Genomic DNA, 57671 nt, shown 5'->3' with positions numbered 1-57671 from the left:
TTTTCGACCTCCAAGACGGAATCGTTCCAGCGGCAAAAACCGAGGCGCTTGCTGACGCGCTCAACATGTGTATCGACGGCGATGGCTGGGATGCCGAAAGCGACCGAAACGACTACATTTGCCGTTTTTCGACCTACTCCCGGCAGTTTCATCAGCTCATCGCGGTCTTTTGGCACCTCGCCGTTATATTTCTCGATTAACATCACGCATAACTTTTGAATATTTTTCGCTTTGTTGCGGTACAAACCGATCGAACGAATATCTTGCTCTAGCTCCTCGAGCGGCACTGCAACATAATCTTCGGGAGTCTTATACTTCTCAAATAAATGCTTCGTCACTTTATTGACTAAGGCGTCGGTGCATTGCGCGGATAAAACAACAGCGATTAACAGTTCAAACGGGTTGCGGTGCACGAGCTCGCAATGCGCGTTCGGAAACATTTCCCCCATCTTATCTAAACAGTAGCGAATTTGCTGTTTCGTCAGCACGGTCATTTCTCCTTTCTATTTCCAAAGAAAAACGAGAGACAATGCCTCTCGCTAAGATTCCAGCCAGTTAAAAAAAGGAATGGTTTGTTTATATTCACTCACCGCTGTCTTCGTTGATCGAGCGGACTGCTGATGTTTGCGAAATTTTTTGCCATAATGTTGCGCCTGCTCGATCGTACGAATTCCATTCTTTTTCCACTCAAATAAAATGCGGTCGATGTAGCGGAAATTCAATTTTCCAGACAGCACAGCTTCGCGAAGCGCCGCTTTAATAATCTGCGGGCTATGTCCGTCTTGGTCAATCCACATTGATAATGTTTCACATTCAAACGGAGAAAGCGGCCGGCCAAACTCTTGTTCAAACACGGTATATAAGCTTTCCTCTTCCTCTTGCCGGTCTTGCCTTTCTTCTTTTGCCCACTCGGTGTATAAATATTGCACAAGCTGTTCCCAAAGCGGCTGCAACGAATACTTTTCACTGCGGATTCCCCGTTCATCCGTATGCTCCTCAATGGCAATAAATCCTTTTTGCAGCAATTTGCGGAGCATTTCCATGCATTCAGAAGGGGCAGCGGTCATTTTTTCAGCCAGCTCGGCCGGAGTAGGAAATAAAACACCGTCTTCGATAAAAGAATGCATATGTAATAATAGCACGAACTCCCCTTCCGACAAACCAAGATACTTATAATGATTCAACAATAATTTTGGAACGGCGACGCTTCCTTGCGCCAGCCATTCGGCTATTTTCTTTTTATCCATGCGGATGCACCTCAACTATAGTATAACATTAACTGGATGAAAAAACCCCCTTTTTCTCGGGGGTTTTTCTTATGGATAAAGGCGATTGAGCAAACGCGGAAACGGAATCGTTTCGCGAACGTGTTCGACGCCGCAAATCCAGGCGACCGTGCGTTCAAGTCCAAGGCCGAATCCAGAATGCGGCACGGAACCGTATTGCCGCAGCTCTAAATACCATTTGTACGCATCCAGCGGCAGGTGATGCTCTTCGAGGCGCTGTTTTAACAATTCATAATCGTGAATCCGCTCGGAACCGCCGATAATTTCTCCGTATCCTTCCGGGGCAATTAAATCCGCGCATAATACGACTTCCGGACGGTTTGGATCCGGCTGCATATAAAACGGCTTTAAGCTCGTCGGATAATGCGTAATAAATACAGGCTTATCGAAGCTTTCGGCAATCGCTGTTTCATGAGGTGCACCAAAATCGTCGCCCCACTGAATGTCGTTAAACCCTTTTTCATGCAACAGTTGAATCGCTTCATCATACGTGATGCGCGGGAACGGCGGCTTGATCGGCTCGAGTTTCGTCGTGTCGCGTTCTAGCCGTTTTAACTCCAGCTCGCAATGTTTCAAAACAGATTGAACGATATATGATACGTATTCCTCTTGCAGTTTGAGATTATCTTCAAATTCGTAAAACGCCATTTCCGGTTCAACCATCCAAAACTCAATTAAATGACGGCGCGTTTTTGATTTTTCGGCGCGGAACGTCGGGCCAAAGGAAAATACTTTGCCGAGCGCCATCGCCGCCGCTTCCATATACAGCTGACCACTTTGCGACAAATACGCATCTTCATCAAAATATTTCGTATGGAACAGCTCGGTTGTTCCTTCCGGCGCGCTACCGGTTAAAATCGGCGGGTCGATTTTCACAAAGCCGCGATCATTAAAAAATTCATACGTAGCGCGAATTACTTCATTGCGGATTTTCATAATCGCATGCTGGCGGCGCGAGCGCAGCCAAAGATGACGATGATCCATTAAAAACTCTACGCCGTGCTCTTTTGGGGTAATCGGATAATCAACAGCCTCATGAATAATTTCTAAATTGGTCACTGAAAGTTCATACCCAAACGGAGAACGTTCGTCGACACGCACCGTTCCTGTTACGTATAGCGATGTTTCTTGGGTAATCGATTTGGCGATTTGAAAAACCTCTTCCGTTACTTTTGATTTTTCGACAACGCCTTGAATAAAGCCGGTTCCATCGCGCAACTGCAAAAAGGCGATTTTGCCGCTCGAACGCTTGTTAGCCAGCCAAGCGCCGATCGTGACTTCTTGTCCAACATAATTTTTTACTTCTGCAATCGTCGTTTTCACGTACATTTCCCTCCAACATCTGTTCGAACGCAATGTATGTACAATCATTCAATATTATACATTTCGACAAAAATAGAGGCAACAAAAAAGCGGCTTTGCCGGAAGCAAAGCCGCTTTATTTATGCACGCTGCAGTTTGTTTTCCATAAATTGTTTGATGCGTTCGACTGCTTTTTCCAATACATCGAGCGAAGTGGCATATGACAAGCGGACATTGTCTGGAGCGCCGAATCCCGATCCTGGAACAAGCGCTACCTTCGCCTCTTCCAACAGTGCGGCAACAAATTCGTCTACCGTATTATAGCCCGCCATTTGCGCCGCCTCGCGCGCGTTCGGGAACAAATAAAATGCTCCTTGCGGTTTCACGCAAGCAAATCCCGGAATTTGCACGAGTTTCTCATAAATAATGTTCAGCCGCTCTTCAAACGCTTGGCGCATTTCTTCAACCGGCTCTTGCGGACCACTGTATGCGGCAATCGCTGCGTATTGGGCAATCGATGTCGGGTTGGACGTGCTGTGGCTGGCAAGGTCGGTCATCGCCTTGATAATTTCTTTGTTTCCGGCCGCATAGCCAATCCGCCATCCCGTCATCGAATGCGATTTGGACAAGCCATTAATGATGATCGTTTGCGCTTTTAACTCCGGCGACAATTGCGCAATCGATACGTGTTTGGCGTTTCCGTACACCAATTTCTCATAAATTTCATCGGATACGATCAAAATGCCATGTTCTAGGCAAACTTCGCCGAGCGCTTTCAGCTCCTCTTCTGTATAAATCATTCCCGTCGGATTGCTTGGCGAGTTGATGATCACCGCTTTTGTCCGCTCCGTAATAGCCGCTTTTAACTGTTCCGGCGTGATTTTAAATTGATTTTCTTCCAGCCCCTCGACGTAAACGGGAACGCCGCCGGCAAGCTTGACTTGCTCCGGATAGCTGACCCAATACGGCGTCGGGATGATCACTTCATCCCCTTCGTCTAAAATCACTTGAAACAACGTATATAGCGCATGTTTGGCGCCAACGCAGACAATAATTTCCGAAGGTTCATAGTGAAGCTGCTGATCCTCGGCAAATTTTTTGATAATTTCCGCTTTTAACGCCGGCAGACCGCCCGATGGCGTGTATTTCGTATGCCCTTCATTCATCGCCTTTACCGCTGCGTCGATAATATGCTGCGGTGTGTTAAAATCCGGCTCACCCGCTCCAAGGCCGATGACGTCATAACCGGCTGCCTTTAGTTCTTTCGCTTTTGCCGTAATCGCCAATGTTGCCGATGGTGTGAGTGAAGCAACTCGTTTTGCCAATTTCATCGTTTCTTCCCCCTAATTCGTTCATTGTTGAAAACTGTACCTCTTGAGAAATGTTCCGTCCGTAAAACTCATATAATAAAATGAATAACGGCCGTATTGATCGATATATGTTAACTCCCAAAGAGGCACTCCCTTTTCCATGCCAAGCTTGGCGGAAATAATTTTTTTCGGCTGGCGCTCTGCCTTTAATGCAGCGATCGCCTCCGCTTCCGTAAGGCCGCTTCCCGCCCGTTTGATGACGATCTTTCCTTTTTTCTCCGGAACCCAGACGACATATTTTTTCCCTTGTTTCGTCTTGCCGACGAAAACGACATACGCCTCGTCCCCATGGTATGTATAAGTACGGTCAATCTTTGTAAAGGCGACTTTTTCTTTAGCTCGCTCGAGCGCTTTCGCTTCCATGGATTGCTTTTGCCAAAGCGCATCTTGATAAACGGAAAATGCCTGCCAAATGGCAAGACACAAAAAAATAATAAGCAAAATCATCCATTTTTTCATTGCCATCACATCTCACTACGTACGATAGATCGTAAAAACCGCCTTGCTTTTATCGTTTTCATCTAAAGCAAGCCCAAACATAAAATTATTGCGCTTTAACGTCCGGTTTAAGCAATCGACGATTTTGTACAAATCGTCCGAATGTTGAATTTTGACGGTAGCGAGCACTTCGATTTTACTTTCCATTTACGTCGTTTCCTCCTGTGTGACACAAATTTTGTTACTTATACAGGCCGTCGTGAACGGCAACAATACAAATACAACAAACACATATGTTGTGCTTCTTCACTATTATAACAAGTTTGCCTGTTTATTTCATAAAAAATTTTCCCGCCTACACCACCAAAATCCATTTCGCAAGCGCCTTGCTGCTCTAGCGACAAGGCGCTTTTTTGATTCATTTTTGCGAATTGCACATCGGTCAATCTAGCTATAGATTGCGCTATTTTTTTGATATTTATCAAAGCCATGTTTCAAGTTTTTGCAGCAGCCGATCAAGCGAATCTTCGCAAATATCCAGGGGTGGCAGCGAGTTCAGGAAGTATTTTCCGTATGACGCGGTGGTGAGGCGACGGTCAAAGACAAAGACCGCCCCTTTATCCTTTTCCGTGCGGATAAGCCTGCCGAATCCTTGTTTAAAGCGAAGAATCGCTTCTGGGAGAGATAATTCATAAAAAGGGTCTCCGCCTACGGCGCGAATGTGTTCGCTTTTTGCCTCCATCACTGGGTCATCCGGCGGCGCAAACGGCAGACGAACGATCACTACGATCGTCAGCTCGTCGCCCGGCAAGTCGACTCCTTCCCAGAAATTGCTTGTCCCAAATAAAATCGCATGGTCGAACTGCTGAAACGTTCTTGTCAATTTTGCTGCGCTCCCGCTTTGCACCCCTTGGGCAATGAGAACAAAATCTTCATTCCGTTCCTCCATCTTCATCGCCGCTGCCGTTAATTTCAGCAATTCATAAGAATTAAAAAGCACAAGCATTTTTCCTTTTATGTTTCTTGCAATTTTTCCCACCCCGTCCGCAACGGCTTCAGCATACTTTTCCAAGGTGGTGGAAGAAATGGCTGGCAAATCGGTCGGAATCATTAAAACCGCCTGTTCTCTATACGAGAAAGGAGACGGAATCGCGCGGCAAAGCGGATAAAAATCGTTGAGGCCAAGCCGCGATACTATATAGGCAAAACTGCCGCCGACCGTTAACGTTGCGGACGTAAGCACAACGCTTTTTTTCGCCATAAACAGGCGCTCGGCAAAAAATTCATCCAGCTGAATAGGCTGCGAATACAGGGCCGTGGCGTTTGCCGCCCCCTTTTCTTCCGCTTCGATCCAGCGCACCACCATCGGATCGTCGCTTTCAAGCAAATCGAACAAGGCGTCAATCCGTTGCTGCAAAGCAGAAACATCGGAAAAATACGAAATTGAGCTGACTCGTCTAGACGATGGCGTTTGTTCATTGCATATCGACTGCAATCGCTTTGCTTCCTCCGCCAATTCCGCCATATGGCCGCGAATGCGCCAGCATAATTCTTTCACGGCGCTCCACTGTCGTCCGCCTTCCTTTTCTGGCGCAAAACGGTAACGGCAGCGCCCCGATCTCGCCGTTTTTCTTTCTAACGCATAGCGGCGCAGCAGGCGGAACAATTCATCGCATTCAAACTGCATCTCCTGCAAAAGGTGCTCGCAGCGCAAAAACGCATCTTCTGCATGCCAATGCTGCTCTGTAAACAGCTTCATTAATTTGGCCAATGAACCATTTTCACTCGCTTTTCCGATTTTCGTCAACAACAGCCGGATGGAAACATAGTCGACCTGCTGTCCGAAATAATGCGACGCTACCTCTTCTAAATGATGCGCTTCATCAATGATCATATGGTCATACGCCGGAAGAAGCGGAGCGGAAGAAATGAGATCATGCAATAAAAACGCATGATTGGTGATCACGATATGAGCTTCTTCCGCACGCTGTTTTGCCCGTAAAAAGAAATTATATTTACTGCCGCTGTCCTCGTCATCGATGCATAAAGACGGCCAAAATAAGCGCGCGCCGGACGAGACATTCAGTTCATCTATATCCCCTGTCTCCGTCTGCGTTAACCAAACAAGCAGCTGACATTTCAATAACACCACATCATACGTTGAATGAGGTTCGCGCAAAAAGGCAATGAACTTGTCGACGGAAAGGTAGTTGCGCTTTCCCTTTAGCACCGCGACGCGCAGCGAAAAGGGAACGATCTTGTTTAAAAGCGGAATATCCCGCTCTAAAAGCTGCTGCTGCAGTTGCAGCGTATGTGTGCTAATAACGACCCGTTTTTGCTGCTCGTAGGCAAAAAAAGCGCTTGGAATTAAATATGCAAGCGATTTGCCAATTCCCGTGCCCGCTTCGATTAAAGCGTGCTGGGAGGCATCGAACGCTTCATAAACAAGCTTCATCATCTCCCACTGCCCGTCCCGCCTTTCGTAATGATCGAGCGGGAGCCATTGCGGACCGGCATAAAACGCAGTAAAAGACGCCGGCGGATGGGAATCTTTTTCTTTTTCCGGCACAGACTCAAGTTTTTTTAGCGCAATGCCGCGGTAAAATATATGTGGCGGTTCGTTCGCTAACGTTGCCATTTTTTCCATAATGATGCCATCGAGCAGCGAATACAAATCGCTTTTCAAATAAGGCGACAAGCGCTTTAGCTGCTGCAGCGTTATAAGCGGAAGCTGGTGCAGACGATCGAGCAGCTTTAACAGCAGCTTTGCTGTTACTTCGGCATCGCTGTCCGCTTGATGGGGATGATCATGAGTAATATCGAGTAGTTTGGCCAAATCGCCTAATTTATAGCTCTCTGCTGTCGGCAGCACGATACGGGCCAATTCCACCGTATCAATAGTTGGGCCGGTAAAGAGCGGCAAGCCGGCCATTTGCAACTCTTCTTGTAAAAAAGGCAAATCAAAAGAAACGTTATGGGCAACAAAATAAGACCGCTGCAGTATATCGACTACTTCCGCCGCTTTTTCGGCAAAACTTGGCGCGTTTTCCACCATTTGTTCGTTAATATTTGTTAATTGTTGAACAAATGAGGGGATCGTCCGGTCGGGATTAAAAAAGCTAGAGAAACGGTTGACAATTTTTCCGTTTTCGACCACAACCATTCCAAGCTGAATAATGCGGTCTCCTTTTTTGGGGACGTTTCCAGTTGTTTCTAAATCAATAACGACAAAACGTGCATGCATCTTTTGTGGTCACCTCAATGAAAAGCGTAACGAAAGGGGCTCTTTCCTATTTCGAAATAGCCCCTCTCTCCTTCTTTATAAAACCGTATGCGCCGGCTCTTCGACAATAAGCTGCTGGATGCGGTTATTCTCATCCATAATGGCGATTTTCGGACGGTGCTGGGCGATTTTCTCCTCCGGAATCATGACGTAAGAAATGACAATAATGATGTCTCCCTCTTGCACGAGGCGCGCGGCTGCCCCGTTCAAACAAAATACCCCGCTGCCCCGCTCGCCGGGAATAATATACGTTTCAAAACGCGATCCATTATTATTGTTGACGATTTGCACTTTTTCATTAGCAACCATGCCGACGGCGTCTAAAATATCAGCGTCGATCGTAATGCTGCCAACATAATTTAAATTCGCTTCTGTCACACGGGCACGATGAATTTTCGCATTCATTAATGTGCGGAACATAAAATCCCTCCTTAGAAACCGGCTATTACGCTATTTCGAAGATAATGTTGTCGATCAGACGCGCATTTGCAAAGCGGACCGCCACCGCAATGATCACTTTTCCAGCGAGCGTTTCGAGCGGTTTTAAGTCTGGATAAGAATAAATTTCCGCATAATCGATTTCGGCGCGAGTGTGGGTTTGAATATATTGTTTTACTAACGCACAAACTGCCTCTGCGTTTCTTTCCCCGTTTTCGACGGCTGCTTTTGCCTGAAGCAGCGCTTTGTATAAAGCTGGCGCCTCTTTTCGTTCCTCCGGCGATAAATAAACATTGCGGGAACTTTTGGCAAGACCGTCTTCCTCGCGAACGGTCGGCACCGCCACTAATTCAATCGGAAAATGAAAATCGCGGATCAATCCGTCCACCACCGCCACTTGCTGGGCATCTTTCAAACCAAAATAAGCGCGATCCGGCATCACAATATGAAACAATTTGGTTAACACGGTAGCCACTCCGTCAAAATGGCCTGGCCGCGATTTGCCGCAAAGGACATCGACCCGCTCTTTGACGACTACTTGCACGCTTAACGGGTGCGGATACATCTCCTTGACGTCCGGAGAAAAGAAAACATCGACGCCATGTTCTTTGGCGATGCGCTGATCGCGTTCGAGATCGCGCGGATAGCGCTCGAAATCTTCATTTGGTCCAAACTGCAACGGATTGACAAACACGCTTAAAGCAACGATGTCATTTTCCTCACGCGCTTTTTGGATTAAAGCAGCATGGCCTTCGTGCAAATAGCCCATCGTCGGGACAAAGCCGATCGTTTTTCCTTCGCGTCGGTATTGCTGCATAGCTGTTTGCATATCTTTTATTTTTGTTATCACGATCATAATTGTTTTCCTCCATAAAGCGCAATCCACTCTTCTTCTTTCATCGTAAACATATGGCTCGGCTCCGGAAACTGGCGCAGTTTGACGTCAGCGACGTAATTGGCAAGCGCGTGGGTAATCGCCTCTTGAATATTGGCGTATTTTTTCACAAATTTCGGAACCCGATCCACTCCATAACTAAGAATATCATGGTAAACGAGCACTTGGCCGTCGACTTCATCGCCGGCGCCGATGCCAATGACTGGTATTTCCAGTTCTCTAGTAATGGCGGCGGCGATTTGCTTTGGCACACATTCCAATACGAGCGCGATCGCGCCAGCCTGTTCGCAAAGCTTAGCGTCATCGATTAATTTTTTTGCGCTTTCCGCGTCTTTTCCTTGTACTTTATAGCCGCCTAGCACTCCAACAGACTGCGGTGTCAGACCAAGATGGGCGACGACCGGAACGCCCGCCTGTGTCAAGGCGCGAATCACCTGAACGACATCGTCCGCACCTTCGACCTTCACGGCGTTCGCCCCGGACTGCTGCATGATCCGCTGTGCATTGCGGAGCGCTTCTTCTCTCGATAAATGGTAGGACATAAACGGCATATCGGTGACAATAAACGTATTCGGCGCGCCGCGGCGGACCGCTTTCGTATGGTGAATCATGTCTTCGACGGTAACCGGAATCGTCGAATCATACCCTAAAACGACCATGCCGAGCGAATCACCAACTAAAATCATATCCACTCCCGCCGCTTCCGCCAGTTTTGCCGACGGAAAATCATAGGCGGTCAGCATGACAATCGGCTCATTTGTTTTTTTCATTTTCAGAAAGTCCGTTTTCGTTTTCACCACTTATTCCCTCCTCTTTTTTTGCAGAGGAGATGAATCGACCGAACAAAAAAGCCTTCTTTCCCTACCTTGAGAAAGAAGGACATTCTTGACCGTCATCGGCTGAGTTCATCCCTCTGTCCCAGTCCTTCTAAGGATCAAGGCAGATCGCATTTTTTTTTGCCGTTTCCTTTGTTGTTCGGTGCAGTTCTTCCGCGAAAGATACTGCCCTTTTCCTCGCTCGTTTGTATTTTAACAAAATTGTCACAACTTTTCTAGATGGTATTTTATAGCTGAATATCGGCCGAATGAATATAATGGATATGATTGTCTTCATCCTTAAGCATCAGCAGCCCCTCGTCAGTAATGCCGAGAGCGGTTCCTTTTATGGAGCCGTTTAACGTGCGCGCCGTAATTTTTTTACCGATGCTGACGGCATATCCTTCCCATAACAGCTTAATTGGACGGAATCCATGCTGCAAATATTGATGGTACAACCGCTCGAGCTGCAGCAACACTTCCTGCACGAGCCGCGCGCGCTTGATCCGTTCACCCTTTTCAATAGCAAGCGATGTCGCGACGGAGCGAATGTCCTCCGGAAACTGCTCGATCGTTTGGTTGACGTTCACGCCGATGCCGATAATGACGGAATGAACGCGGTCCGGATCCGCCTGCAGCTCCGTTAAAATGCCGACACATTTTTTGCCGTTCAATAAAATATCGTTCGGCCATTTAATATCAGGAACCATGCCGGTTACTTGCTGAATCGCCTGGCAGATGGCTACCGCGGTTAACAACGTCAGCTGCGGCGCCTTTTGCGGTGGAATCGGCGGGCGTAAAATAAGGCTCATCCAGATGCCCGTCCCTTTTGGCGAAAACCATTTGCGGTCCATGCGGCCGCGCCCCGCTGTCTGCTGCTCGGCAATAACAAGCGTTCCCTCTTTCGCCCCATCATAGGCAAGCTTTAAGGCAATTTTTTGCGTGGAATCGACTTCTTCCACAAAATGAACGAAATGACCAAACGTTTTCGTCTTGAGACCGAGCTGAATTTCATTGGCGGTCACTTTATCGGGAGTGTTGACGATCCGGTAGCCGAGACGGCGCACCGCCTCGAGTTCAAATCCTTCTTTGCGCAGCTCTTCGATATGCTTCCACACAGCGGCGCGCGAACAGCCAAGTATTTCGCTAATTTTTTGCCCGGAAATAAAATCGCCGTTCGCTTCCGCAAATAGCTCTAATAATTTTTTTCTTGTATCCGATTGCGATCCATGAGCCATTCGTAAATCCGCTCCTTATGATTATCTACTTCTCCATGAATCACGGCGTGCTCAATTGCGGTAAGCATTTCTTTTACCCAAGGGCCGCCCGGTTTTTCGAACCATTCAATCAAATCCTTTCCGCTTACAGCCAGCTCGTTTTTTGTTTTAATCGGAAGAACCGCAAACATCTCGTTTAATATTTGGCGATGCTTTTCGGCTGGCTCTCCGCTTATCACCGAACGGACCGTTTCCGCGGAAATGGCATGTTCCAATCCAAAGGCAAATAGCCGCTCTTTCGTCCAGTCGCCAAACGAACGAACCTCCCGCAAAATGGATAACACTGCCTCCACTTCTTTAATCAGTCGATTCGGCAGTTTCCAAGCGCGCAAAAAGGCGTTCGCAGCGTCAATTTGCAGCACTTGGCACAAAAGCCCCCAGCGCTGCCCGCGCGAGTCAAGCAAGTTCCAATCATAGCCGGCCGCTGCCTTTAGTTCATGCTCCTTATCACGAAGCTGCGGCAAGTAGGAAAACAGCCCCGTTTCAACCAGCAAGGACAAGCCGCGGCTGGCAAACGGTCCCTCAAGCAGCTTTTCAAATTCCATCGTCATCCGCTCTACCGAAATATGAGAAAGCAGCGGGGCGTTTTCGACAATCGCCCACCTTGTTTCCTCGGCAAGAGAAAAGCCGAGCTGGCTGACAAAGCGGATCGCCCGCATCATTCGTAAAGCGTCTTCGGAAAAGCGCTGCTTTGCTTCGCCAACGGTGCAAATGACCTGCTTTTTAATCGCATCTTGTCCACCAAACGGATCGATCAGCTTTCCTTCTTCGTCCATGGCAATCGCATTCATCGTAAAATCGCGGCGCTTTAAATCTTCGTAGAGAGAACGGACGAATATCACCGATTCCGGCCGGCGGTGGTCTTCGTAGTCGCCGTCGGTGCGGAACGTCGTCACTTCATACGGAGTCCCGTCATGAATAACGACGACGGTGCCGTGCTGCGAACCGATATCAATTGTTTTCGGAAACAGTTTCATCACTTCATGCGGCAGCGCGCTTGTCGCGATATCGATGTCGCCAATTTCCCGGCCGAGCAAAAGGTCGCGCACCGCCCCACCGACAAAATACGCTTCATATCCGTGCTGTTTTAGCTGGCGAATGATGCCGAGCGCTTGTTGAAAAGGTTCTTTCATGGACTCACCTCTTTGCGAGCGAAACATAAATATCTTCATACTGCCCGACAATTTCTCTCGAATGAAACTTTTTATATACGGTTTGCACCGCCTGTTTGGCCATATATGTATGAAGATGTGGATCCGTTAAAATCTGCATTGCTTTTTCTGCTATTTCTTCGACATTGCCGAGTTCGCATAAAAACCCTGTTTTCCCATCTTCAATCACTTCCGGAATGCCGCCGATCGTTGTGCCGATGCACGGCACGCCGCAAGCCATTGCCTCAAGGAGCACGAGGCCAAAACTTTCTTTTTCGGACAATAGCAGCTTTACATCGCTAATCGAATATAATTCATCCAGCCTATCTTGTTTTCCTAAAAAACGCACATCCTCGTTAAGGCCAAGCTCTTCCACAAGGCGGGAGACGACCGGCATTTCCGGGCCATCGCCAACAAGCAAAAGCTTTGCCGGCAACTGTTTGCGAATAAGCGAGAACGCGCGCACGACTTCAGGGACCCGTTTCACTTTGCGAAAGTTGGATACATGAATGATCACTTTTTCATTTTCGCCAATTCCGTACTCCTTTTTTAAGTAACTGACATCTTTGCGGCAATATACCCGTTCATCAACAAAATTATAGATAGTTTGGATCGGCTTTTGCACGTCAAGCAGTTCATACGTTTGCCGAACGAGCGCGTTGGAAACGGCGGTAACGACATCGGATTGTTCAATGCCGAATTTAATCATATCGCTCAGCGAAGGATCGTACCCTAAAACGGTAATATCCGTCCCATGCAATGTCGTGACAATCTTTAATTTCCCGCCGACCATCTGCCGCGCCAGCACGGCGCAAACGGCGTGCGGAACGGCATAATGGGCATGCAGCACATCGAGCTGCTCGCGTTTTGCCACTTCGGCAATTTTGTTAGCGAGCGCCAAATCGTACGGCGGGTATTGAAAAACGGAATATTGGTTGACGCTCACTTCATGATAATAAATATTGCCGTATATTTTGTTTAGGCGAAACGGCATACTTGAAGAAATAAAGTGAATTTCATGGCCTTTTTCCGCCAGCAGTTTTCCCAACTCCGTGGCGACAACGCCCGACCCCCCTACAGTCGGGTAACAAACGATGCCTATTTTTAGCTTCATCGTCACACTCCTAGCAAATCATGGATATGAATTGGCTTTTTCGTGAAAAAGCCTTCGGCGAACATAACGCCGACTTCTTTTCCGAACAGGCGCTCACGGCTTTCGATGGTTTCAATATAACCGTTTGTAAGCGGCGTATCAACCGAACCCGCTGTCTTTGTAAATTGGCTTTCATAAGCGCGCAAACTAGCGATTTTTTTCTCGATCGTATCGCTAATATCAATAACAAAATGCGGACGTTCCCAAGCGTTAATCATGTAATAATAGACAGAGGCGACGCGATGTGCCGGCAAATCCGGTTCCGTTTGGTAACGGCGGATGCCGGCGGAAAAAACCGCTTCTTCGACAAGCCGGGCGCAATGTCCATGGTCCGGGTGGCGATCGACCCAGTAAGGGGCAAACACTACAAGCGGACGATAGCGCCGGATGACAGCAACAATGTTTTTAATTGCTTCCTCGGTCGGATATAAGCCGCGATCGGGAAGCCCAAGGTTGATTCGCGTGGCAACGCCTAAAATACGCGCCGCATCGTTCGCTTCCTGCTGCCGCTGTTCGACCGTGCCGTTGGACGACAGCTCGGCAAGCGTCAAATCGCAAATACCGATGCAGTAGCCTTTCTCCGCGTATTTCGCAATCGTTCCGCCCATGCCGATTTCGACATCATCGGGATGGGCGCCAAACGCTAGTATATGCAGCTGATCATTCATTTCCTTCACCTTTTCTGCCACGGACAATATTGCGCCACGCAAAATCGCCGCGTTCTAAGCCTTTGATTAAAATTTCCGCCGTTCCCATATTCGTCGCCAGCGGTACGGAATATACGTCGCATAAACGAATTAATGCGCTCACATCCGGTTCGTGCGGCTGCGCCGTAAGCGGATCGCGCAGAAAAATAACCATATCCATTTCATTGCGGGCAATCATCGCGCCAATTTCCTGATCTCCTCCATACGGACCGGATTGAAAGCGATGGATGTGTAATCCGGTTGCTTCTTGAATGCGAAGGCCGGTTGTGCCGGTCGCATATAGTTCATGCTGCTCCAATATCGGCTGATAGGCGGTCACAAATGCGATCATGTCCTCTTTCTTTTTATCATGCGCGATTAACGCGATTTTCACGATAGCACCCCCGCTCGTTTTCGCTTATTGTTTCTCGACAGCCTGCAGCAACGCTACTCGATAATATGTTCTAACCCGTATACGAGCGTATGTAACTTCATCACCGTCTCGACAGACAATTTTACGCCTGACATAAACGAACCGCGGTGAAAAGAATCGTGGCGAATCGTTAACGATTGGCCGTTGCCGCCGAAAATCACTTCCTGATGGGCGACAAATCCCGGCAGCCGGACGCTGTGGATCGGAATGCCGTCGTATGTTGCGCCGCGCGCCCCAGCAAGCGTTTCTTTCTCATCAGGGTGTCCTTGTTTTTTCGATGGACGCACCATAGAAATAAGCTGCGCTGTTTTCAATGCCGTTCCTGATGGAGCGTCCAATTTTTGATCGTGATGCAATTCAATAATCTCGACATCGGCAAAATACTTGGCCGCCATTTGCGCAAATTTCATCATTAGCACCGCGCCGACCGCAAAGTTAGGAGCTATGATTGCGCCAATTTCTTTTTCTTCCGCCAATGCAGTCAGCCGTTCAATGTCTTCATCCGTAAAGCCGGTCGTGCCGACAACCGGACGGACCCCATAACAAAGCGCGATTTCCGTATGTTTTTTTCCTGCCTCCGGTGTCGTTAAATCGATGAGTACATCCGGTTTGACTTCTTCAAAGCAACGGGCTGCATCCGTATAAATCGGGGCATGGATGCCGGAAAATCCTTCGATGTCCGCTAAGTCTCCGCCATCATTTTTTCGGTCAATGACGCCGACAAGCTGGAAATGCTCGGTATTTTGTACAAGCCAAACGGCTTCACGCCCCATACGACCGCGCGGGCCGGCAATGGCAATGCGAATCGTTTCCATCCTATTTCTCCTCCTCTTTTCGTGTCCAACGGTCTTTATCACGGGTGCGGAACTTTTTCATCACCATATCATGCGCCTGCTCTAAATCAATGTTTAAAGAGTTGGCAAAACAAATGAGCACGAATAACAAATCGCCGAGTTCTTCTGCCACCGTTTTTTCTTTTTCCGTCTGTTTTTTCGGCTTTTCTCCATAATAATGGTTGACTTCCCGCGCCAGTTCGCCAAGCTCTTCCGTCAGCCGTGCCAGCATTGCCAGCGGGCTGAAATACCCTTCTTTAAATTGACTGATATATTCATCCACCTCTTGTTGCATCTGCTTCATCGTCTTTTCCTGCATCAATGTCACCTCTCATGTTTTCATGTTAGCGAAAAGCAGCGTTTTTGACAAATATTTTCGCATGCTGCCTGTCCGCATTGCCTAAATAAGCAACTTCATCTATAATTAAGGGCGCCGACTACTCTGAATGCGGAGGGAATGTATGATTTTCGGGCTAAAAATAAAAAACATCCTTTTCATTTTGCTTGGCGCTGCGATTTTTGCGTTTGGGCTTGTCCATTTTAACATGCAAAATAATTTAGCGGAAGGCGGCTTTACTGGGATCACGCTGCTGCTTTACTTTTTGTGTGACATTGATCCATCATATACAAACTTGGCATTAAACATTCCTCTCTTTTTTATTGGCTGGAAATTGCTTGGCCGCCATACGTTTTTATACACGATTATCGGAACAATTGCCGTTTCCTTCTTTCTTTGGATTTTTCAGCGTTACACCATTTATATGCCGCTGAAGCACGATATGACGTTGGCCGCATTGTTTGCCGGCGTCTTTATCGGCGTCGGCCTTGGCATCATTTTCCGCTACGGCGGAACGACCGGCGGCGTCGATATTATTGCCAGACTCGTCTATAAATATAAAGGAATCAGCATGGGAAAAACGATGTTTACGTTTGATGTGGTCGTCATCACCCTTTCCTTGCTGTATCTTTCATACCGTGAGGCGATGTATACGCTTGTGGCGGTGTTTATCGCGGCCCGCGTCATTGACTTTATGCAGGAAGGCGGCTATGCGGCAAAAGGAGCGACGATTATTTCGGAAAAAAGCGAGGAAATCGCCAACAGAATTTTGACGGAAATGGACCGCGGTGTCACGATCTTAAAGGGGCAAGGTTCTTACACGAAACGCGACCGCGATGTGTTGTACTGCGTGGTGGCGAAAAATGAACTGCCGCGTCTGAAAAGCGTCATTATTTCCGTCGATCCCCATGCGTTTGTGGCGGTCACAGACGTTCACGATGTGCTCGGCGAAGGCTTTACGCTTGATGAACGAAAACAGCCGATTGAACATTGAACTACCACTCGATTTACTTGATTCAATATGCTTTGGATATGTCTGATCAACGAAGTGAACCATAGACTGATTGAATACAAAAAACCGATTCATGTTAAATTCAATAAAAAAAGGGGCGCAATGCCCCTTTACTCTTCTTTTTGGCGAGTGCGACTTTTTTCCTTCTCGCCTTGATATTTTCGCCAGCCTACATAAGATAGCGTCAATATAATAATTCCTCCTGTCGAAATCATCACCCATATTAAAGACGGGTCAGCTTCATCTTTTCTCACATCGTCAAACAACGACTGCAAATCTTCACGCATCTGTTTTAAACGTTCGTGTTTCTCCTCGAGACTTAGTTGCCTAAAAGCGGGAGCTTGTAACATTTCTATGTCTTTATCTATTTTTTTCGCTTCCTCAACCGGCACATCGATTTTGACGCTCGGTTCAATCAGCTCATAATGATTTAAAAAGTTGCGGAGGGAAGCGGCAAACGATTCATCCCTTTCTTGATCGACCGCCTTCTCAAGCTGGTCAAATGTCTCCATCACCGTTGACTCCATCTCCGACCAAAGCGGCTGATGATTCGAATGAATGGCATCGACAACAAGACGAAACTGCGTAAGTTTATCGATTTTTTCTTCCGCCGGCAATGAAGAGGCGGTAACTGTTTTCAGGGCGTTTTCATGAGTGATCGTAACGGCACGGAGTTCATCGGCTGATTTCAGCCGGTCGCGCGCATTCGTTGCAAAAAACTGCTCGGAAAAATAGAGCAACACTTCTTTGGCTTCTTCAAATTGTCCATTTTTCGCCAATCGCAGCGCTTGGTCAGAAATGTGATCTAGTTTTTTCCAGCCGCCATCCTGTTCGGCGGCATCGCTTAGCGATGGAAATAAACAGACGAGAACAATCAAAGCAAGCAGCCATATTCGCTTCATCCTTGTCCCTCCTCCATTAACTACTACAATGTATGAAGGAGTGGACAAGAGTAGACCATTAATTTAGCGGAAGGGCAAAACGGTTTTTTCGCACACATAATAGATAGCTAACCGCAATCGAAACAATGCTGAGCCAAAACGTAAAATAGCCGATGGTGTCAGCGTATTGCTGCAGCACGCTATAGTGCGGCATCATTCCAAACACATAATCGATGATGTCATTATGCAGCGTCCAAACTGCGGCAATCGCTAGATGCGTGCCGCGAAAGCGATAAAACGGCGCGTAGAGCATTCCTTCTATCGCCATCGCTCCATGGGAGATCATTAACATCCAACCGACTACATCGAGCTCTCCTGTCACTTTCCACACCAATATGTTCATCACCACCGCCCATATCCCGTACTTTACCAACGTAACGATCGCTAATGCTTCAAATAAAGGAAAATGGCGGCGGCACAAAAAGGCGAGCAAAACAAACAAAAAAAAGAGGCTTGCCGTCGGGCTATCGGGAACAAATGGCAAAAAAATGGGCGGCGTTTCTGCCAATTGATAACGGTACCATATATACCCGTAAATGGTTCCAAAAATATTGACGGCCAGCAAAAACCATAAAAATGGACGATATACCAATATCGGATACAGCCAATTCACTCCTATGCACCTGCTCTCTATGCTTGTCGTGAGTCAACTACCCACCACTTAAAGCCTAGAGGCTTTTGAAGTGGGAGCTTGTAACTACCCGGAAGTGCAAGCGGTTCTTACAAATCTCCTTCCTTGACTTGGTGTTACTTTAGGCAGGTTGACAGCTGCCCAGCGATCCAGGGCATGCCTGTACCGCTATCGGTTCGTTCCGATTCGTCTGTTGGCAGTACTCATTTTCCACACACAACAGACGGCGAAGATTACGCCCGATCTTTTACAGTTGCAACGATTTCTGCAACCAACCTCCTATATCGAGTGGTCGATGGAGTGCCTGATCCAACGGTTTTCTCCATAAGTTAATGATAGCATATTAGAAGAGAAAGGAGGAAGGCGCATTCCTCACCCACTTACTCATTGGGCTCCGCCCTTCTCATTCGATGAAGTGGGGGTCTCCTGCGCTAAAACGATGAAAAAAGCTGACTAATCATAGCCAGCTTTTTTCGTGATGAACCGTTTATTTCTCTTTTAATCCTGCAATGAATTCAGAGAGTTTTTTCAACTCTTCGTCCGTGCCTTTGAAAACGCCCGGAGGCATGCCGCCTTTACCTTCTTTCGCAATTTTCGCGATTTCTTCCGGCTTCAAACCTGTACCAATAAGCGATGGGGCAGCCGCGCCGCCGGATAAGTTTTCACCGTGGCAGGACGTACATGTGTTAGCTTGGGCAATTTTATACCCTTCGGCGTTTTTGTCAATTTCCACTTCCGCACGGATTTTCCCTTGTTCAGCAGCTTTTTTCCAGTCATGTGTCACAACGGCTTCCCAAGTTAAATATACCATTGACGCAAGCGTTAACAGCATCATGCCGGTAGCAACCGGACGCTTCCATGGACGGCGTTCCGGACCGCGATCCAAAAACGGCGCCAATAATAACGAACCGAATGCCAAACCTGGTATCACAATTGCTCCGATCACCGTATAAGGACCTGATGCATACGAATATTTGAGCAACTGATACAGGAACAAGAAATACCAGTCCGGAAGCGGAACATATGCCGTATCCGTCGGGTCAGCAATACGTTCTAATGGAGATGGATGGGCGACCGTCAAACATAAAAAGCCAATTAAAAAGACAGAACCGACCATCCATTCTTTTAATAGGAAGTTCGGCCAAAACGCTTCCGTTTTCCCAGGATATTCCGAATAATCTTTTGGAATATTCGGCTTTCTCACAGCGGGAACGCGGGAATCGCCGACAAACTTCATTCCTTTACCGCGATGCATTTCGTGTTTCCCTCCTTTTTTCTACGCTTAGCAACGTTCAGCGAATCATAGTGGACCAGAAATACCTTGTCTGCGAATCATTAAAAAGTGCGCTGCCATCAAACCGAGCAATGCGGCAGGCAAGAAGAAAACGTGAATCGCAAAGAATCTTGTCAATGTTTGCGCTCCGACAATTTCCGGATCTCCCGCAAGCAGCGTTTTAATCGCCGAACCGATTACCGGTGTCGCTTCCGCGATTTGCAAACCTACTTTTGTCGCAAACAGCGCTTTCATATCCCATGGCAACAGGTAACCGGTAAAACCAAGCCCCATCATGACCATGAAGATAAGCACGCCAACGATCCAGTTTAATTCACGTGGCTTTTTGTATGCACCTTGGAAAAAGACGCGCAATGTATGTAAAAACATCATGACAATAACAAGGCTTGCGCCCCAGTGATGCATACCGCGCACGATTTGGCCGAACGCCACTTCATTTTGCAAGTAATAAACCGATTCCCAAGCGTTTTTAATATCCGGAACGTAATACATTGTTAAAAACATTCCGGACAAAATTTGAATGACCGTAACAAAAAACGTTAATCCGCCAAAACAGTAAACGAACGCGGAAAAGTGGTGGGCCGGGTTTACATGTTCCGGAACTTCATGGTCAGCGATATCCCGCCACAAAGGCGTAATATCCAAACGTTCGTCAACCCAGTCATAAAGTTTGTTTAACACGTATTACGCCTCCCCTCGTGGTTTCGCTTTACCTAAGTATAATTTTCCGTCTTTTACCTTGTACTCATAACGGTCTAACGGATGCATCGGCGGCGTTCCCGGAACGTTCGTGCCGTCTTTTGTGTAACGGCCGTAATGGCAAGGACAGAAAAATTGGTTCGGATGCTCTTTATCCGTATTCCAGTCTACCGTACATCCAAGGTGCTTACAAATCGGAGACAGAGCAACGATTTCTCCTTTGTCATTTTTATACACCCATGCGGATCTCGGTTCTTCCGACTCATACCAAGCGTCTTTTATTTTTACTTTGAAATCAAAACGCTTTGGTTCCGTCGTAATGTCCTTTACATCCGCTACCGCTACCATGTCCGTTCCCGCTTCATCCTTTAAAATCGGATCAACGGCAAAACGGAGCATCGGCATAAAAATCCCAGCAGCCATAAAGCCGCCTACGCCAGTTAGCGTATAGTTCAAAAATTGGCGTCTCGTTACGCGATGTTTGTCACTCATCGTCTTCCCCCCTCTATACAAAATGAAGTCCATCCGGACAGTATTGTATAACACAATAGAAAACTAGGACATTCTAATGATAGCTCAATCGGCGGATAAGGTCAATATCGTCGATGCTTTAACCTGCCAACTTTCTTCCTCGCTGCCTCAAGACCATTGTGAAATAAAAAAGCGAAGCAGTCCCGATGTCTGGTCACGGACCAGATCGTACTTATACGATTCGTCCATATTTTCCAACGGAACGGCCGGAACGAGCCACAATCTGTCCGAAATCGCTGTTTCCTGCTCTTTCCATGCGCGGTCACATGTAACATAAAACACATATTTCATTCCTTGTTTCATTAGCAGGCTTGTCCAATCCGTCAGCCTTTCCACAAGCAATGGTTTCGATTCGCTCAGGAAATAGGAAAATGGCGGAAACAAAAACACTCTCCCTTTTAATTGCCGCTCCAATTCCCCGGCAACAAGCTGCACAAACTCTCCCCCAGAAGCAGCCGTCTTGGCGCCATCGTCCATCGTAATAGGAATAAGCGGAATAAGCGCCGTGTCAATATAATCTTTTTCTTTTTGATACAGTTCCACATCCGCTGCTGTCCACTTCATATGTACTCTCCTTTTTTCGAAAGTTCATTTCCCCTATCACCATACCATATTTTTTGGCAAAAGAAAAACCTTGCGTACAGCAAGGTTTCATAACTTTTTCAACTCCTCGGCAAGACGGCGGAATGTTTCTTCATCTTGGCGGTCTAACGCCTCATCAATCAGCTTCATTAACCGTTTCCGCTGAAATTCATACAGCGATTTTTCTAAAAATTGTTCGGCCAAGCGCCGATCATTTTCGCTGACATGCACTTGTTTCGGCGCATACGGGTTTTCTTCCAGTACGGCAACATATTGCGGCGAATGAAAAGAAGCGCGGAAATTCAGCTGGATATAAATATCCTCATCGCGGTTAAGACGAATGTCATGGAACGATTTTTCCGCATCGGTCGTCATCACATTACCTTTGTAAAAACGAAACGGAACGTCATCGACACAATGGGTCGACATAATGATGCCGCGCGGACAATATTGGGCATTTTCCACAAAATGAACCTTTTGCATCAGCTGGTCATGACTCATTAAATAGTTTAAAATCCAGACACATTCGCGGCGCTTGAGCTGGTAATGACTTAAAAACCAACGAATAAACTCTTTTTTTTCATTCACGGATACGTGCGTCATTATGCGCTTCCCCCTCTATCATTTTCCAAGAAAGAGGTAATATGGACCGCGGATCTCCTACTCCTCTAACTGCAGCAGCATGTCGGCTGCCTCCATGTGCCCAGGATCAAGACGTACGATTTGCTGAAATATTTCTTTGGCTCTCTCTCTGTCGCCTTCTTCGATGAGAAAATAGCCGTACTCCTCAAGGAAATCAACGTTATTCTTAAAGAAAGTATATGCCTCTTGGTAGTGGTTTAATGCATCGGAATACATTTCAAGCTTATGTTTCGCACGCGCTAAATCCCATTCAAACTGCGGGTCATACTCTCCTTGCGCCAGCGCTTCTTCGAGGCAAGAAACAACATCTTCGTACCGCTCCTCGTGCAAGAGCAGCGCACATAACGTCGTCAGCGCTTCAATATAGCCTTGGTCGATTTCGATCGCTTTTCTCAGCCATGATTCCGCCTCATCCGGCTTTCGAAGCTTTAGCGCCATTTTTCCGGCATAAAGCAGCAATTCTTTGTTCCACTCATCGACATGGATGCCTTCCTTGGCAATGTCATAGCTTTTTTTCAGCTTTCCTTCATGCTCATACGCTTTCGCTAAGTACAAGTAAAGCGGAACGTATTCCGGATCGAGCTCTTTTAGCTCGCTTAGCTTTTCAATGGCGGTTTGGTAATATTCCGCTTGGAATGCCGTAAACCCATAGCCGAATAACAATCGGCTGTCGACTTTTGTTTTTAGCGCTTCGTCGTAATATGGCAGCGCCTGCTCAAATTCCCCGCATAGGCTGAGCGCCTCGGCAAGCCGCTCAGCAATGAGGGTACCGGCCATTTCCTTTGTTTTTTCCCGCACTTTTTCGTAAAATGGAATGCTTTTTGTATATTGCCCCATCGAAAAATATAGCTCCGCTAAGGCAAATTGAATAATCGGTTCATCCGGCATTTTTTCATATGCCTGCTTTAACTTTCGTTCGCTGACTTCCTCAAGCCCCTGCATTTGATACAGATCGGCGGCAAGCAGACAGGCGCGTGCAAACAGCGGGTCGTCTTCCTCAATTTGCGTTAAAATCTCAAGCGCCCTGTCCTCTTCGTCGAGCTCTGTATATACTTCCGCCAAAAATAAACGGATTTCCCCTTCGTCCGGATAGCGAAATGATAACTCTTCGAGCAGTTCTTTTGCTTCTTCTAGCATTCCCCACGAATATAAGTAATCGGCAAGTTCATATTTTTCTTCATCGCTTCCGGTTTTCTTCACCTCAGGTACCAAAGATAACGCTTTATTCACTTCTCCATTTTCGACCAAACGGACAATTTCTTCGACGCGTGTCATAGACATAAACCCTTCCTTACGAAAAATGTGCAACAAACATCCCAGCTGCACGGATGATCCGCTCCGTGCCAAATCCGGGGTAAAAATAAAGTTGATTTTCCGCCTTCAGCAACCTTCCTTTATGAACTGTAATAACCGGAACATGATTATCATAATCGACAATAAGCGTTTCGGCAACTAAACGGCTCATCGCTTCCTTCCTATATAGATTATAATCTACTTCGCCGCCAATCCGCAGATCTCCTTTTTGCGGATAAATGCCAATTTTTTTTAACACATTCAGCCTTAGCGGCGTTCGCTCCCGCAGCGGAAACGGAACAAATGGAATATGGTGCGCAGCAAGCAAGTTTCGCCATGCTGCTTCCTGCTTTTTCATTCTCTTTTCGTTCGGCCAATATGGCACAAAGGCTAGCGGAGCTGTTTTCATGATGTCGGCAATCCAATACCATGGCACAGAATGCAAAACATCGCTCTCCTCAATTTCAACAAAAATGACTCGTATTTTCCATCTCCTGCAGGCAAGCACAAAGGACGGAGTCAGCATGCGGGCGGGTACTTTTACGCCGATGAAATAATCGATGGGGCTGTTTAGCAAATGCTGTCGCAGCTTACGCAGTGCGGAAGCGAGCTCCTGCTCCGAAGGAACGTCACAAACAGCCAGCAGCGTAGTGCAGCCGTTTTTGATGAGGTATTGCTGAACATATTGTTTAAATTGGGCAAATGTCCGCGGCTGCTGAAAAGAAAAATCGACCATCACGTGCCCGGGTGTGACGATCATATCCCCTATTTCCATGCGCATCCATGCATAGTGCTTCACCTGTTCACCTATGTAGTCGATGCGATTATGATCCACCACGAGCGCACAGTGCTGCAGCCGTTCTTCACGAAGAACGCATGCGCTTTCAATAATATACGGCATGTCTTCATTCCCCCTTTACGACAGGCTATGAGGGAATCAGAAGACATATGAATAAAAAAAGCAAGAAATCGGCATACCGTTTCTTGCTTTTTGACTGACATTTACATTAAAGAATGAAGATGGTCAAAAAACGCCGGATATGAAACAGCGACCGCTTCCGGATGTTTTAAATGGACGGTTCCTTTCGTAATGCAGGCGGCAATCGCCAACATCATGCCAATGCGATGATCGCCATGACTGTCGACAACAGCTTCCTCTGCTTTTAAAGCTGATTTGCCATGAATGATCATGCCGTCTTCCGTCGCTTCAATCTCGGCACCGAGCTTTCTTAATTCGGTCACGACCGTATCAATTCGGTTCGTTTCCTTCACTTTTAGTTCACTTGCATCTTTTATAACTGTCGTTCCTTCCGCCTGGGTGGCCAGGAGGGCAATGATCGGAATCTCATCGATTAACCGCGGAATTAATTCGCCGCTAATTTCCGTTGCTGTTAACGTCGAAGTGCGGACGGTAATATCGCCAAGCGGCTCGGTTTGTTCATTGCGAACGTTCGCAATCGTTATATCGGCGCCCATTTTTTGCAACACATCAATAATTCCGGTTCTTGTTGGATTTAATCCGACGTTTTTTAACGTAATTTCGCTGTTTGGGACAATAACGCCTGCCACTAAGAAAAAGGCGGCTGAAGAAATATCTCCAGGAACGTATATGCTGGTCCCTGCCAGCCGCTGCGGCCCTGTAACCGATACCGTAAGACCGTCTACCGCCACATCGCCACCAAACAGCCGGATCATGCGCTCCGTATGATCGCGGGAACGGTGCGGCTCCGTTACTGCTGTCGTGCCATCCGTCGCTAAGCCCGCCAATAAAATTGCCGATTTTACTTGCGCGCTCGCCACAGGAGATTCATAATGAATCGGCTGAAGTTCACCGCCGCGGATTGATATCGGCGTATAGTTTCCATGTTCGCGCCCGTCAATGCGCGCCCCCATCATTTTCAGCGGCTTCGTCACTCTTCCCATCGGCCGTTTGGCGATCGATTCGTCGCCGATGAGGCAGGCGTGAAACGGACATCCAGCTAGAATGCCAAGCAATAGCCGCGCTGTTGTCCCCGAATTGCCGACATGTAAAATGTCAGACGGCTCTTGTAATCCGTCCCGTCCTTTTCCCTCGACAACAACATGGCTTCCATCCTGCCGGATCACTATCCCCATTTTCCGGAAGCAATCAATCGTGCTTAAGCAATCTTCCCCCGGTAAAAAATTTTCGATCGTCGTCGTACCGCGCGCCATCGCTCCCAACATCACCGCGCGGTGGGAAATCGATTTATCGCCGGGTACATGGATGATTCCTTGCAATGATGAAATATTGGTTCGTAACTGCACGGCTCCCCCTCCATTTTACACTTCATATGTTTCATAATTCGTATGTTTTTGTATGCATGCTTTCGCCTTCGCGCGATCTTCTTCGCTTTGAAAGCTGAGCCGCAATACCCCGTATATTTCTTCCCTTGTTTCAATAATGCGGATGTTGGTGATGCTGATGTTCTCTTTGGCTAGATAGCCAGTGACTTCGGAAATAACTCCGGGGTAATCGGGCACATCGACATATAAATCGTAAAACGATGGAATCGCTCCTTTCGTCCGCACCGGCAGGCCGTCGCGAAATTGTTTTGCCTCTAGGAAATAATGATAAATCGCTGCGCTGTTTTCCTCTTCCACGATGGAACGGAGCTTTTTCATCTCGGCGATCCAGCGGTCAAACAACGTTAAAAGCTCGTCCTTATTATGTAAAAAAATATCGCGCCACATTTCCGGGTTGCTCGAGGCGATGCGCGTAATATCGCGAAAGCCTCCCGCGGCAAGGCGACTGACAAGCGGATTTTCTTTTTCATACTGTTGGGCTTGGTGAACAAGGCTTGCGGCGATAATATGCGGAAAGTGGCTGATCACCCCGGTAATACGGTCGTGTTCCTCCGGGGACAGCACGACAAACTGCGCTTTCGTCCCTTTCAGCCATTCTTTGAGGCGCTCGATTTTTTCCGCTGCTACCCCGTTTGTCGGCGTCAATACGTAAAAAGCGTTCTCAAACAAATGCGCCCGCGCTGCAGCAACGCCGCTTTTATGCGAACCCGCCATCGGGTGGCCGCCGATAAACGTGATTCCTTGCTTTCCTAACCGCTGCGCATGGTGGACAATCCGCTGCTTGGTGCTTCCTACATCAGTAACAATCACGTTTTCTTTTAGCAGATGGACGGGCATTTGCGCCAAAATTTTTTCCGTCTGCATGACAGGCGTCGCCAAAATAATCAAGTCCGCTTTCTCCATCCCCTGTTCGAGCGATGAAGCGGCTTCATCAATCACTTTTAAGGAGCGGGCAAGCTTCAGCTCCTGTTTGTTGACGTCATATCCGATAATGACGGCGGCCGGATGTGCTTTTTTCACCGCCAGCGCGATCGACCCGCCAATTAAGCCGAGGCCAACGACAAAGATGTTTCCTTCCAATTGCTTCACCTTCTTCATCTGAACCTCCACACGACTAACGTCGGTGGGTTCTGACGTACTAAAGAGTTTTTCCTGCACCTGCGTGCACGCACTTACTCTTTTTCCGTCAAACTTTCATGGATAAACATGTTTAGCGCCCTGCCGGCTCGATTCAAAACCGTTTTCCACTTCATCCCAAGACTTAAGTCACGGGATGAAGTGGAAAAATGCGCCCGCTGCCTTGGAAAGCAACGGGACGGTTCATCCGCTATACAAGTTGTTTTTCCCGGATCATTTGCGCCAACGCGCTGATCACCCGTTCGTTCTGCTCTTTTGAACCAACGGTAATGCGCACGGACGTCGGGAAGCCGAGCGCATTGCCGGAACGGACGATAATGCCGCGCTCGAGCAAATATTGAAACACTTCATTTCCTTCGATCGTAAAATCAATCAAAATGAAATTCGTTTGCGAAGGATAGTAGCGCAAGCCGTTTTCGTCGCAAAAACGGTAAAACATCTCGAGCCCTTCTCTGTTTTTGTCCGAACAGGCACGGATAAACGCTTGGTCATCTAGTGCTACGACCGCTGCGGCCTGTGCGATGCTGGATGTATTAAATGGCTCGCGCGCCGGCTCCATCCCTTGAATAAGCGTTTCGCTGGCAATGCCATATCCGACCCGGAGCGCCGCCAGTCCATATGCTTTCGAAAACGTCCGCAAAATCATGAGATTATCATATTGCGTAAGAAGTGGAACGGTTTGCGGATAATCGTCCGCCATCACGTATTCATAATATGCCTCGTCAAGCACCACAAGAACATGCTTAGGAACGCGCTCCAAAAACGATTGCAGTTCCTGTTCTGTGACATACGTTCCTGTTGGGTTATTCGGGTTGCAAATCCACACGACACGCGTCTTTTCATCAACGGCCGCAAGCATCGCCTCTAAATCATGGCGTCCGTTAATAAGCGGAATTTCGCGAATTTCCGCTCCTTCGATGACCGCATTATGACGATATTGTGGAAATGTCGGCGCAGCCATGACCGTGTTCGTGCCAGCCGATAAAAACGCACGGGAAATAATTTGTACGACTTCATCGGACCCGTTGCCAAAAATCAGCTGCGTTTCTTTTACGCCTAAATGCGCCGCCACTTTTTCCCGCAGCAGACGTGCATATCCGTCTGGATAAACGGCAAGATGGTCTAATTCGCGGATGATCGCCTCTTTCACAGCTGGGGAACATCCGTATGGATTTTCATTCGATGCTAGTTTAATAATATCAGAAAGTCCGTACTGCCGCTTCACTTCTTCAATCGATTTTCCCGGCTGATAAGGGAGCAAACCCCTTAACTGTGCTTTGATTTCCATAACGACACTCCTTATTTCGAGCTTTCATTGTGATAAACATGCGCGCTTCAGCGGCGCTGCAAGCGAACGGGCGTAACGTTGAAACTCGGCAAGCGCCTCTTCTTTGTTTGCTGGAGTTTGCAGCTGTTCATTCAGCTGCTCTATTTTTTGCACGAGCGCACTGCCAATGACTACACCGTCGCAATAGTCTTTTAGCATCTTCACTTGTTCGCTAGTGGAGATGCCAAATCCGACAGCGACAGGGACGCGGCTATGCCGCTTTACTTCCGCTAAAAAGTCGTTTAATGTTTCCGGTAGCGTGTCGCGCACCCCAGTTACCCCGAGCGATGAGACACAGTATAAAAACCCTTGTGCATGGGAAGCGATGGTTTCCATCCTCTTTTTCGATGTCGGCGCCACTAGCGAAATAAGCGGGATGCCTGTTTTTTCGCCAAGCTGGCGAAGCGGGCCACTTTCTTCAAACGGAAGATCCGGAATTAACACCCCATCGACTCCGTTTTTTTGCGCTAAAGCAAAAAAGTATTCTTCTCCTAATTGTAACACAGGATTGTAATACGTAAAGATAATAACTGGAATTTTCACACCTTTTTTTCGCATTTTCGGAACTAATTCGACCGCTTTTTGCAGCGTCATCTGTCCGAAGAGCGCCCGGGCGGCCGCCCGCTGAATAATCGGGCCATCCGCAAGCGGGTCGGAATACGGCACACCAAGCTCTAACATATCAGCGCCTGCTTCTTGAAGCGTAAGCGCCAGTTCCACCGTAATATCTGGGCTTGGATCTCCGGCGACAATAAACGGAATAAACATCGGTTTAGTTACGGTACATAGCGGCAACGTCGTCATCCTCCTTTACGTTGACATAGCGCATCATCGTTTGCACGTCCTTATCCCCACGGCCCGATAGACAAACGAGCACCGTTTGGCTGCTGTCCATCGTTTTCGCCAGTTCCACTGCTTTGGCCAATGCGTGCGCCGACTCGATCGCCGGAATAATTCCCTCTTCCCGTGATAACAATTGAAACGCGGCGATCGCTTCCTCATCGGTCACGCTTTCGTAGCAGACGCGGCCGATGCTCGCCAAATACGCATGTTCCGGACCCACGCCTGGATAGTCGAGGCCGGCTGAAATGGAATACGGTTCGATAATTTGCCCGTATTCATCTTGCAGCAAGTATGTTAAAGAGCCGTGGATAACGCCTTTCGTGCCTTTGGTGATCGTCGCGGCGTGATACGGGGTATCGACTCCTTTCCCGGCCGCTTCTACGCCGACAAGCTGCACATCATCCTCCAAAAACGGATAAAACATGCCGATCGCGTTGCTTCCGCCGCCCACGCACGCGACAATGACGTCCGGCAGCTTTCCTTCGCGCTCAAGAAACTGCTGCTTCGCTTCATCTCCGATGATGCGCTGAAATTCGCGCACCATTTTTGGATACGGATGCGGCCCGACGACAGAGCCGATCATATAAAAATGGTCGTCGCAATGCTGCACCCAATAGCGAATCGCTTCGTTCGTCGCGTCTTTTAGGGTCCGGTTGCCGCTGTATACCGGAACCACCACGGCACCTAGCAATTTCATGCGAAAAACGTTTAATTCCTGCCGTTTAATATCTTCTTCCCCCATGAAAACGATGCATTCCATGCCGAAATGCGCCGCTACGGTGGCTGCGGCGACCCCGTGCTGCCCCGCCCCCGTTTCAGCAATAATTTTTTTCTTGCCCATCCGCTTCGCCAAAAGCGCCTGGCCGATGGCGTTATTGATTTTATGAGCGCCGGTATGGTTTAAATCTTCGCGCTTTAAATAAATTTTAGCGCCGTTTAGCAGTTTCGTTAAATTCGGCGCAAACGTAAGCGGGGTCGGACGCCCGGAATATTGCTGCAAAATGCGGATATACTCCGCTTTAAACGTCTCATCGGCCAGTGCCTTCGTTAGTTCTTCTTCTATTTCCTCAAGCGGAAGCATTAACGTTTCCGGCACAAATTTTCCCCCGAAATCTCCAAATCTGCCATTCTCGTTTGGAACGTTATACATAGTTCGCCACCTTCTTTTCGATTTCTTTCATTTTTTCCACGCTTTTTTCCTCGTTTTCTTCAATCCCGCTGCTAATGTCAATACCGTACGGCCGATAGGCTAAAAGCCGCTCGACATTTTCCGGCGTAATCCCCCCGGCAATAAAGCAAGGGACGGCTTGCCGGGCCGCTTCTTCTAAATAAAGCGGAACATTGCTCCAGTCAAATGCTACTCCTGTTCCGCCCCATGCCCCGCTTACCCGGCTATCAACGACATAGCCGTCAGCTACGCCGGCGTATTGTTGCATCTTTCTAACGGCATCTTCATCATGATGAATCGCCTTCCAGACAGCCAGTCCTGTCGCTTCTTTGATCGCTGCGACATGCGCCGCCGTTTCATGGCCGTGGCATTGAATGACCGCAAGCGGCAGCTGCGATGCTATGTTGGCAACCAGCTCCGTCGGCGCATTGACAAACACGCCGACAAGCTGCTTCTTGCCAAGCTCGATCGTTTGCAGCCATTGCTTTACTTCTTCCACTTCTACTTTCCGCTTGCTTTCGGCAAAAATCAGCCCGATGTAATCCGCTTTGCTTTGCAGTGATTTTCGCAAATCCGACGCGGAACGGTTGCCGCAATATTTAAGACGGACGGGCAAGCGAATCGACCTCCCCGAACAATTCATATACCGCCGCCTCCACATCGTCTTTGCACATCAGCGCTTCGCCGACAAGCATGGCGTTCGCCCCGTACGTTTGCACTTTCTTGACATCAGCGAAAGTGGCGATGCCGCTTTCGCTGACGATGATGCTCGAAGGCGGGATCAATGGAGCCACTTTTTCGGTTGTTTCCAAAGTCGTCACAAACGTGTGCAAATCACGATTATTAATCCCGATCATCTCTGGGATGAACAAATCCAAAATTTGCTCCAGCGTTTCGCGCGCATGCACCTCGACTAAACATTCCAGCCCTTTGTCATACGCCTCTTGATACAATTCGTACAACGCTTTTGGCGGCAGCGCTTCGCCGATCAATAAAATCGCATCGGCGCCGATGCGCACGCTCTCCTCAATCTGCAAGCGGTCGATAATAAAATCTTTGCGCAAAACCGGAATGCCTACCGCCTCCTTCACCTCGCGCAAATAGCAGCGATGTCCCTGGAAATAACGTTCATCCGTCAATACGCTAATCGCATCGGCACCCGCTTTTTCATACGCTTTAGCAATATCGACGGGCTGGAAATCCGAGCGGATGACCCCTTTGGACGGAGAAGCCTTTTTCACTTCAGCAATTAAGCCAAGCGAGCGGTTCGGCTGCTCGAGCGCTGCCCGCAGCGAACGCTGCTTTCTCGCTGGCAGCGGCTCCGGCAAGGTGAGTGTTTTCATTTCTTCGCGTTTCGTGGCAATAATTTGCTCAAGCATATTTTTCCACCTCTTTCAGACGCAAGCGCTCAAATTGTTCATATGCTTTCTTTGTCAGCAGCGCTTCTTTCGCCATCTCCACGCCTTCGTGAATCGTGTCCGCTTTCCCCGCCGCATATAAGGCGACGCCGGCATTTAGAAGGACGATATTAGTCGCGCTTTCATTGGCTTTTCCTTCCATGACCGCCTTTAATAGCTCGGCGCTCTGCTTAACGGTGTGTACTTGAATATGTTCCAATTTTCCGCGCGCAAGCCCGTATTGTTCCGGCGTGATGACAAAACGGCGGATTTCCCCATGTTTCAGTTCGACCACATCCGTTTCCGCGGCAATGCTGCATTCATCGAGTCCATCTTTTCCCGTTACGAATAAAACATGTTCAGAGCCAAGGCGGCGCAGCGTTTCTGCGAGTTTTTCCGCGTACTGCGTCGAATAAACCCCGATGACTTGCCGCTTGCAGTGTGCTGGATTGGCGAGCGGCCCAATGAGATTAAATACGGTGCGAAAGCCGATCTCTTTCCGCGGCAGGGCGGCATGTTTCATCGCCGAATGATACAGCGGCGCAAATAAAAACGCTAATCCTTTCGTTTTTAATGCTTGTTTCGCATCCTCTGGAGTTGCTTGAATATCAATGCGAAGCGCTTCTAGCACGTCCGCGCTTCCGCTTTTGGAGGAAACGGCGCGATTGCCGTGCTTCGCCACTTTAACGCCAAGCGAGGAAATGACGATCGCTGCTGTTGTGGAAATATTGAACGTCGACGCCCCGTCTCCTCCCGTTCCGCACGTATCGATCACTTCTTCTTCATAATCGATGGTCATCATGCGGCTGCGCATCGCTCTCACGAATCCCGTCAATTCATCGACCGTTTCCCCGCGCAAACGCAAAATCGATAAAAAGCTGGCAATTTGGCTTGCCGTCGCTTCGCCGGACATAATTGCCATCATCGCTTCATACGCTTCTTCCTCCGTCAGCACATATCCGTCAATACATTTGTGAAGAAGTTGTTTCAACATATAGACTCTCCCCTCGCATAAATAATTGTTCCGCACGCTCAATCGCCTTCATTAAGGCGCTCGCCTTATTACACGTTTCTTTCCATTCGAGTTCGGAAACCGAATCAGCGACAATCCCCGCGCCGGCCTGCACATACGCGCAGCCGTCTTTGACGATCGCCGTGCGAATCGCAATGCACGAATCGATATTGCCGTCAAAGCCGATGTAGGCAATCGTGCCGGCATACAAATTGCGCGCCGTCGGCTCTAGCTCCTGTAAAATTTGCATCGCCCTTACCTTTGGCGCACCGCTTACCGTGCCGGCCGGAAACGCGGCAAGCAAGGCGTCAATCGGATGCACCTCTTCCTTTAGTTCGCCTGTTACTTTCGAAATTAAATGCATGACGTGCGAAAACTTGCCGATTTCCATTAATACGGGCGTCCGAACCGTTCCGTATTTGGCCACTTTCCCGATATCGTTACGGGCTAAATCGACGAGCATATAATGTTCGGCTCGTTCTTTCGGGTCATGGTAAAGCTCGTCGGCAAGCTGCTCATCCTCTTCCGTCGACCGTCCTCGCCTTCTCGTTCCGGCGATCGGGTGAATTTCCATATGGCGGTTGTACACTTGAATGAGCTTTTCCGGGGAGCTGCCGACAATTTCAAAATCATCGAGGCGAAAGTAAAACATATATGGCGATGGATTAATATGGCGTAACATCCGGTATACTTGAAATCCGCTGACGCGAACCGGTACGGCAAACCGCTGCGATAAAACCGCTTGAAACACGTCCCCGCTGGCAATATAGCGTTTGATCGTCTCTACATCTTGTAAAAATCTCGCTTTGTCATAATTCGAGATAACCCTTTGAAAGGAAACACTCTCTTCGTCTGCGTGATCAAGCAATAACAAACGCTCTTCTCTTCCGCTTGCCGCTTTTTTCATTAAGGCGGCGATCCGTTTAAGCCCTTGTTCATACTTGTGCTTCTTTGTTTCCTCCGAGTCTTGCTCCGTTAAACGGACGTAATGGATGAAGAGAAGCTCGCGTTTATGGTGGTCTAATACGATCAAAGATTCGCAAAAAGTAAAATAGCCGATCTTCATGGAAAGGTCCCGGTTTGGATGAATGGGAACTTTTTCAATGGCGGAAATAAAGTCATACCCTAAAAAGCCGACTGCACCGCCAGTAAACGGAACCGCTTCGTTCAGCCGCTTGACGCAAAGCTTTTGCTCGATGAAGCAAAACGCTTCTTTCAGCGAAGAAGTGTTTGCTATTTCTTCACCGCGCTCATCGATGACAGAAAACGTGTGACCCGTTTCACTTTCTAGCGTCAAAAACGGCGACAAGCCGATGAAGGAATAGCGCGCCCACGGCGACTGATCATCTTTGCTTTCTAGTAAAAACACCGCATCCTCTTGCAAATTTTCAAAGATTTTAAGCGGCTCGAATACATCGGCTAAAAAGCGGCGCACAATCGGAATCGTGCGGAAATGGCGCGCATCTTCCAAAAATGCGGCAAGCGTATAGTTGGACATGATTCTCTCCCTCCGTTTATTCGGATGGAGAATGAGGGTTTATGAGGCGAAATCGGGGAATAAAAAAACCCAAAGACAGAGATGCCTTTGGGTAGACTTTGCATTCATTTAGCAAACGCTCACCTCAACTAAACTCGCTCATTCTCATCTACCCTAAACTCTGCTCTCACTCTGCTTACTTACTGCTTTGTTTCCTATCATATTACATTTCGGTTTTTTTTGTCAACGACAAATCCGGCCGCAAGACGGCTGCATCCCGCAAATAAACATGAGAGATTTCTTCTTGTTTTTTCGTCGTATGAACGGTCATCATCACCCGGATGCAGCGCGGCAAAGAATTCGGCACCGGAATTTCCCGCATGCACATGACCGGTACGTACGTCCACCCTTCCAAACGGCGGAGCGCTTGCGCCGGAAAGGCCGCGGTAATATCATCGGTCACCGAAATAAGCACAAACGATACGTCGCTTGCTGCGACGTCATTAGCCCGAATCATTTCCCTCAGCAACGTTTCCGTGGCGTCGACAATTTCGTTCGCTTCATTGCGCTCTACCGTAATCGCTCCCCGAATGCCGCGGATCATGGCTTTCCCTCCTCCCGTTGGGCAAATTCACAAAGCAGTACGGATAAGGTGTCGTCGTCGAGCGCTTCAATGTCTATTTCGCCAATATCTTTTAACAGCACCATGCGCACCATCCCTGCTCTTGCTTTTTTATCGCCTTTCATTTTTTCAAGCAGGCGCTCGAGTTTTAGCGATGCTGGGATGGAAACAGGGAATCCGTATGTACGAAACCAGGCGGGAAACTGATAGTCGGCAAACGAGCGCCCATATACTCTTTCGCTGACAAAAATGGCAAACAGCATCCCGAGCGCCACGCCATCGCCATGGGTGATCGCACCGTAGCCAAGCTCGCTTTCTAACGCGTGCCCAAGCGTATGGCCGAAATTTAAATGGGCGCGGACTCCCGTTTCTTTCTCATCTTCACGCACGACGCTTGCTTTGATTTCAATTCCTTTTTGAATGCAATATTGAAGCCGCTCCCCTGTTAAATCACGAAGCGTATGGATTTCCTGACGCAGCCATTCGTAAAAACGGCGGTCGCGGATCAGCGCATGCTTAATGACTTCGGCAAAGCCGGAGCGCAGTTCTTTTTCCGGTAGAGAGCGCAAAAAGGCGATGTCATAAACAACCGCTTCCGGCTGGTGGAACGCCCCAATCATATTTTTTCCGAGCGGATGGTTGATCGCCACTTTGCCGCCGACGGCGCTGTCATGCGCAAGCAACGTGGTTGGGATTTGTATATAGCGAATGCCGCGCATATAAGTGGCCGCGACAAATCCGGCCAGGTCGCCGACCACGCCGCCGCCAAAGGCAAGAATCAAAGAATGACGGTCAAGGCCGCACTCAAGCGCGGCCGTTTGACATGCATAATATTGCTCGAACGATTTTGCCCCTTCCCCGCTCGGAATGACATGCGTATACACTTCGTAGTCATCGGCTAGCAGCGCCTGAAGCTCCGCTAAATACAACGATTTCAGCGTTTGATCGGTGATAATCAGCAGTTTCGTTCCTTTAGGAAAAGATAAAGAACGAAGAATTTCCGGCAGGGAATGGATAATCCCCTCCCCGAGAAAAAGCGGATACTGTTTTGTTTTCGTTTCAATAAGCAATTGTTTCATAATTAAAACTCCCTTGCATAGCGGCGCATTTTTTCAACGTTTTCCTTAATGAGGTCCATGCGATCCTGGCCGAATTGGTCGACGATCGCCGCGGCTACTTCCCAGGCCACTACCGCTTCGGCAACAACGCTGGCCGCCGGCACGGCACAGCTGTCCGAGCGCTCAATGCTGGCCGCGAACGGCTCTTTCGTTTCAATGTCTACGCTTTGCAACGGCTTATACAGCGTTGGAATCGGCTTCATCACTCCGCGCACGACAATCGGCATACCGGTTGTCATTCCGCCTTCAAAGCCGCCAGCGCGGTTCGTCCGGCGCGTAAACCCTTTTTCCTTGCTCCAAATAATCTCATCGTGCACTTCGCTTCCCGGGCGGCGCGCCGCTTCAAAGCCGATGCCAAACTCCACCCCTTTAAAGGCGTTGATGCTGACGATCGCGGCGGCAATTTTGGCATCGAGCTTGCGGTCATAATGAACATGGCTTCCTACCCCTGCCGGCACTCCTTCGACAATCACCTCGACGATGCCGCCGATCGAGTCGCCGTTGTTCTTAGCGTTATCGATCGCTTCCATCATTTTAACGGCTGCTTCTTCATCAAAACAGCGAACCGGTGACGCTTCTGTCACTTCCTGCAATTCCGCGAGCGATTGATAATCAAGCCGCTTGGCGCGGATGCCGCCGATTTCCAACACATGTCCGGCCACGCGGATGCCAAGATCCTCTAAAATCCGCTTCGCCACCGCACCGGCCGCAACCCGCACCGTTGTCTCACGCGCTGACGAACGTTCGAGCACATTGCGCATATCACGATGCCCGTATTTTAACGCGCCGTTTAAATCGGCATGTCCCGGACGTGGACGCGTCACTTTCCGCTTCACTTCTTCCTCATGATCGATCGGTTCAATGGCCATAATGCTTTGCCAATGTTTCCAGTCGCGGTTTTCGACGACAAGCGTAATCGGCGAACCAAGCGTTTTTCCATGGCGGACGCCGCTTAAAATTTTCACTTCGTCTTTTTCGATTTGCATCCGCCGCCCGCGCCCATATCCTTTTTGCCGTCTTGCCAGCTCTTTATTAATATGTTCGGCAAGCAGCGTGAGCCCCGCTGGCACTCCTTCCAAAATCGTTGTCAGCTGCGGCCCGTGTGATTCCCCTGCTGTTAAATAGCGCATGTTTTTCTCTCCCTTCAACTCTTTAACGCGGTTAAGTAAAAATATATCACAAATTTAAAAAATGAAAATAGTTTCCGATAAAAAAAGAATTCATCTTGGCGATGAACTCTTTGGCAAATTATTCATTTTTTGCGATAAAAAAACGTATCTTCTATTTCGAAACCGTATAAAGCCGGATTAAAAATTTGCTCCGTGCTTCCGACAAACAAAATCCCGCCTGGCCGCAGCGCTTCATTAAATTGACGATAAAGCTTTTGCTTTGCCTCTTCCGTAAAGTAAATGAGCACGTTGCGGCACACGATTAAATCAAAGAAACGCCCAAACGGGTCGGCAAGCAAATTATGTTTTTTAAATGTCACCGCTTTTTTTATCTTTTCGTCTATTTTATAATACATTCCTTCTTTCGTAAAAAACTTTTTTTTCATTTCTTCCGGAACTTCCTGTAAGGATCGCTCCGTATACAGCCCGATTTGCGCGCGGGCGATCGCGTTTTCATCGATATCGGTGGCGAGAATCGAAATATGAGTCAGCGGCATAAATTTGGATAATATCATGGCTATCGTATACGGTTCTTCCCCGGTGGAACAGGCGGCGCTCCATATTTTTAAACGGCGGTTTTGCGCAAGCAGTTTCGGCAAAATCTTTTTTTCCAGTACTCCCCAACGTTTCGCATTTCGATAAAATTCGGAAACGTTAATCGTAATCCGGTCCAAAAACTCATGAAACAGCGTTTCGTCTTTTTCGATCGCTGCAAAAAATTGCTGAAAGTTTTTCAGTCCTCTTTTTTCATAAAGCGATGTCAGCCGTCTTTTCATTTGCGCTTCTTTATACAAAGACAAGTCAATGCCCGTTTTCCGCTTGATGTTTGCGATAAATTGCTGATAGTCGTTCATCCCTGTTTTTCCCCGCTTTTCTCTCTTTTGCCAATGATAACTATCTACGCCATAAGTATATCGCAAAGCTGATAGGGGAGAAAGAAAAAACCGCAACAAAAAAACCGGTCATATTGCTGACCGGCTTTTCAGTATACCCACTGATTGATTAATTTCGAATAATTGACAAGCTCTTCTTCTTTGAAAAAGAGATTGATTTCGCGTTCTGCGCTTTGCGGCGAATCAGAGCCGTGAATCACATTTTTGCCTACCGTAAGTCCATAGTCGCCGCGAATCGTGCCAGGCGCCGCTTCTTGCGGATTCGTTTTTCCCATCATTTGCCGTGCAGTTGCAATGACGTTTTCGCCTTCCCAAACCATGGCGAACACTGGGCCGGACGTAATGAAATCGACTAATTCGCCAAAAAATGGGCGTTCTTTATGCTCGGCATAGTGCTGTTCCGCTAATTCGCGGGATACTTGCATTAATTTTGCTCCGACAAGCTGAAAGCCTTTTTTCTCAAAGCGGGAAACAATTTCACCGATTAAATTGCGCTGAACCCCGTCAGGCTTCACCATGATAAACGTTCTTTCCATCATCTATTCTCCACCCCTACTGTAATATGTACTAGGAAACCGGGTTCCCCACCAAAATAGTATCATTGTTTTCGGCCAATAGCAATAATCTCCTTGAAAGCGCTAAAAATCCCTTTTTCCGATATACATCGCAATATCATATAATGTGGAACGCGCTTTATTGTTTGGCAGCGTTTCTAATACGAGCAGCGCTTTTTGCAAATACCGGTCGCTCAGCACATACGATTTTTCAATCGCATCCGTTTGTTTAATTAGCGCAATAATTTCCTTCATTTCTTCCGCCGTTGTTTCCGGGCGTACCACGGTTGTAATTTTAGCTTTCAGCTGCTCATTTTCCATGGCAAACAAAACAGGCAGCGTTACATTTCCTTGCAATAAATCGCTCCCCGCCGGTTTGCCGAGCTGCGCTTCCGTTCCGGTAAAATCAAGAATGTCATCGGTGATTTGAAACGACATGCCAACGTAATACCCGAATAAGTAAAGACGCTCCGCCACCTCTCTCGGCGCGTCGGCCGCAATCGCGCCAAGCTGGCAGCTGGCGGCAATCAACAGCGCGGTTTTGCGTCTAATGCGCCGCAAATAGCAACGTAAATTTTGCTCAAAGCGATATTTATCTTTAATTTGTTCAATTTCCCCTCGGCACACTTCCACGATTGTATTCGCCAACACTTGATGGGCAAGCGGATTATCGAGGCGTGTCATCCTCTCAAGAGAACGGGCAAACATATAGTCGCCGGTATACATGGCAAAACGGTTGCTCCATTTGGCTTTAATCGTCTGTCTGCCCCGGCGCAGCTCGGCATCGTCAATCACATCATCATGCACAAGGGAAGCCATGTGAATGAGCTCTAACGCTACCGCCACATGCTTAATGCGCTCGATATCATAATTGCCAAATTTGGCGGCAAGCAATACAAAAACGGGACGGATCCGCTTTCCGCCCGCCTGCAATAAATGCAGCGCCGCCTCGCTAAGCTGCGCATACTCGGACTGGATTGTTTGTTCTAACTCTTTTTCCACTTTGCGTAAATCTGCATTCAAAAATGAATACATCGCCTTTAACTTCATGATGTTCACCTTAACTATTATCGTTTATAACCTAAGTGCATCGCGGCAACGCCAAAGGTGTACGGCTTCACTTCGATATCGACAAAACCGGCTTCGCGAAACATTTGCGCCAGCTCATCTCTGCCCGGAAAATCGCGAGCCGATTCTTGAAGCCACGAGTATTCTTCATAACTTTTCGCAAATAATTTTCCGAATAAAGGCATAATAAAGCGAAAGTAAAAATAATATAACTGACGAAAGCCGATTAGCGTCGGCTGCGATGTTTCGAGACAAACGACCTTTCCGCCCGGCTTTGCGACGCGGTACATTTCTTTTAGCACGGTCATATAGTCAGGCACATTGCGCAGCCCAAAGCCGATCGTCACATAGTCAAACGTATTATCAGGAAACGGCAAATTCATCGCATTGCCGTGAATAAGCTTGACGTTCGTCAACTGCCGCTCTTTTACCTTTTGTTCCCCTACTTTTAACATGTTTTGGCTGAAATCAAGCCCATATACTTCACCGCTTGGACCGACCGCTTCGGCGAGCGCAATCGTCCAATCAGCTGTGCCGCAGCAAACATCGAGCGCTTTTTTTCCTTTTTGGACATTCATCCGCTTCATCGTATCTTCCCGCCATTTCAGATGGCGCCGGAAGCTAATGACCGAATTCATGCGGTCATAGTGTTGATAAATTTTTTCAAACACATGGTGAACTCGTTCTTCTTTCGATTGATGCATACTTCTACCCTTCTTCCACCGTCTTTTTCGCGATGGCTGAAAAACCGCCGGTAAGCTCAGAAATGCGGATTTGCAACATCTCATTGACTTGTAATTTCGCGTTTAACAACGCCTCTTTGCAATGGTCGATATATCGATTGCAAATATGGAGCAAATATTGCTTCTGCTCTTTCGTGACCGTTTTGGATTTTGGAAAGATAATGTTTTCCATTTGTTCAAACAAAACGGAAGAACCGGAACGAACGAACATCTCTTTTTCCAAGTTTAATCGTCTTAACAGCAAATAATAATAAGAAAATTTTCCCCATACAGGAGTGGAAAAATGGGCGGCCATTTTGCAAATTAATGCGGATTCAATCGTTCCGACGCTGTCAAATAACGCTTCAATCCGCTCAATATCCTTTTGATACAATCGGACTTTATGTTCGTTGATATCGCGAATCGCCTCCGCAAAGAGACGAATGAGCGGAATTTCATTCAACTTCGCTAAATAATCGTAATATAAACCGCTGTATAAGTCGCCGGCAAGGACAACTAATTGCTGCGTTTTTAAATCATCTTCCTCGGAAACAGAATTTGTTACTTCATCATGGGTATCAAGGGCGATTTGCACAAGCATCATCGGAATAATATAGTGATCGACTTTCTCTGGAGCAATGGCTGCATCTTCCAAAACGGATAAGGATAACAAAATGCGGTCTTCATCGATTTGTCTCGCTGGTATATGCTCGAACAAATAAGAATGATGGAGAAAGCGTTCGATTTGTTCTTTTAATAATGCGATTTTTTTCATGATGTGTTTCAAAATCATCACCCTTGTCCCACAAAAATTTGCATACAATACAACGGAGTAATTATACCATAATTTTTTTGTAAACGCTCTAGTTTCATAAAAATAGTACAATTACTTTTTCCCTTCTGACTCAATTTCACCGTGTCTTGTTTGAATATACGCCTTTCCTCTCACTTTAATCGCCGATGTATGCTCCGTAAATTGAGCAATCAACACTTCGCCTTTATCGAGCTTTTCCGAATGATGAAAACGTGTATCCGCTCCTCTTGTTAATCCGATGACATTCACTCCGTCCTCTAGCGCTTTAATAACTACATAATCGCTATTTACGTGCATCATTCTCTCCTCCTTTTTTAAAAGGATTTGCATTTTTTATGCTTTTATGAGGGATAACACTTCGGCCCGGGCGTTTTGATCGGTTGCAAACACGCCGCGCACCGCCGTGGTCACTGTTTTCGCTCCCGGTTTTTTTACGCCGCGCATCGTCATGCACATATGTTCCGCTTCGACAACGACCATCACGCCGTGGGGATCGAGCGCTTCTACAATCGAATCGGCCACTGTCGCCGTAATGCGTTCTTGCAATTGCGGGCGGCGCGCGACCGCCTCGACTGCCCGTGCCAGTTTGCTTAATCCTGTCACTTTCCCTTCACGAGGAATGTAGGCGACATGGGCAACGCCGAAAAACGGGACTAAATGATGCTCGCACATTGAATAAAACGGAATATCTTTCACAAGCACAAGCTCTTCATGGTCTTCGCTAAACACTGTTTGAAAATGTTCCTTCGGATCTTCGTGCAATCCCGCAAATACTTCGGCATACATTCTCGCAACCCGCTTTGGCGTGTCGATCAGTCCTTCGCGATTGGGATCTTCGCCAATCGCTTCTAAAATTAACCGAACGGCATATTCGATTTGTTCATAATTCACATGTGACATACAAGCAACATCCTCCTGCATCATAAAAGCTGAATGTAATCCGATTCTAGCATAGATAACGAAAAAAAAGCAAAAAAGAAGGGCAGCGCGTCGCTTACCCTTCCTTCTAAGCTCCTTTATGTAAGCTTATTTTACAGCATCTTTAAGAGCTTTACCTGGTTTGAATGCAGGAACTTTGCTCGCAGGGATTTCCATTTCCTCCCCTGTTTGTGGGTTGCGCCCTTTACGAGCTGCGCGCTCGCGCACTTCAAAGTTCCCGAAACCGATTAATTGGACTTTATCGCCTTTTCTTAGCGCTTCTGTAATAGATTCAAATACAGCGTCTACCGCTTTTGTTGCATCTTTTTTGGAAAGACCGCTAGTTTCAGCAACTGCGTTAATTAATTCTGTCTTATTCATGCCACTCACCTCCTCCCAAGAGGATTGTTAAAATTACTTGCTTAATACCATTTCTTCACACTTTCGTGCATTTCTATACGTATAAAATGTGGTGACATGCCTAATATTAACCAATTTATCGATATAATTCAACATATTTTTCTGCAAATCGATAAAATTTAAGTATATTTCACCAAAAAACTTTGGAAATCGGCACGTTCGAATAAAAGAGTTTTTCTGCTCCTTCGCGTAGACATTCTTGTTCCGCTAGACTTTCATAGGGTGTTTCTCGTTCTTTGGCTTGGTTCAAAAGCAGTTCCGCTTCATCCCGATGACTTCCGGCACAGGCTTTCGTTGCCAATGAATAGCAACTTTTTCTGATAAAAGATTACCATATGCGTCATAGGTTATCAAGATAAAATCCTTGTTTTTTAAGGGTTTCTATTCATTTGCACCACCTGTCGACAAAAAAAAGACTCCAAACATGGAGTCCTTTTTATAGAATAATGGCAATTAAACCACCGGAGCCTTCGTTAATGATGCGCTCTAGCGTTTCTTTTAGTTTATAACGGGCATTTTCCGGCATCAGCGCTAGTTTTGCCTGAATTCCTTCGCGGACAATCGAGCTGAGTGATCGTCCGAAAATATCGGAATTCCAAATCGAGAGTGGGTCGTCTTCAAAATCTTGCATTAAATAGCGGACGAGTTCTTCGCTTTGTTTTTCCGTGCCGATGATTGGTGCAAATTCCGATTCGACATCTACTTTAATCATATGAATCGACGGAGCAACCGCTTTTAAACGGACGCCGAAGCGGGAACCCTGGCGAATGATTTCCGGCTCGTCTAAGCTCATATCGGAAAGCGCCGGCGCCGCAATGCCATAGCCGGTTTGTTTCACCATTCTTAATGCATCGGCAATTTGGTCATATTCCGCTTTTGCATGGGCAAAGTCCTGCATCAGCTGCAATAAATGATCTTTTCCGCGAATTTCCACGCCAACAATTTCTTTTAAAATTTGATCATACAATTCATCCGGCGCGTATAAATCGATTTCGGCAATTCCTTGCCCCATTTCAATGCCGGCAAGGCTTGCTTTTTCAATAAAATCATATTCGCTAAACTGCTGCACAACTCTGTCGACATCGCGCAGCCGTTTAATGTCTTTTACTGTATCGCGCACGGCTTCTTGATAGCTTTCGCGAAGCCAATGATCTTCGCGGAGCACCATGACCCAGCTCGGTAAGTTCACATTCACTTCTAATACCGGAAATTCATATAATGCTTCACGAAGCACGTTATACACATCGGCTTCTCGCATGCTTTCGACGCTCATTGCCAGCACTGGAATATCGTATTTTTCCACCAGCTCGCGGCGGAGCGCTTCCGTTTCCGGATGGTGCGGGCGTACGGTGTTAACAATCATAATAAACGGTTTGCCAACTTCTTTTAATTCGTTAATGACACGCTCTTCCGCTTCGATATAATCTTGGCGCGGAATCTCGCCGATCGTGCCGTCCGTCGTAATAACAACACCGATCGTCGAATGTTCTTGAATGACTTTTCTTGTGCCGATTTCCGCCGCCTCCTGGAACGGAATCGGTTCCTCATACCATGGCGTATGGATCATGCGCGGGCCGTTTTCATCTTCATACCCTTTTGCACCAGGGACAGCATAGCCAACGCAGTCCACAAGGCGGATATTTACTTCCAATCCTTCATCGACTTTTACGGTCACCGCTTGATTTGGCACAAATTTCGGCTCGGTGGTCATAATTGTTTTCCCCGCGGCGCTTTGCGGCAATTCATCTTGCGCACGCGCTTTATCTGCTTCATTTTTAATATTTGGGATGACGACAAGCTCCATAAATCTTTTTATGAAAGTCGATTTGCCGGTTCGGACCGCACCGACTACTCCTAAATAAATATCGCCACCTGTCCGTTCGGCGATATCTTTAAAAATATCGACTTTTTCCAAATGACTCCCCTCCAGTCTTTGGGTCGTTATCATAAACAACCAAATTTTTTGCTAGTATTGTAGGACACTATATGAATATGATGTTGTCCTATTCATTTATGACTAAAATGGATATAAAAAATCCCTTCTCTAGAATGTATTTTTCTAGAGAAGGGTTCATGACTCATTTCGTTAAAAAAATTGGTTCCTTCGTTTGTGCGTCAATCGTATATGGAAGGGAGTAGGCGGGCACGAATAACGAATGCTTCACTAATATGTCGCGAATATCTTCGCCCGGACGGTAATGATGTTTCTCTTTTTTTAATGCATTATATAAGTCGATGCGATAATCGATATAAATTTCCCCGCTCCCATCGATGACAAACGGCAAATTGTTGCCGGAAAACGGGCTGACCGCATACGGTGGTTCTTTATAACCGAGTTTTTTATAATCGAGCGTGAACACTCCCGGTGCGATCACTTCCTTAAACGGCGGATATCGATGGTTGTCTTGATACATTTGCAAGCGCAGCTTTAAATCACGAATCCGTTCGGCCATACGCAAGTCTAGCAATTTCACGGTTGGGTTCTTTTCCGCATCGACAATGACATATTGGAAAACACCGCCGCTTTCATAAGCGTTTCCCGGTGGTTCCTGCATATAGCGGGGGATTAGCTTGCTGAAATCAATCGGATACTTCTGGTAAATTGGTGTTTTCATATCGCGTGTTTTAATCGGCAAAAGCCCCCCTGTTGCTTTACGGTACTGGTTTACTGCTGATTGTACCACCGCAACTTGATCTTCATACGGAATTTGATTTTGTTTAAGACGCTCTTTTGGGTATAAACAACCGGAAAGGGATAATACGATCAGACATGAAGCAATACAACGAATGATCCATCTCATTTACGATCCATCCTTTAACTGCAACTGTTATTCTGGTGTAGGGCCGCTAAAGACGACAAAAATAATAATAATTCCCGCTAAGATCATCAAAATATAGGCGATGAATGCCAAAATAAAGCGGATGATCTTGTTTTTTGCTTTGTAGCGGCTAATGTAAATAGAAGCGACGGAAATAAACATAAATACCATGGATGTAATGGCAATCCACATTTTCGCTAAAGCTGGCGACATCCGTTTTTCCTCCTTTTTCGACACTTATTATAACAGCAAATGTATTTCATTGCACCTAAGTCTGTTTTCTCCGTCATGCAAAAAAAAACTGAAGTAAAGCGGGGCTTTCTTTACTTCAGTTTAACTGTAAATACCCTTTATCCGGAAGCTCAAGTCTATAATTGTTCGTGATATTGTATGCAGAGCGCAAACAACTTGTATCATCGAACGCCTATTTTCTTCACTTTTCCTGTTGCGGTTCTGTAAGAATATTCATTAAATCGTCAAGTTCTTGCGTCTTTCCGCGCGACATTAATGAATCTACCGCGTCTTTTGGATCTTTTCCGTCAAATAGCACTTCGTAAAGCACTTCCGTAATCGGCATTTTTACCCCAAGCTTTTTGGCCAGCTGATAGGCTGCTTTCGTTGTTCTGACCCCTTCTACGACCATTCCCATGCTTTCAAGCACTTCATCCAGCTTTTTTCCTTTTCCTAACATATGGCCAGCACGCCAATTTCGTGAATGAACGCTCGTACAGGTGACAATTAAGTCACCGACACCTGTTAATCCGGCAAACGTCAGCGGATTAGCGCCAAGTGCGCAGCCTAAGCGGGCAATTTCTGCCAGACCTCTTGTCATAAGCGCCGCTTTTGCATTATCCCCATATCCTAATCCGTCCGTAATGCCGGCCGCTAGCGCGATAATATTTTTCAGCGCCCCGCCCAGTTCGACTCCGATTAAATCAGGGTTTGTATAAACGCGGAAATATTGGTGATTCATAAACAAATCTTGAATGCGCTCCGCCGCTTCCATATTTTTCGCGGAAACGGTTACCGTCGTCGGGTGGCGCAGGCTTACTTCCTCGGCATGGCTCGGACCGGATAAAACGACAACATCTTTTAAGAGCTCGCCCATTTCTTCTTCGACAATTTCGGAAACACGCTTATGTGTGTCCGGTTCGATTCCTTTACTGACAGAAACGATCGTAATCGGTTCATGGATGCAATCGCGCACTTTCCGCAGCACTTCGCGAATCGCCTTTGTCGGCACAGCCAGTACCACGGTTTGAATACGGTCTAACGCCTGGCTAAGATCCGTATAGCCAACGATTCCTTCCGGCAGTTGAATGCCAGGCAAATATTTTTCGTTCGTTCGCTTTTGATTTATTTCTTCAATTTGTTCCGCACGTTGTCCCCATAGCCGGACTTGATGCCCATTATCGGCAAGGACCAGCGCAAGCGCTGTCCCCCAGCTTCCTGCTCCTAGCACTGCAATTTGCTCCACTATTCTCACTTCCTTTTATCCAAAGATCTGTCATCTATCGCGGCACCTCCGCACCGCTGCGGCGGCGACACATTGAGTTAACTTCTCTGAGTAACCCACGCAAGACCAAACTTTGTTTGGTCTGAGCCTCCTCGCGGGCCCTCCAGCGCGTTTCGCCGATGAGCAGGCGCCCTCCGCTTTTCTTATTGTCTAGCTCCGGGCGCCATCGGCTCGCGTCGCTTCGGCCCCGCTGCGGCGGCAACAGCCTCCTCGCGGGTCCTCCAGCGCGTTTCGCCGATGAGCAGGCGCCCTCCGCTTTTCTCTCTTGTCTAGCTTCGGCGGCTAGCTCCCTTGTGCGAAATAACCTCCGCCCTTGAAGTGCAAGCACTTCCGCGGGCGGAGAACATTTCGCTTCGGGGGAGCCAGGATGGCGACATTTCGCCGTTGCCCGCAGGACGCGGGCCGCTTTTAGGCGAAATTGGGCCGCCTTCGCTTTTCTTATTGTCCAGCTCCAGCGCCTAGCCTTCTTCTGCCAAATAACCTTCGCCCTCGGGGTGACAAGCACCCCTGCAGGCGAAGAACATTTGGCTTCGAAGGCTGAACGCGGCGCTTCCGCTTTTCTTATTTCCTTGGTCTGGCGATGATTTTGATCGGCGTGCCTTCAAAGCCGAACGCGTCGCGGATGCGGTTTTCTAAAAAGCGTTCGTAGGAGAAATGCATTAGTTCCGGGTCATTGACAAAAACGACAAACGTTGGCGGTTTTACAGCCACTTGCGTCATGTAATAAATTTTTAAGCGCCGCCCGTTATACGTTGGGGTTGGATTCATCGCCACGGCATCCATAATCACTTCGTTCAGCACATTTGTTTGCACGCGCAGCGCATGATTTTCGCTCACCATGCGGACAAGCGGCAACAGTTTATGCAGACGCTGCTTTGTTTTTGCCGAAACGAAAAGGACTGGCGCATAGTCCAAAAATGGAAAGTGGTTGCGAATTTTCCGCTCAAATTCGATCAACGTTTTGTCATCTTTTTCAATGGCGTCCCATTTATTGACGACAATAATGACACCGCGTCCTGCTTCATGAGCGTATCCGGCAATCTTTTTATCTTGTTCGATAATGCCTTCTTCCGCGTTTAAGACGACAAGAACGACATCCGAACGTTCAATCGCTTTCAGCGCGCGTAACACGCTATATTTTTCGGTATTTTCATAAATTTTTCCTCTTTTTCTCATTCCTGCTGTGTCAATAATAACATATTCCTGTCCGTCCCTCACAAACGTTGTATCGACAGCATCACGCGTCGTACCGGCAATATCGCTGACAATGACGCGCTCTTCTCCTAAAATGGCATTAACAAGGGACGATTTGCCAACGTTCGGTCTCCCGATTAAACAAAACTTAATCACATCTTCCTCATATTCTTCTTGACCTCGTTTCGGGAAATGGCGGACGACCGCATCCAACAAATCGCCAAGCCCTGTTCCATGCGAGCCGGAAATTGGGTATGGGTCGCCAAATCCAAGCGCATAAAAATCATAAATCAAGTCGCGCATTTCCGGGTTATCAATTTTATTGACGGCGAGAACGACCGGCTTGTTCGAACGATGCAAAATTTTCGCTACTTCCTCATCCGCAGCCGTAACACCGTCGCGGCCGTTTGTCATAAAAATAATGACGTCCGCTTCATCGATCGCGATTTCTGCCTGTTGGCGAATTTGCACTAAAAGCGGCTCATCGCCAATATCGATTCCGCCTGTATCAATCAAGTAAAATTGATGATTCAGCCATTCTGCACTGCTGTAAATTCTGTCGCGAGTTACCCCGGGCACATCCTCGACGATGGAAATACGTTCACCGACAATGCGGTTAAAAATCGTTGATTTTCCGACATTCGGACGGCCAACAATGGCCACGACTGGATTGGTCATGCTATCACCCTTTCTTTACGTATCGCGACGGTAAAAAACGCCCTTTTCCAAAGGGCATGGCTACAACTGTTTTATTTTATCAAAAACACCATCTCCCAACAATCATCTAATGTTTGACGATAATAAGCAATTCTTCGGTAAGCTCATGGGCAATGCCATCCAGAATCGCTTCTAAGTTGGCGGCTACCTTTTCCATTTCCTCCTTCGTTTCACAAATAAAAACCGGTGCTCCGCCCGCCACTTTTTGCTGATTAGTTGTAATCACCGCTAAAATCATTTTTTCGTGTGTCATCCGTTTTATTCTCCCCTTTGGATAAACCGACGTTTTTTAGGCATGCGGATTGCGTTTTCCAATATCGGCACGTTTTCAATAACCGCTTTTGCCTTTTCAACGTCATTGGTTTGCGGCAAAATAAAAACGCCAACCCGTCCATCATTCAAATCCCGTTTCGCTAGCGGAACAAGCGCTGGCGTCCCTGAATCGCGATACACACCGAGCGCAGTAGAGACATCATGCAAAATCGCCTGCCGCTGCCCTAAATTAGCAATGGTTGTGCGCGCATTAAAATTTTTGGGCTTTAAAATAAATCCCATCCCATACCGTAAAATCTCTTCGCGGCGCGCTTGCAGCCCGATGTTCATAATATAAATGTTATCAACGTATAACCCCGCTCCCTCAAAATGCGGCTTTACATATTCCACCTCCGCGATATCTTTCAAGCGATTTCCGGTCATAAACCGATGCGCAATGAACAAACAAATCATGCTAACCACCATTGCTGCCCAAACATTCCATATTAAATAAGCAAGCGTGGAACAGAAAGAAGTAAAAATAACTAAATAGTTCCGCCCTTCAAAAACAACAGCAATTCCTTCAATATACGTCTTTCCGCGCGGGACAAGTTCATATTGGTCAAGTTCGTTCAACGTATTGCGCTCCATATTGCGCACTTCGCGAAACTGAGACGCGGCAAGCGCCAAAAAAGTGATCGCTGTAAATTCTTTCTCCATGATAGCTGGTACAGCAACCGTACCGAGACCAGCTGCAATCACACCAAGAGCGATATGAATCGTTCTTCCATGCAAATAGGTCGGATACTGACGGTAGTCCGTCCGCAATAAATAGAGCCGTGTCAGCACCCCGATGACGACTCCGTATATAATTGGAAAAGTATATTCGTTCATGACTGCCTTGTCCCCCTTATTGATTTCTTTCCGTCTATATACACCGGAATGTGATCGACTAGCGCCCAAATAAACATACAGCATGCGCTAAGGGACACCATATCTAAAAAAGAATAAGATCCAATAATATACGAAAATGAAACTTTGTGCGAAATAATAGAATACAACATTTCCCCCTGGCAGCTGCCAATGACTAAACATAGCAAGCGCGATTGAATATTTTCGTAAAATAAAAAACATAGGATGAGTAATATGATTGCCAGCATCCATGTACGATCCATCCATATCCATACAGGATCAAAGAGAACAAGCAGTTGAAAGGATGTGTAGGCAAAAGCAACCGTCAAAGCGGCGATCGCCATGTATAGAAGCTCCCAGCGGCCTTGTTTTGCCACGAAATAACAGGATAAGAAAAAAAGAAAGAGAAAAGAAAGCGTGATGCGGAAACTGCCTATATATAACGATACGGATGAAAGAATAATCGTAATTAAAGCGACCGCTGCTAGCATTGTCCGCCGGGACGTTTTTTTCATAAAAAAAGTAGCGACCACCCATAAGCCCCAGAAAAAAGAATAAAAATAAAGACCTTCCATGTTTTCCACCTCTATTATGTTCATTATTTCATCTTTCATGAAAAAAATTCATTCGCGCATAAGGAAAACAAAAAATAGTTATAGTAAAGAATGACATAGAAGAAGAAAGGAGCGAAAACGAAGTGGGAAAAGACCGGCAAGAAAAAAAATTAAAGCAGTCCAGACGCGTCGAGTCTGACCGTGATCAATCTCTTGAATACAAAGGCGCGACAAGACTCGAAGACCCAAAAGCAGCGAGAGAACGAAATCAGCACTAAGAAAAGCAGAGGGCGCCTGAAGCTAGACAAAGAAGAAAAGCGGAAGCGACGCATTGATCTGCAACACGCGCAGGCGGACTCGGAAGGATGGCATCAAAAAAGCTGACTCCATGATTACAAATCGAGTCAGCTTTTAAAGTGTTGAAAAAACTTTTTCCCAAATGGTTGAAATGAATTTAAGTATTTAGCGTTCTGTTCCCTTCATCGCAGTCAGAGATGAACCTAGATCAGCCCAACCACAAATCTTCCTCTGCACCTTCTATGTTTCATCCGTCATCTCCATAGACAAAGAGCCCGTTTCGGATGATACTGTTGTTCCCTAAGACCAAATACGTGTGGCAGAACAGGAAACCTTCCTTTATTTTTCCATCATTCGCCCAAGAGGTTGATAAATGTAATCAACCATCTGCGTCGGACCCGGAAGATTAGGATTCCATATTAACACAATCGCAAGAATCGTTCCCAGACTTAAAAGTACAATAAAAACGACTTTTTCTTTTTTCTGTGTCCGGTTTATTCGCGGCCACTCGTATAGAAAGATGAGGGCAACCAAAACAAGAGTGCCCAGTATAAAAACAATCTTCATTATTGTTTCACCTCTTGTTCAGGCAATCCTTGCGGAACGGTGCCTATGCCCGGTCTGCGGACGTATGCCTTCGTCTTCACGATCACTTCAACGTCAGGGAAGATTTCCTCCCAACGATCCTTTACCCGGTTCCATTCTCTTGGATATTCTCGGTGGAAAACCTCTGCAAAGCCAAAAATATCAGCCTTCATCTCTTTTTGTACTTTTTTCAATGCGGCTCTAATGAGCTTATTCGTCTCCTTTGCCAATTCTTTTTCGATCATTTTCGTATACTTAGGATTCATTAAGTTCAGTTTCGTTCCGTTTAATATGATATCATCTTCCGCGGTCGCCTTCACGATCATCTTCCACTTGCCTTTCTCATATTTGGGGATGAGTTCGGTATGTGCTCTTATCAACGTGGCCGTAATATTTCCCTTTTCCCCTTTCAGCGTAACCGTGACATTCGCCTGTTTGACCTCATTTCTAAGCCAAAGTACGCCCCGAGTCAATTTATCATTAATATCCCCGATCATTTTATCCTTCTTAAAAATGGCGGAACGTTGGATAAACGCGATCGTTTGCAGATCTTTTTTCCCTTTTTCCGGCGGCAAGATCTTCACCATGGGAAGCGCCGCTGCGCCGGCATCGCCGCTTAGCATTTGCAGAGCGTCTTTTACCGTTACTCGCAATAAAAGTTGCGATTCTGACAATTCCCGCATCACTTCTGACGAGCTTTGCTCGATCGGGGAGAGCAATTCAAGCACACTTTTTGCAGTTCCTTTACTCACTAATACATTGGAACGCAGGCGAGTTTGCGGATTGCGGCTCAGAAAGTCGAGATGCTGGCGAATTCCTGCTTTTGCTGCTTTCTCCCCGAACACGATCACCTTCGTGTGTCCCCAAAAGACACGGCGAGGAAGCTTCTCTTGCAGGTTTGAGATCGCATCAGCCACGGTGACACCTGTTCCCGATTTTACTATCGTTTCACCCCCGCCACCGCCACCATCACCGCCGCCACCCATCATCTGACCTCCTCCACCGATTGCTCTCGGGACGATTAGTTCCACTGTAAGCATGATTTTTCCATCTTTTGTTTGATCAATCCCTAATCCTACGATTAGCGCTAAATCGTTGACTTCCGTCCGGTCCCAACAGCCGCTTAGCAAAATAAGATGAACACAAACGAAAAGAATTTTTGCCGCTTTTTGTAAGATGCCCATTTTTGTTTATCTCCTTTTTCCCCTTGTTTCGTTGCTATCCTGTTAATTTTTGATTATTAGTTCTTTTGCGCCATTTTGCGATGAATAGGAGAAGGAGAGGAAGTACCGTTTGAATCGACAACCGGTAAAACAAGGAAGAACCTCCTAGAAAACGGGTCAACTCCATTAAATTCGGCGCCGACCAGACGGCAAATAACAGCATTAAAAATCCCACGGGAAAAACGATCGGGCGATAATCTGACAAATTCAGCCATTGCGCCGTTCCTAGCACTAAAGCATAATAAAAGACAGCAATCTTCAAAAAAACCCCTGCTACCCAAAGAGTCGCTACCATGGCTTCAAGGTGTTCAAGAAAATCCGCGATGCTAATGTAACGAACGGCGCTCGCCACGGGATAAACAAAACGGTCGGTGATTCCTCCTAGGACGAGAAGGGCGGCAATGTTGATGAAAGATAAAGTCAACATGACCGCAGTGACCGAGATCATGCCCCATTTCTTTCCTTTATTTTGATCGGCTACATAAGGAAGAAGAAAAGCGATAAGAAGAAACTCACTAAACCAGCCTTGCGGGACCAGCGCACCCTTGAGCGAGGGCATTATTCCCTTTTCCATAATCGGAAACATATTCTCTACTTCCATATCCGGGATCAAAAGGATAATAATGATCAATATCATGATAACCACAACAGGTACGGACAATTCCGCAAGCCTGCCTATCACTTCCACTCCGCCGCGGACGGCAAAGGAGCACACTAGGACTATACTTCCCATCACAAAGACTAGTGGAGTATGCAAAAGAAAGTTACCTACAATAAATTCGCCATACTCTCGGATAATAATTCCAGTTATATGCAAATAGAAAAATAAAAAGATCAACCCAACCGCTCTCCCTAGAAATTTGCCGAGAATATCCTCGCTGTACTCGATAAGGGTTTTCTGTGGATAGAGCTGATGCAACCGAACGGCAATATGGACCGTCAAAAAACCGACGAGAGAAGCCCAAAGAGGAGAGAGCCACATATCCTGATTCGCGTGCCGGGCGGTGATCGCGGGAACTAAAAGAATGGCTGTGGCGATAATTGTAGGATACATCATCATCGCCATTTGTGCGGCAGATATTTTTCCTTTCTCGATCATCATCATGATCCTCCTTTTCCTTTACTCGTCTCGTTATCTCCGTGATCAGGATTCGGTTTCTGATCCGGACCTTGCCGCTCGATGTTATTATCCGTTCCCGTTAAATGAGGGCGTGTATTGAACTTCCACCAAGGTGCGCGCAACAACACGTCTTTCATTTCGCCCCCTTGTATTGGAGCCATCGGAGCTAAATAAGGAACGCCGAAAGAACGAAGCGTCGCCATATGAGTAACAATCATAATCAGCCCAAGCATAATCCCGAGAAGCCCTAACGTCCCTGCCAACAAGATCATCGGAAAGCGCAGCATCCTTAATGCCATTCCAGCCGCATAGCGGGGAATGGTAAAAGAGGCAATCCCCGTCAAGGCAACTACCATGATCAGAGGAGAAGAAACAAGGCCTGCTTGGACCGCAGCTTGCCCAATCACCAGCGCACCAACGATACTAACCGCAGAACCCGCTTGTTTAGGAAGCCTCAATCCCGCTTCACGCAGGGCCTCAAATACAATTTCCATGAGCAACGCTTCGACCAGTGCCGGAAAAGGAACCTTCTCCCGAGAAGCAGCGATGGTTACCAAAAGTGTAGTAGGAAGCATTTCCTGATGAAAGGTAAGGAGCGCCACATACAACGACGGCAGCAAAAGAGATATCAAGACAAATATGTAACGCAGCCAGCGGGTTACCGTGCTGATTAAGGATCGTTCGTAGTAATCTTCACTTGATTGCAGAAAAGAATAAAAAGAAACCGGTACAATCAAAACGAAAGGAGTACCGTCTTGAAGAATCGCTACTCGCCCTTCAAGCAGGTTTGCCGCCACCACATCAGGCCGTTCTGTATTCAAGACTTGAGGAAACGGGGAATAAGGATTGTCCTCAATTAACTCTTCAATATAGCTCGTTTCCAAAATGCCGTCTAACTTGATGCGGTTAAGCCGTGCCTCTACTTCTTGGATTAAGTCTTGCTCGGCAATTCCTTCAATATAAGTGATGACTATTTCGGTTTGGGTGTACTCGCCAATTTTCATTGATTTTGTTTTTAGCTTCGGGCTTCTTATTTTTCTGCGCAACAAAGCAAGGTTAGTCCCCAATGATTCGGTGAAGCCCTCCCGCGGCCCCCTTATCACGGCTTCCCCCGTCGGTTCTTCGATGGAACGTTTTTCCCAATTTGACAAACCTAAAGCGAATGCTTCGCTTTGTTGATCGATAAGCAAAACCGGGTTTCCACCAGAGATCTGTTCAATGCAATCTGTAATCGTTTGTACCTTCTTTACCTTGGAAACGGTCAATTTTTGTTCTAGTATATGATTAACATAAATTAGCTGATCGGTATTATTTTCTTTCATCAAAGAAGTGAGTACGCCCGCATCGATTTCTTCGATGTTAGACAAACCGTCGATATAAATAAGAACAGCTTTTGTTTTTCCGCCAATTTTAAATGGGCGAAAAACGACATCCATACAATTTTTATAGATATTTTGCAGTTCTTGTAGATTTTGATCCAAGTCGTTAGAAAGAAAGTCCCGTTGTTGCTGATTTTGACTTTGAATCTGATTTTGGTTTTGCTCTTGCTGGTTCTTTACTACTTGTTTTTTTTTCTTACTTTCTTTGAAAAAAAACATGCAATTCCCTTCTTTCTAACGATAGGCGTTCTCAACCTTTATTTTTTCCATTTTCAAATGAGATAATCATTTTTCTGGCAATAAAGTTTATATAAGCGTATAAAAAGTGGAGGGTTTCTCATTTCTGAGAAAAACCGAATTCAAAGGTGATGGGAAACAGTGACAATAATGAGCTTTTCCGGTTATGAATGCCCAATGCTTAGAGGGGGAGAGTTCTCAGAAACATATGAATGAAAAACCCCTTCATCCCGTGATTTTCGTCATCGAGATGAAGGGGTGAATTTATCGACAACTATATACTTTCGTATCAAAGCCTCTTTCTGTTAACCAATGATGCGTATCACCGCGAATGACAAGCGGCACACGCTGCAGCTCGGCGATCGTCTTTGCCCCCAGCGCTCCCATAATCAATGTTAAATCGTGATGAATCTCCTCAATATAGGCAACTAACCCTTCCACCCCTTGTTCGACAAGCGTTCGCAACAACGGCCCCGCCATTCCTACCGCCGATGCCCCCAGCGCGATCGCTTTCGCAGCATCCAACGCGGTACGAACGCCACCGCTGCCGATCACCGCTAATGAAGGAGCGGTTTGCACTACCTCGACGATCGATGCTGCCGTTGGAATTCCCCAATCATTAAAATACGTTATTATGTTGGAACGTCGTTTATTTTCAATACGGGCAAAATTGGTGCCGCCAAAGCCGCCAACGTCGACGATTTTCACACCCACTTCTTTTAAACGCGAAGCGGTTTCCTTGCTCATGCCAAATCCTACTTCTTTTACGATAACAGGTACTTGAACGGTTTGGACAATTTGTTCAATACGAAACAGCGCCCCGGTAAAATCGCGATCCCCTTCCGGCATCACAAGCTCCTGCACCGCATTTAAATGAATTTGCAGACCGTCCGCCTCAATCATATCGACGGCGCGCTTCGCATCATCCACGCTCACTTCACTGCCAACGTTTGCGAAAATTATGCCGTTTTGGTTCACTTTGCGTACGACCGTAAACGTTTCCCGCTCTGCATCATCTTTCAACGCCGCCGTCTGCGAACCAACCGCCATCGCAATTTGGCCATACTTTGCCGCCTCTGCTAATCCTTTGTTAATTTCTAGCGTCTTTTTTCCTCCGCCGCCGGTCATGGCATTGATAAAGAAAGGCGAACTTAACGAAAGTTCGCCTAAAACAGTATGCAAGTGAATATCGTTTATGCGTACATCAGGTAAACTTTGATGAACAAACGTAATGTCAGCAAAGCCGCTTGCATCTTGATCGGCAGTAGAGAGCGCATGCTGAATATGTTCTATCTTTCGCTTTGCTCTATCCATTGCCTCATCCTCATTATTTTAATTTTTTCAGCTGTTCCCCGAGGACTTCGCCAATTTGAAAACCTCTTCCTTCATTGGACAGCTTTGTATATTGGCTATAGTCTTCTTCGGATGCTGTTTCTTCTTCAATCAGCTCGCGCATACTTAACGAAATGCGGCGCTCCGCTTCGTTTACATCGAGCACTTTCGCTTTGACTTCTTCCCCTTCTTTTAGCACTTCATGCGGCGTGCCGATACGCTTATTAGAAATTTGTGAAATATGAACAAGACCTTCCACGCCTGGGAAAATTTCAATAAACGCGCCAAACGGTACAAGCCGTTTTACCTTGCCAGTGACAATATCGCCAGGAGCGATTTTTTCCGCAATTCCTTCCCAAGGACCCGGCATTGCTTCTTTGATCGAAAGAGAAGCGCGGCCATTTTCTTCATCAACCGCAAGCACTTTTACTTTGACGGTTTCTCCCTCTTTTACAACCTCAGACGGATGGGCGACACGGGTATGGGAAAGCTGCGAAATATGTACAAGACCGTCAAAGCCGCCGACATCGACAAACACACCGAAATCGGTGATGCGGCGTACGACGCCCTCAAGCACCTGCCCCGGTTGCAAACGCTGCAGCGCTTCCTTCCGTTGGCGTTGCTGTTCTTCTTCCACAACCGCACGATGAGATAAAATGACGCGGTTTTTTTCGCGATCCAGCTCCACTACTTTCACGGCAAGCGTCTTCCCTTTATAGTCAGAAAAATCCTCGACATAATGCGGTTCAACAAGGGAAGCAGGGATAAAGCCGCGCACTCCTATATCTGCGACAAGCCCGCCTTTGACAATATCCTTCACTACCGCCTCAAACGTTTCTCCGCTGGCAAATTTTCTCTCCAACTCTTCCCAGGCACGGTCTGCATCGACCGCTTTTTTCGATAAAATCAGCAAATCCTCTTCCCCTTCTTGGCCTTCCTCTACTTTTTTCACTTTCGCTGTCACTTCATCCCCGACGGAAACAGCGTCGCTTGTTTTTTCAATATGCAAATTGGATAATTCGCTAATCGGGATGATCCCGCTTTGTTTGCTGTCTTCAATATCGACAAGCACTTGCTTATCTTCCAGTTTTACCACTTTCCCGCGAACGATATCACCCACTTTATAAACGTTTACCTGCAAATTCATATCCTCTGTCATCGTTAACCCTCCTCCATCAACTGACCATCCTATAAAAAGCGTGCCTTCTTTATCAACGCCGCACCACCG

The 57671-nt window shown here is 47.1% G+C and carries 62 protein-coding genes (1 of these 62 cut by a window edge); 2 read left to right on the top strand and 60 right to left on the bottom strand.

The window, feature by feature from the left end; translation table 11 throughout:
• The 17 genes from nth to AC1WMD_RS13915 form a co-directional block, all read right to left on the bottom strand.
• A protein-coding gene (nth, locus tag AC1WMD_RS13995) for an endonuclease III (protein WP_043905228.1) crosses the window boundary here: on the bottom strand, positions 1-488 show its 5' portion. It extends 184 nt beyond the left edge of the window; the window shows 488 of its 672 coding nt (coding positions 1-488); its start codon is at positions 486-488; its stop codon lies beyond the left edge, outside the window.
• Positions 489-539: 51 nt separating this feature from the next.
• Complete coding sequence (locus AC1WMD_RS13990) at positions 540-1247, bottom strand: DnaD domain-containing protein (protein ID WP_043905229.1); 708 nt, start codon at positions 1245-1247, stop codon at positions 540-542.
• 69 nt (positions 1248-1316) lie between these two features.
• Positions 1317-2609 (bottom strand): asparagine--tRNA ligase, encoded by a 1293-nt coding sequence (asnS, locus tag AC1WMD_RS13985; protein ID WP_043905230.1) that lies wholly within the window; start codon positions 2607-2609, stop codon positions 1317-1319.
• Between the two features lie 119 nt (positions 2610-2728).
• Positions 2729-3919: a pyridoxal phosphate-dependent aminotransferase gene (locus AC1WMD_RS13980; RefSeq protein ID WP_494257644.1), complete on the bottom strand. Its 1191-nt coding sequence runs from the start codon at positions 3917-3919 to the stop codon at positions 2729-2731.
• Between the two features lie 21 nt (positions 3920-3940).
• Positions 3941-4417, bottom strand: coding sequence for a cell wall elongation regulator TseB-like domain-containing protein (locus AC1WMD_RS13975; RefSeq protein ID WP_494257642.1), 477 nt, complete (start codon positions 4415-4417; stop codon positions 3941-3943).
• A 15-nt stretch (positions 4418-4432) separates the two neighbouring features.
• Positions 4433-4603: a YpmA family protein gene (locus AC1WMD_RS13970; protein WP_070104937.1), complete on the bottom strand. Its 171-nt coding sequence runs from the start codon at positions 4601-4603 to the stop codon at positions 4433-4435.
• Positions 4604-4877: 274 nt separating this feature from the next.
• The gene (dinG, locus tag AC1WMD_RS13965) at positions 4878-7640 is read right to left on the bottom strand and encodes an ATP-dependent DNA helicase DinG, 3'-5' exoribonuclease type (protein ID WP_494257641.1); all 2763 of its coding nucleotides are present in this window, start codon (positions 7638-7640) and stop codon (positions 4878-4880) included.
• Positions 7641-7715: 75 nt separating this feature from the next.
• Positions 7716-8099, bottom strand: a complete 384-nt coding sequence (gene panD, locus AC1WMD_RS13960; RefSeq protein WP_494257639.1) for an aspartate 1-decarboxylase — start codon at positions 8097-8099, stop codon at positions 7716-7718.
• A gap of 25 nt (positions 8100-8124) precedes the next feature.
• The gene (gene panC / locus AC1WMD_RS13955) at positions 8125-8973 is read right to left on the bottom strand and encodes a pantoate--beta-alanine ligase (protein WP_043905236.1); all 849 of its coding nucleotides are present in this window, start codon (positions 8971-8973) and stop codon (positions 8125-8127) included.
• Positions 8970-9809 carry a 3-methyl-2-oxobutanoate hydroxymethyltransferase gene (panB, locus tag AC1WMD_RS13950; protein ID WP_494257638.1) on the bottom strand — a complete coding sequence of 280 codons (840 nt, stop codon included), beginning with the start codon at positions 9807-9809 and terminating at the stop codon, positions 8970-8972. Before panB ends, panC begins: the two co-directional genes overlap by 4 nt.
• 266 nt (positions 9810-10075) lie before the next feature.
• A complete protein-coding gene (locus AC1WMD_RS13945) occupies positions 10076-11065 on the bottom strand; it encodes a biotin--[acetyl-CoA-carboxylase] ligase (RefSeq protein ID WP_043905237.1) in 990 nt (329 codons plus the stop codon).
• Positions 11023-12237: a CCA tRNA nucleotidyltransferase gene (locus tag AC1WMD_RS13940; RefSeq protein ID WP_494257637.1), complete on the bottom strand. Its 1215-nt coding sequence runs from the start codon at positions 12235-12237 to the stop codon at positions 11023-11025. Before AC1WMD_RS13940 ends, AC1WMD_RS13945 begins: the two co-directional genes overlap by 43 nt.
• A gap of 4 nt (positions 12238-12241) precedes the next feature.
• Positions 12242-13369, bottom strand: a complete 1128-nt coding sequence (gene bshA / locus AC1WMD_RS13935) for an N-acetyl-alpha-D-glucosaminyl L-malate synthase BshA (protein WP_494257636.1) — start codon at positions 13367-13369, stop codon at positions 12242-12244.
• A gap of 2 nt (positions 13370-13371) precedes the next feature.
• Positions 13372-14076, bottom strand: a complete 705-nt coding sequence (gene bshB1, locus AC1WMD_RS13930) for a bacillithiol biosynthesis deacetylase BshB1 (RefSeq protein WP_494257634.1) — start codon at positions 14074-14076, stop codon at positions 13372-13374.
• Positions 14069-14488 (bottom strand): methylglyoxal synthase, encoded by a 420-nt coding sequence (gene mgsA, locus AC1WMD_RS13925; RefSeq protein WP_043905241.1) that lies wholly within the window; start codon positions 14486-14488, stop codon positions 14069-14071. The genes bshB1 and mgsA overlap by 8 nt, the downstream gene beginning before the upstream one ends.
• 53 nt (positions 14489-14541) lie before the next feature.
• Entirely contained in the window at positions 14542-15342 is an 801-nt protein-coding gene (gene dapB / locus AC1WMD_RS13920) for a 4-hydroxy-tetrahydrodipicolinate reductase (protein ID WP_043905242.1), read from the bottom strand.
• Between the two features lies 1 nt (position 15343).
• A complete protein-coding gene (locus AC1WMD_RS13915; RefSeq protein ID WP_043905243.1) occupies positions 15344-15679 on the bottom strand; it encodes a nucleotide pyrophosphohydrolase in 336 nt (111 codons plus the stop codon).
• 142 nt (positions 15680-15821) lie between these two features.
• On the opposite strand from AC1WMD_RS13915, the gene AC1WMD_RS13910 reads away from it, so the two are divergent.
• A complete protein-coding gene (locus AC1WMD_RS13910) occupies positions 15822-16691 on the top strand; it encodes a YitT family protein (protein ID WP_043905244.1) in 870 nt (289 codons plus the stop codon).
• 128 nt (positions 16692-16819) lie between these two features.
• Here AC1WMD_RS13910 and ypjB read toward each other — a convergent pair whose 3' ends face one another.
• From ypjB to AC1WMD_RS13725, 37 genes are all read right to left on the bottom strand, one after another.
• Positions 16820-17611 (bottom strand): sporulation protein YpjB, encoded by a 792-nt coding sequence (ypjB, locus tag AC1WMD_RS13905; protein WP_043905245.1) that lies wholly within the window; start codon positions 17609-17611, stop codon positions 16820-16822.
• A gap of 58 nt (positions 17612-17669) precedes the next feature.
• The gene (gene lhaT, locus AC1WMD_RS13900; RefSeq protein ID WP_043905246.1) at positions 17670-18263 is read right to left on the bottom strand and encodes a lipoprotein heptaprenylglyceryl N-acetyltransferase LhaT; all 594 of its coding nucleotides are present in this window, start codon (positions 18261-18263) and stop codon (positions 17670-17672) included.
• Between the two features lie 505 nt (positions 18264-18768).
• Entirely contained in the window at positions 18769-19536 is a 768-nt protein-coding gene (locus tag AC1WMD_RS13895; protein WP_043905247.1) for a menaquinol-cytochrome c reductase cytochrome b/c subunit, read from the bottom strand.
• A 45-nt stretch (positions 19537-19581) separates the two neighbouring features.
• Entirely contained in the window at positions 19582-20256 is a 675-nt protein-coding gene (gene qcrB, locus AC1WMD_RS13890; RefSeq protein ID WP_043905248.1) for a menaquinol-cytochrome c reductase cytochrome b subunit, read from the bottom strand.
• A 3-nt stretch (positions 20257-20259) separates the two neighbouring features.
• Positions 20260-20766: a QcrA and Rieske domain-containing protein gene (locus tag AC1WMD_RS13885; RefSeq protein WP_043905249.1), complete on the bottom strand. Its 507-nt coding sequence runs from the start codon at positions 20764-20766 to the stop codon at positions 20260-20262.
• Positions 20767-20913: 147 nt separating this feature from the next.
• Positions 20914-21369 carry a YpiF family protein gene (locus tag AC1WMD_RS13880; RefSeq protein ID WP_043905250.1) on the bottom strand — a complete coding sequence of 152 codons (456 nt, stop codon included), beginning with the start codon at positions 21367-21369 and terminating at the stop codon, positions 20914-20916.
• An 87-nt stretch (positions 21370-21456) separates the two neighbouring features.
• On the bottom strand, positions 21457-21990 hold the full coding sequence (locus AC1WMD_RS13875) for a ReoY family proteolytic degradation factor (protein ID WP_043905251.1): 534 nt from the start codon (positions 21988-21990) through the stop codon (positions 21457-21459).
• Between the two features lie 57 nt (positions 21991-22047).
• Positions 22048-23304 carry a tetratricopeptide repeat protein gene (locus AC1WMD_RS13870; protein WP_043905252.1) on the bottom strand — a complete coding sequence of 419 codons (1257 nt, stop codon included), beginning with the start codon at positions 23302-23304 and terminating at the stop codon, positions 22048-22050.
• Between the two features lie 16 nt (positions 23305-23320).
• Positions 23321-24223: a hypothetical protein gene (locus tag AC1WMD_RS13865; RefSeq protein WP_494257633.1), complete on the bottom strand. Its 903-nt coding sequence runs from the start codon at positions 24221-24223 to the stop codon at positions 23321-23323.
• Positions 24224-24324: 101 nt separating this feature from the next.
• On the bottom strand, positions 24325-25608 hold the full coding sequence (gene aroA, locus AC1WMD_RS13860) for a 3-phosphoshikimate 1-carboxyvinyltransferase (RefSeq protein ID WP_494257632.1): 1284 nt from the start codon (positions 25606-25608) through the stop codon (positions 24325-24327).
• Positions 25609-25623: 15 nt separating this feature from the next.
• Entirely contained in the window at positions 25624-26727 is a 1104-nt protein-coding gene (locus tag AC1WMD_RS13855) for a prephenate dehydrogenase (protein ID WP_043906598.1), read from the bottom strand.
• 247 nt (positions 26728-26974) lie between these two features.
• On the bottom strand, positions 26975-28072 hold the full coding sequence (hisC, locus tag AC1WMD_RS13850) for a histidinol-phosphate transaminase (RefSeq protein WP_494257630.1): 1098 nt from the start codon (positions 28070-28072) through the stop codon (positions 26975-26977).
• Between the two features lie 24 nt (positions 28073-28096).
• A complete protein-coding gene (gene trpA, locus AC1WMD_RS13845; RefSeq protein WP_043905256.1) occupies positions 28097-28915 on the bottom strand; it encodes a tryptophan synthase subunit alpha in 819 nt (272 codons plus the stop codon).
• Entirely contained in the window at positions 28884-30104 is a 1221-nt protein-coding gene (gene trpB, locus AC1WMD_RS13840) for a tryptophan synthase subunit beta (protein ID WP_043905257.1), read from the bottom strand. Before trpB ends, trpA begins: the two co-directional genes overlap by 32 nt.
• The gene (locus AC1WMD_RS13835; protein WP_043905258.1) at positions 30097-30738 is read right to left on the bottom strand and encodes a phosphoribosylanthranilate isomerase; all 642 of its coding nucleotides are present in this window, start codon (positions 30736-30738) and stop codon (positions 30097-30099) included. The genes trpB and AC1WMD_RS13835 overlap by 8 nt, the downstream gene beginning before the upstream one ends.
• Positions 30722-31501, bottom strand: a complete 780-nt coding sequence (trpC, locus tag AC1WMD_RS13830) for an indole-3-glycerol phosphate synthase TrpC (protein WP_043905259.1) — start codon at positions 31499-31501, stop codon at positions 30722-30724. Before trpC ends, AC1WMD_RS13835 begins: the two co-directional genes overlap by 17 nt.
• Positions 31494-32513, bottom strand: coding sequence for an anthranilate phosphoribosyltransferase (trpD, locus tag AC1WMD_RS13825; RefSeq protein ID WP_043905260.1), 1020 nt, complete (start codon positions 32511-32513; stop codon positions 31494-31496). The genes trpC and trpD overlap by 8 nt, the downstream gene beginning before the upstream one ends.
• Entirely contained in the window at positions 32482-34029 is a 1548-nt protein-coding gene (gene trpE, locus AC1WMD_RS13820) for an anthranilate synthase component I (RefSeq protein WP_494257629.1), read from the bottom strand. The genes trpD and trpE overlap by 32 nt, the downstream gene beginning before the upstream one ends.
• A gap of 202 nt (positions 34030-34231) precedes the next feature.
• The gene (aroH, locus tag AC1WMD_RS13815; RefSeq protein ID WP_043905262.1) at positions 34232-34612 is read right to left on the bottom strand and encodes a chorismate mutase; all 381 of its coding nucleotides are present in this window, start codon (positions 34610-34612) and stop codon (positions 34232-34234) included.
• Positions 34609-35709 carry a 3-dehydroquinate synthase gene (gene aroB / locus AC1WMD_RS13810; protein ID WP_043905263.1) on the bottom strand — a complete coding sequence of 367 codons (1101 nt, stop codon included), beginning with the start codon at positions 35707-35709 and terminating at the stop codon, positions 34609-34611. The genes aroH and aroB overlap by 4 nt, the downstream gene beginning before the upstream one ends.
• Before the next feature lie 2 nt (positions 35710-35711).
• Positions 35712-36878 carry a chorismate synthase gene (aroC, locus tag AC1WMD_RS13805; protein WP_043905264.1) on the bottom strand — a complete coding sequence of 389 codons (1167 nt, stop codon included), beginning with the start codon at positions 36876-36878 and terminating at the stop codon, positions 35712-35714.
• Between the two features lie 122 nt (positions 36879-37000).
• The gene (locus tag AC1WMD_RS13800; protein WP_043905265.1) at positions 37001-37771 is read right to left on the bottom strand and encodes a CheR family methyltransferase; all 771 of its coding nucleotides are present in this window, start codon (positions 37769-37771) and stop codon (positions 37001-37003) included.
• Between the two features lie 128 nt (positions 37772-37899).
• Positions 37900-38346, bottom strand: coding sequence for a nucleoside-diphosphate kinase (ndk, locus tag AC1WMD_RS13795; protein ID WP_017436785.1), 447 nt, complete (start codon positions 38344-38346; stop codon positions 37900-37902).
• Between the two features lie 102 nt (positions 38347-38448).
• Entirely contained in the window at positions 38449-39414 is a 966-nt protein-coding gene (hepT, locus tag AC1WMD_RS13790; RefSeq protein ID WP_043905266.1) for a heptaprenyl diphosphate synthase component II, read from the bottom strand.
• A 17-nt stretch (positions 39415-39431) separates the two neighbouring features.
• The gene (menG, locus tag AC1WMD_RS13785) at positions 39432-40136 is read right to left on the bottom strand and encodes a demethylmenaquinone methyltransferase (RefSeq protein WP_494257627.1); all 705 of its coding nucleotides are present in this window, start codon (positions 40134-40136) and stop codon (positions 39432-39434) included.
• Positions 40137-40140: 4 nt separating this feature from the next.
• Complete coding sequence (locus AC1WMD_RS13780) at positions 40141-40947, bottom strand: heptaprenyl diphosphate synthase component 1 (protein ID WP_494257626.1); 807 nt, start codon at positions 40945-40947, stop codon at positions 40141-40143.
• Positions 40948-41040: 93 nt separating this feature from the next.
• Complete coding sequence (gene mtrB / locus AC1WMD_RS13775; protein ID WP_043905268.1) at positions 41041-41265, bottom strand: trp RNA-binding attenuation protein MtrB; 225 nt, start codon at positions 41263-41265, stop codon at positions 41041-41043.
• A 36-nt stretch (positions 41266-41301) separates the two neighbouring features.
• The gene (gene folE / locus AC1WMD_RS13770) at positions 41302-41868 is read right to left on the bottom strand and encodes a GTP cyclohydrolase I FolE (RefSeq protein WP_043905269.1); all 567 of its coding nucleotides are present in this window, start codon (positions 41866-41868) and stop codon (positions 41302-41304) included.
• 126 nt (positions 41869-41994) lie between these two features.
• Complete coding sequence (hbs, locus tag AC1WMD_RS13765) at positions 41995-42267, bottom strand: non-specific DNA-binding protein Hbs (RefSeq protein ID WP_017436779.1); 273 nt, start codon at positions 42265-42267, stop codon at positions 41995-41997.
• A 475-nt stretch (positions 42268-42742) separates the two neighbouring features.
• Complete coding sequence (spoIVA, locus tag AC1WMD_RS13760) at positions 42743-44221, bottom strand: stage IV sporulation protein A (RefSeq protein ID WP_494257624.1); 1479 nt, start codon at positions 44219-44221, stop codon at positions 42743-42745.
• A 163-nt stretch (positions 44222-44384) separates the two neighbouring features.
• Positions 44385-45107, bottom strand: a complete 723-nt coding sequence (locus AC1WMD_RS13755) for a YphF family lipoprotein (protein ID WP_043905271.1) — start codon at positions 45105-45107, stop codon at positions 44385-44387.
• Positions 45108-45134: 27 nt separating this feature from the next.
• Complete coding sequence (locus AC1WMD_RS13750) at positions 45135-45338, bottom strand: DUF2768 domain-containing protein (protein ID WP_043905272.1); 204 nt, start codon at positions 45336-45338, stop codon at positions 45135-45137.
• 220 nt (positions 45339-45558) lie between these two features.
• Positions 45559-46602, bottom strand: coding sequence for an NAD(P)H-dependent glycerol-3-phosphate dehydrogenase (locus AC1WMD_RS13745; protein WP_043905273.1), 1044 nt, complete (start codon positions 46600-46602; stop codon positions 45559-45561).
• Positions 46603-47202: 600 nt separating this feature from the next.
• Positions 47203-48513 (bottom strand): ribosome biogenesis GTPase Der, encoded by a 1311-nt coding sequence (gene der / locus AC1WMD_RS13740; protein ID WP_494257622.1) that lies wholly within the window; start codon positions 48511-48513, stop codon positions 47203-47205.
• Between the two features lie 106 nt (positions 48514-48619).
• The gene (locus tag AC1WMD_RS13735; protein WP_043905276.1) at positions 48620-48805 is read right to left on the bottom strand and encodes a capping complex subunit for YIEGIA; all 186 of its coding nucleotides are present in this window, start codon (positions 48803-48805) and stop codon (positions 48620-48622) included.
• Positions 48806-48810: 5 nt separating this feature from the next.
• A complete protein-coding gene (locus tag AC1WMD_RS13730; RefSeq protein WP_043905277.1) occupies positions 48811-49698 on the bottom strand; it encodes a YIEGIA family protein in 888 nt (295 codons plus the stop codon).
• A complete protein-coding gene (locus tag AC1WMD_RS13725) occupies positions 49695-50291 on the bottom strand; it encodes a YphA family membrane protein (RefSeq protein ID WP_494257620.1) in 597 nt (198 codons plus the stop codon). The genes AC1WMD_RS13730 and AC1WMD_RS13725 overlap by 4 nt, the downstream gene beginning before the upstream one ends.
• Before the next feature lie 122 nt (positions 50292-50413).
• On the opposite strand from AC1WMD_RS13725, the gene AC1WMD_RS13720 reads away from it, so the two are divergent.
• Positions 50414-50548: a YpzI family protein gene (locus tag AC1WMD_RS13720; protein ID WP_494257619.1), complete on the top strand. Its 135-nt coding sequence runs from the start codon at positions 50414-50416 to the stop codon at positions 50546-50548.
• A gap of 358 nt (positions 50549-50906) precedes the next feature.
• Here AC1WMD_RS13720 and AC1WMD_RS13715 read toward each other — a convergent pair whose 3' ends face one another.
• The 6 genes from AC1WMD_RS13715 to rpsA all read right to left on the bottom strand — a co-directional run bounded on the left by AC1WMD_RS13715 (position 50907) and on the right by rpsA (position 57602).
• Complete coding sequence (locus AC1WMD_RS13715) at positions 50907-51134, bottom strand: hypothetical protein (protein WP_043905279.1); 228 nt, start codon at positions 51132-51134, stop codon at positions 50907-50909.
• Positions 51134-52336 (bottom strand): Ger(x)C family spore germination protein, encoded by a 1203-nt coding sequence (locus tag AC1WMD_RS13710; RefSeq protein ID WP_494257617.1) that lies wholly within the window; start codon positions 52334-52336, stop codon positions 51134-51136. Before AC1WMD_RS13710 ends, AC1WMD_RS13715 begins: the two co-directional genes overlap by 1 nt.
• 34 nt (positions 52337-52370) lie before the next feature.
• Entirely contained in the window at positions 52371-53474 is a 1104-nt protein-coding gene (locus AC1WMD_RS13705; protein WP_494257688.1) for a GerAB/ArcD/ProY family transporter, read from the bottom strand.
• Positions 53475-53476: 2 nt separating this feature from the next.
• On the bottom strand, positions 53477-55093 hold the full coding sequence (locus tag AC1WMD_RS13700) for a spore germination protein (RefSeq protein ID WP_494257616.1): 1617 nt from the start codon (positions 55091-55093) through the stop codon (positions 53477-53479).
• Positions 55094-55375: 282 nt separating this feature from the next.
• Positions 55376-56425 (bottom strand): type 2 isopentenyl-diphosphate Delta-isomerase, encoded by a 1050-nt coding sequence (gene fni, locus AC1WMD_RS13695; RefSeq protein WP_494257615.1) that lies wholly within the window; start codon positions 56423-56425, stop codon positions 55376-55378.
• 13 nt (positions 56426-56438) lie between these two features.
• Positions 56439-57602 (bottom strand): 30S ribosomal protein S1, encoded by a 1164-nt coding sequence (rpsA, locus tag AC1WMD_RS13690; protein ID WP_494257614.1) that lies wholly within the window; start codon positions 57600-57602, stop codon positions 56439-56441.
• Between the last annotated feature and the right edge of the window lie 69 nt (positions 57603-57671).

The sequence above is a fragment of the Parageobacillus sp. NEAU-HV-2 genome (genome assembly GCF_059115485.1).
Note: the sequence above shows the minus strand (reverse complement) of the source record. Positions and strands in the feature narration are given on the sequence as shown.

Bases quoted from the DNA above. Each gene is read 5' to 3' on its own strand.
- AC1WMD_RS13990 (WP_043905229.1), bottom strand. From the start codon at position 1,247: ATGGATAAAAAGAAAATAGCCGAATGGCTGGCGCAAGGAAGCGTCGCC.
- AC1WMD_RS13980 (WP_494257644.1), bottom strand. From the start codon at position 3,919: ATGAAATTGGCAAAACGAGTTGCTTCACTCACACCATCGGCAACATTG.
- AC1WMD_RS13975 (WP_494257642.1), bottom strand. From the start codon at position 4,417: ATGAAAAAATGGATGATTTTGCTTATTATTTTTTTGTGTCTTGCCATT.
- AC1WMD_RS13970 (WP_070104937.1), bottom strand. From the start codon at position 4,603: ATGGAAAGTAAAATCGAAGTGCTCGCTACCGTCAAAATTCAACATTCG.
- dinG (WP_494257641.1), bottom strand. From the start codon at position 7,640: ATGCATGCACGTTTTGTCGTTATTGATTTAGAAACAACTGGAAACGTC.
- panD (WP_494257639.1), bottom strand. From the start codon at position 8,099: ATGTTCCGCACATTAATGAATGCGAAAATTCATCGTGCCCGTGTGACA.
- panC (WP_043905236.1), bottom strand. From the start codon at position 8,973: ATGATCGTGATAACAAAAATAAAAGATATGCAAACAGCTATGCAGCAA.
- AC1WMD_RS13945 (WP_043905237.1), bottom strand. From the start codon at position 11,065: ATGGCTCATGGATCGCAATCGGATACAAGAAAAAAATTATTAGAGCTA.
- AC1WMD_RS13940 (WP_494257637.1), bottom strand. From the start codon at position 12,237: ATGAAAGAACCTTTTCAACAAGCGCTCGGCATCATTCGCCAGCTAAAA.
- bshA (WP_494257636.1), bottom strand. From the start codon at position 13,369: ATGAAGCTAAAAATAGGCATCGTTTGTTACCCGACTGTAGGGGGGTCG.
- bshB1 (WP_494257634.1), bottom strand. From the start codon at position 14,076: ATGAATGATCAGCTGCATATACTAGCGTTTGGCGCCCATCCCGATGAT.
- dapB (WP_043905242.1), bottom strand. From the start codon at position 15,342: ATGGAAACGATTCGCATTGCCATTGCCGGCCCGCGCGGTCGTATGGGG.
- AC1WMD_RS13915 (WP_043905243.1), bottom strand. From the start codon at position 15,679: ATGCAGGAAAAGACGATGAAGCAGATGCAACAAGAGGTGGATGAATAT.
- AC1WMD_RS13910 (WP_043905244.1), top strand. From the start codon at position 15,822: ATGATTTTCGGGCTAAAAATAAAAAACATCCTTTTCATTTTGCTTGGC.
- ypjB (WP_043905245.1), bottom strand. From the start codon at position 17,611: ATGAAGCGAATATGGCTGCTTGCTTTGATTGTTCTCGTCTGTTTATTT.
- AC1WMD_RS13895 (WP_043905247.1), bottom strand. From the start codon at position 19,536: ATGCATCGCGGTAAAGGAATGAAGTTTGTCGGCGATTCCCGCGTTCCC.
- AC1WMD_RS13885 (WP_043905249.1), bottom strand. From the start codon at position 20,766: ATGAGTGACAAACATCGCGTAACGAGACGCCAATTTTTGAACTATACG.
- AC1WMD_RS13880 (WP_043905250.1), bottom strand. From the start codon at position 21,369: ATGAAGTGGACAGCAGCGGATGTGGAACTGTATCAAAAAGAAAAAGAT.
- AC1WMD_RS13875 (WP_043905251.1), bottom strand. From the start codon at position 21,990: ATGACGCACGTATCCGTGAATGAAAAAAAAGAGTTTATTCGTTGGTTT.
- AC1WMD_RS13870 (WP_043905252.1), bottom strand. From the start codon at position 23,304: ATGACACGCGTCGAAGAAATTGTCCGTTTGGTCGAAAATGGAGAAGTG.
- AC1WMD_RS13865 (WP_494257633.1), bottom strand. From the start codon at position 24,223: ATGCCGTATATTATTGAAAGCGCATGCGTTCTTCGTGAAGAACGGCTG.
- hisC (WP_494257630.1), bottom strand. From the start codon at position 28,072: ATGGAAATCAAAGCACAGTTAAGGGGTTTGCTCCCTTATCAGCCGGGA.
- trpA (WP_043905256.1), bottom strand. From the start codon at position 28,915: ATGACGACGTTGCCGCTATGTACCGTAACTAAACCGATGTTTATTCCG.
- trpB (WP_043905257.1), bottom strand. From the start codon at position 30,104: ATGTATAACGTTCCAAACGAGAATGGCAGATTTGGAGATTTCGGGGGA.
- trpC (WP_043905259.1), bottom strand. From the start codon at position 31,501: ATGCTTGAGCAAATTATTGCCACGAAACGCGAAGAAATGAAAACACTC.
- trpD (WP_043905260.1), bottom strand. From the start codon at position 32,513: ATGTTGAAACAACTTCTTCACAAATGTATTGACGGATATGTGCTGACG.
- trpE (WP_494257629.1), bottom strand. From the start codon at position 34,029: ATGTCCAACTATACGCTTGCCGCATTTTTGGAAGATGCGCGCCATTTC.
- aroH (WP_043905262.1), bottom strand. From the start codon at position 34,612: ATGATCCGCGGCATTCGGGGAGCGATTACGGTAGAGCGCAATGAAGCG.
- aroB (WP_043905263.1), bottom strand. From the start codon at position 35,709: ATGAAACAATTGCTTATTGAAACGAAAACAAAACAGTATCCGCTTTTT.
- aroC (WP_043905264.1), bottom strand. From the start codon at position 36,878: ATGCGCTATTTAACAGCAGGGGAATCACACGGGCCGCAGCTGACAACG.
- AC1WMD_RS13800 (WP_043905265.1), bottom strand. From the start codon at position 37,771: ATGAACGACTATCAGCAATTTATCGCAAACATCAAGCGGAAAACGGGC.
- ndk (WP_017436785.1), bottom strand. From the start codon at position 38,346: ATGGAAAGAACGTTTATCATGGTGAAGCCTGACGGGGTTCAGCGCAAT.
- hepT (WP_043905266.1), bottom strand. From the start codon at position 39,414: ATGAAGTTAAAGGCGATGTATTCATTTTTGAATGCAGATTTACGCAAA.
- menG (WP_494257627.1), bottom strand. From the start codon at position 40,136: ATGCATCAATCGAAAGAAGAACGAGTTCACCATGTGTTTGAAAAAATT.
- AC1WMD_RS13780 (WP_494257626.1), bottom strand. From the start codon at position 40,947: ATGATTTTGAAACACATCATGAAAAAAATCGCATTATTAAAAGAACAA.
- mtrB (WP_043905268.1), bottom strand. From the start codon at position 41,265: ATGCACGTAAATAGCGATTATGTAGTTATTAAAGCGCTAGAGGACGGA.
- folE (WP_043905269.1), bottom strand. From the start codon at position 41,868: ATGTCACATGTGAATTATGAACAAATCGAATATGCCGTTCGGTTAATT.
- hbs (WP_017436779.1), bottom strand. From the start codon at position 42,267: ATGAATAAGACAGAATTAATTAACGCAGTTGCTGAAACTAGCGGTCTT.
- AC1WMD_RS13755 (WP_043905271.1), bottom strand. From the start codon at position 45,107: ATGAGATGGATCATTCGTTGTATTGCTTCATGTCTGATCGTATTATCC.
- AC1WMD_RS13750 (WP_043905272.1), bottom strand. From the start codon at position 45,338: ATGTCGCCAGCTTTAGCGAAAATGTGGATTGCCATTACATCCATGGTA.
- der (WP_494257622.1), bottom strand. From the start codon at position 48,513: ATGACCAATCCAGTCGTGGCCATTGTTGGCCGTCCGAATGTCGGAAAA.
- AC1WMD_RS13735 (WP_043905276.1), bottom strand. From the start codon at position 48,805: ATGACACACGAAAAAATGATTTTAGCGGTGATTACAACTAATCAGCAA.
- AC1WMD_RS13730 (WP_043905277.1), bottom strand. From the start codon at position 49,698: ATGAACGAATATACTTTTCCAATTATATACGGAGTCGTCATCGGGGTG.
- AC1WMD_RS13725 (WP_494257620.1), bottom strand. From the start codon at position 50,291: ATGGAAGGTCTTTATTTTTATTCTTTTTTCTGGGGCTTATGGGTGGTC.
- AC1WMD_RS13715 (WP_043905279.1), bottom strand. From the start codon at position 51,134: ATGAAGATTGTTTTTATACTGGGCACTCTTGTTTTGGTTGCCCTCATC.
- AC1WMD_RS13710 (WP_494257617.1), bottom strand. From the start codon at position 52,336: ATGGGCATCTTACAAAAAGCGGCAAAAATTCTTTTCGTTTGTGTTCAT.
- AC1WMD_RS13705 (WP_494257688.1), bottom strand. From the start codon at position 53,474: ATGATCGAGAAAGGAAAAATATCTGCCGCACAAATGGCGATGATGATG.
- AC1WMD_RS13700 (WP_494257616.1), bottom strand. From the start codon at position 55,093: ATGTTTTTTTTCAAAGAAAGTAAGAAAAAAAAACAAGTAGTAAAGAAC.
- fni (WP_494257615.1), bottom strand. From the start codon at position 56,425: ATGGATAGAGCAAAGCGAAAGATAGAACATATTCAGCATGCGCTCTCT.
- rpsA (WP_494257614.1), bottom strand. From the start codon at position 57,602: ATGACAGAGGATATGAATTTGCAGGTAAACGTTTATAAAGTGGGTGAT.